Origin of the sequence: Natrialba taiwanensis DSM 12281, from assembly GCF_000337595.1 — an archaeon.
Classification (GTDB): domain Archaea; phylum Halobacteriota; class Halobacteria; order Halobacteriales; family Natrialbaceae; genus Natrialba; species Natrialba taiwanensis.
Genome location: NZ_AOIL01000069.1, coordinates 1 through 57,138, shown reverse-complemented (window position 1 = coordinate 57,138; position 57,138 = coordinate 1). Strand labels below are relative to the sequence as shown.

Here is a 57,138-nt window from a genome sequence, read left to right as displayed (position 1 = left end):
GGCGATCGTCGTCTCGATCGGGTCCGGAGCAGCGCACTCGCGCTCGGGTGCGGACGGTTTGCGGGCGGCCGCGAGCAACCGGTCGGTCTCCAGGGTCTCGGCGGCCTCCCGGAGCGCCGCGCGCGGGAGCGCCGACTCCGATCCCATCTCGAGCCCGAGGTGGCGGTCGGGAATTTCGAGGGCCTCGTTCGGCGGAATCCGCCCGAAGAACTCGAGGTCATCCGGCAGCGCCTCCCGAATCCCTCGTTCGTGACGGCCGCCGTGGGCGCGCTGGGCGATGATCCCCGCCACGTCGATGTCGCGGCCGATTTCCGCGGCATACTCGCGAAAGCCGAGCGCGGTCGCCGCGACGCTCTCCATGCCCGCTTTAGCGTCGACGACGAGAACGACCGGCAGGTCGAGTTCAGCGGCGACCATGGCTGAACTCGAGGCGTCGCCGTCGTACAGCCCCATTACGCCCTCGACGACGCAGATGTCCGGGGCTGGTGTCGAGGTGGAGACGGCTGCGGTGCCAGCGCGTGCGCCGTCGCCGGTCCCAGCGCGAGCGTAGTTCCGTTTGAGTCCATCGGCCCCGCAGAGCCACAGATCGAGCGTTCGCGACGGGCGACCTGCGATCGCCTCGTGGTGGCTCGGGTCGATGAAGTCCGGCCCCGCCTTCGCCGGCTGCACCTCGCGGCCCGCATCCGACAGCGCCTGTATCGTCGCCAGCGCCGCGACCGTCTTGCCGACGCCGGAGCTGACGCCGCCGAGCACGATTCCCTTCATCGAACTTGTCTCCGGCCACGGACCCGGCTCCGTCCTCGGTTCCGTCTTGCACGGGTGTTGCTGTACGCCACGTTTCCGCTCGGTCGCAAACGACGGTTTACCATTGTGGTTGTCTTCGCGCAACTTCACTTGAACTCGTCGGTGAGGGAGATTCGACGGCGACCGTCTCGCTCGAGTGACGCGGCACGCCGGTACCGGCGACGAACTTAACGGCCTGAATCGGCTATACCGTGTTCCGGGTGCGACTATGACAGACGAACACAACAGCGAGACCGCAACCGAGACCGAGATCGGCGATCACCTTCGCGAGGCGCTTCGCCACCTCGATGCGGCCCAGGAGGGCGACCTTCGGAAGACGAACGCCGTCGCGCTCGAAGAAGTCTCGCAGACGATCACGTCGGTGTTGCGAGAGTACGAACAGGACGGCCACCCCGGCCGTTCCGACGACGGCGGCGAGTAGCTGCATCCGTCCGGGTAGTGACAGGAATCGGTACGGCGGGGCGAACATCAACACGTCTTTGAGCGCGCTCGCGCGTTATCCGGTGAGTTCACGATGACGGGGGAAGACACAGCAGGGGGGAACGCAGGCGCGGACGACATCGAGTACGGTATCGACGACCGGCCGCCGCTGGGCGAGTCGACCGTGCTCGGCGTCCAGCACTACCTGACGATGGTCGGCGCGAACATCGCCGTGCCGCTGATTCTGGCGAGCGCAATGGGAATGCCGGACGAGCTATTGCCGCAGTTCATCGGGACCTTCTTCGTCGTCTCGGGAATCGCAACGCTCGCCCAGACGACGTTCGGCAACCGGTACCCGATCGTCCAGGGCGCGCCGTTCTCGATGCTCGCACCCGCGCTCGCCATTATCGGCGTCGTCACCGCCGGCGGCGCGGGTGGGGACTGGCAGGCCGCACTGGTACAGTTACAGGGTGCGATCATCCTCGCCGCGGTCGTCCAGGTCGCGATGGGGTACTTCGGTCTGGTCGGGAAACTCCAGCGGTACCTCTCGCCGGTCGCCATCGCACCCACCATCGCCCTGATCGGGCTGGCGCTGTTCGATGCCGACCAGATCACGTCGCCGGAGCAGAGTTGGTGGCTCCTCGGGCTCACGCTCGGACTCATCCTGCTGTTCTCGCAGTACCTCGATCTCAAACACCGGGCGTTCAGACTGTATCCGGTCATCCTGGCAATCGGCATCTCCTGGATCGTCGCCGCGGTGCTGTCGGCGACAGGCGTCCTCGGCAGCGGCCACCCCGGCTTCGTTCCGCTTGGCGACGTTACTAACACGTCGCTCGTCCTGCCGATCCGGCCGTTCCAGTGGGGCTCCCCGGAGGTCACGACCGCGTTCGTCGTCGGCATGTTCGCCGGCGTGCTCGCCTCGATCGTCGAGAGCATCGGCGACTACTATGCCGTCGCGAACCTGACCGGTGCCGCCGCCCCCAGCGAGAAGCGGATCAACCACGGTATCGGCATGGAGGGTCTGATGAACGTCTTCTCGGGCATCATGGGCACCGGCGGCTCGACCTCCTACTCCGAGAACATCGGCGCGATCGGACTCACCGGCGTCGCCTCGCGCTACGTCGTCCAGCTCGGGGCGGTCATCATGCTCGTCGTCGGCTTTATCGGCTACTTCGGCCAGCTCATCGCGACCATTCCCGACCCCATCATCGGCGGCCTCTTCATCGCCATGTTCGCCCAGATCGTCGCCGTCGGCATCGGGAACCTCAAACACGTCGACCTCGACTCCTCGCGCAACGTCTTCGTCGTCGGCTTCGCCCTCTTCGTCGGCCTCGCAATTCCGTCGTACATGGGCAACTTCGAGAGCACGATCACCTTCCGCGAGGCCGTCGGCCTCGCCGGCGCGATCGACCCGCTACTCAGCGCTGACGTCATCGCCGGCACCGTCCTCGTACCCGTTATCGAGAGCGCTGCCATCGCCGTGGTCGACACGATCTACATTATCGGCTCGACTGGCATGGCCATCGGCGGCCTCGCCGCGCTCGTCCTCGACAACACGATTCCGGGGACCCGTACCGAGCGCGGCCTCGCTGAACTCGATCGGCTGACCGAGGACGAAACCGAGTTCAACACGTTCTGGGATCGCTGGATCGGGGGCTCCGAGTCGCAGGCCGAGGGCTGACGCTGTTCTCGCGTCGCGGTGGCTTCTCCTCGTCTCCGTGTCGAACTGTGCGTTCGGTCCGGTCCCGTACCGTCGTTTCGACGGGCGGGAAATGATGGTGGTGGCGAGACTGGTATTGACGAGGCCGGTATTGGTACGGATGCCACGGCCGGTCGTGATCATCGCCGTCCCGGGCGGAGACTGTCTCTCGGCACGGACTCGGCTCGCGCCGAGCGCTGTGCAGTGATCGCCACATAGTATTAACCATTCCACATTTTCTCGGTTCGTGAGAGAACTTCTAATCTATATATACTGTATCGTGGTCGAGAGTATCATAATGGATGACATATTGGGGGCGAATGAGGATGATCGTGACCGTGGTATCGCGCTCTTGAATCGACGGACGGCCGTACTCGGTGCTGCGGGGGTCGCAAGCGGCGGGTTGTTCGGCTACCGAACGTTCTTCGCCACGGACGAGCCAGCGTTCGCGTTCAGTGACCTGCAACTCACCGGTGAGGGGATCACGATTGCCACCGTCGACGGCAACGTTGCGTCCGTGGCTATCGACGGCAGCCAGACCGAAATCGCGTTCGAATACATCAATTTCCAGGAGAGCCAGGTCGGGGACGGCGTCGATGAATTCGGCATCGACCTCGGACTCGCCTCCACAGACCTCGGCGCAAGTGAAGAGACGATTTTCGAAACCACGATCGATGCTGGTGCCCTCCCGAGCGACGAGATCGTCTCCTCGTTGGACGGCGATTTGGGCGTCTCCAGCGTTCCGATCGACGACCACAGCCAGATCGAACTCGGGGACTTCGAGCCCGCCGACGGCGTCGGCGAGTCGGCGACGACGACGTTGGAGTTCACGTTAGCGGTCACCGCGACCAGCTATGACACCGTTTCCAGCGAGGCAACCGTGCAACTCGATGTCACGGTGACGACCATCGACGAGGACGACATCGAAATCGCGGTTGGAGGACACATCGTCCTCGGCGGTGAAGCCGAGAACGCCCCGCAGACGACCGACTGAGCCGCCATCACAGGATAGCGAACCAGTGTTCGAAATAGAATGACCGATAACACGCCGCTGACGGAGTACGACATCTCCCGCAGAGCGGCGCTTCTCGGACTGCTGGGGATCGGCGCGACCGGGAGCGTTGGACTCGGGTACGTGCTCCATAGCCCCGGGAGCGAGGACGATCCCGCTGTGACCGTCGACGCGACCGTCTCTCCTGCCGACATCGTCGCCACCACGCACGGAGGCGACAGTGAGCCAATACGCATTCCCGGTGATACGATCGAGCTGCAGATCGCCTACGAGCGGTTCAATCGCGTCAGACGAAACGAAAGCGAGTTCGACGTTACGATCGGCGTGAGACCATCGTTCGCGGACGAGCGCGAGCCGCTGGCGTCTGGCACGCTCGACATCGGTGAGACGCCCAGCGACGTCATCTCCCGAACGCTTCATTCGGACGGGTTCGACCGGAGCGGGATCGATCTCGCCGACCATTCGGCGGTTTCCGCGGACTACGCGGAGTTCGCGCTGACCGAGCGGTACGAGCGAGCAGAAACGAGCGTCGAAATCGCGGTGACGGTCGAATCGAAGACGTACGGAACGGTTGCCTCGACGACCGACACGATCACCGTGATCGTCTCGCGGGACGCCGGCCTTACCGTCGCCGCCGAGACGCTTTCCGAGCAGTTGGTCGTCGACGGTGACGCTGGCGGGATCGACGCGATGTACTTCGCGGGCGGCGAGTTGCCGATCACGATCACGTACGACGACGGTGCTGACATCGAGACCGGCACGGAAATCTCCGTCTCGCTCCTCGTCCGACCCGAGTTCGCTGCCGACTTCGAACCGATCGCCGCGGGAACGATCGCCGTCGAACCGACGCCGTCCAGATCCGCGACGGGGTACATTCGCGACGGACCGATGGCACTCGCTGAACACGCTGCGGTCTCCTCGTCGTATGCGGCGTTTGAACCGACCGGGAACGCCCAGGCGGTCACCACCCTCGATGCGATCGTTCGCGCTGAACTCGACGACCGGAGAGCCGAGACGACACAGCACTTCGTCGTCGTTGTGACGCCGACGCGAAAGATCGTGCAAACACCCGACAAGCCGTCGGCTCCGTCGGACCCGTCAGACCCGGACTCCCCGTCAAAACCGCCCGCCACCCGCGGCGTGTCCGCCGGTGGAACGATCGCACTCGATGGGGCAGCAACGACCGAACCGGAGTAACGCGACATGAACTCGACCGACCGACAACCGACCGTGACCGAATCGCTCTCGCGCCGAACGGCGATGGCCGGATTCCTGGGGACGGCCCTCGGATCCGCGTTCGGATACGATCAGTTTCTCCGCGTCGAGGAACCGACGTTCGCCGCTTCGCTCGAGTTCAACGCTGCGGACGTGACGATCCAGACCAACTGCGGCATCGTCACCGAGGCCGTCGTCGCCGAGGAATCGACGATCGCCATCGACTACGCCAACGTTCCCGATAGCGTCCTCACCGACGGCTACCGGTTTCAGTTCACGCTCGAGGCCAATCCACACGTCGATGGCCGGGCCGATCGTGCGTTCGCCGGCTGGAGCGAGCCAAACGACCACGCGCCGACCGATCTCGGAGCCGTCCTCGACGGAATGGACGGAGCCGGATCCGCGAGCGATCCGTACGTCATCACGACCGATCATGAACTCCAGGCGATCGCTGCAGCCCTTGACGCGCATTACGAACTCGGCAACAACATCGATGCAACACAGACGGGAGCCTGGAACAACGGAAGCGGATTCGATCCGCTCACCGATACCGACGCGGACGAGGCGTTCGAGGGGACGCTTACGGGCAACGGCCACCGAATCTGCGGGCTCACGATCGACGGGGACGACGACGGCGTCGGCTTGATCGGCGTCAACGCGGGCACCGTCGACCACGTCGGCCTCATACACAGCGACGTACAGGGTCCCAACGCTGTCGGCACTATCGCCGGGCTGAACATCGGGACGATCGACCGCTCGTACGCGCTCGATTGTACCGTCCAGGGCGCTGAACTCGTCGGCGGACTCGTCGGGGCGAACGTGCGGGAAGAAGGCGAAACCGAACAGGGCCACATCGATCGCTCGTACGCGGAATGTTCCGTCACCGGCGACCGATTCACCGGCGGGTTCGTCGGCCTGAACGTCGCCGACACCCGCGATGCCTACGCACGGGGCACCATCGATGGCGACGCCGTCATCGGCGGGTTCGCGGGAGCGAACGCACTCGGCGAAGGCGAAGATGCGGGGCTGATCGGCTCGCTGCTCGAACTCGTTATCGGCGTCCTCGACGGATTATTGTCGCTCGTCGGTCTCGGCGGAGACGACATCGAGGAGACCGGTGTCATCAGCGATGCCTACGCCACCGTCGCCGTCCCGGACCACGACAACGCAGCCGGCTTCGTCGCCGTCAACGAGACCGACCGGACGTGTCTCCTGTTTCTGTGCATCGGCGGCGATCCCGGCGACCTCGACCGAACCTACTGGGACACGGACGCCTCCGGAACGGCCGTCGGTCTCATCGAAGCGAACGGCGACGAGGACCTCAATGGACTGTCGACGAGCGAACTGCAAGGCGCTGCGGCCAGCGCAAATACGGCCCTCGACTTCACGGACACCTGGACGACCGTCACGGACCCCGACGACTACCCGCACCTTCTCGATACCCCCGTCCCCCACGACGGCGGCACCACCCCCTCTGGCGGGAGCACGACATTCGAACCGCTTGTCGATGCCCACTCCGTTCCCGCGACCGATCTCCTAGACGCAACTGACCTCCCACACGGGACGCTCACGCCGTCGTTCACCGACCTGAACATCGACACCGTTTCGCTGTCCGCCCATTCGGCCATCGACCCCTATTTCACCCACCTGGAACCCACTGCCGACGCCGCACGGATCGACACCGCGATCGAGTTCACACTCACCGTCGAACTCGGCACTGCGACCGAGACGATAGCGACGGCGACCGCGGGACCGGCGACGGCCACGCTCACCGTCGACGTCGACTAACACACCAATGAAACGCGAACTGCTCATCGCTGGCGGCGGATTCGTGCTCATCTGCGGACTGCTGTACGGGCTCTCGCTGGTCGTTGCGATTCACCACGTCCCGACGGGCAGCATGGAGCCGACGATCGAGCGGGATTCCCGGATCGTGGTCTCCGAGTGGGGATCGCACGAGGACCTCGAGAGCGGCGAGATAATCGTCTTTCACGCGGACGGCAACGAATCGGACCGACTCGTGGTGCATCGGGCCGTGGCGTACGTTACGGAAGGAGACGATTGGGTCGCTGCGCTCGAGGGGAACACGACCGACTCGCTCACCTGTGCCGAAGCGGTCCACTGCCCCGCGCCGAACGAGGGCTACATCACGAAAGGCGATTCCAACCCGTCGTACGACCAAGAAACCGGCCTCTCGCGTCCGGTCGAGCCGCAGTGGATCACGGGCACGTACTGGCGGTAGGCGACCGCTTCTGATTGCAGCGCCGGGATTACAGTGCGTTCGAGCCGGTGTGTCGTCCGAACGCTCCTTTTTCGTTTGCTCCTTACCGCCGTGCACTGAAATCGATCTACGGAGTTCAGTGCAACGGTCGGGTTCGCGAGGTGTTCGAGAGCACCGTCTCGCGTTACAACAGCGTCGAGCCGCGAGTTCGGTTCGGATTCCGCGCCGCGGTTTCGAATGGTGGTGGTGCGGTGGTTGTGATGGCTGTGGACAGCTTCCCATCACACGCTGCGTGGAATCCGATGTCCCGCCGCGACCCGCTCGCGTTCGGCAGACCCGTTGGATGGGTCTGTCCGCGAACGCTGTACGCGGCTGTTAGGACTCGTCGGCTCGGTCGGCTCGGTTGGAACGCTCGGGTCGCTCAGGACGCTCGGGACAATCAGCCCGATCCCCCTGCGCTACGCCGTCGGGAACCGGCGGCGCAACGCGACACCCACACGGCCCCGCAACCGCGTCCGTCGGCCCGATCACCGTCGTTCGGGTGATCGGCTCCCCGCATCGCGGGCACGTTCTGAACTCGTGGTCGGCCGCGCTATCGGGATTTTCGTGTGCGTCACCGGGGTGTTCGTGCGTCTCACCCGGATTCTTGTGCGCGTCGTCGTTTTCGTTCGGTTCGGTATCCGACTCATTGTCGTCACGCAGCCCCATTGTCACACCCCGAAATTCCGGAGAATTCGACGGATAGCGACGATCCTACGCGGACGGTTCGACTCATCAATCGTGCGGGATGTTTATATCCCGTGAGAATGTACGCAAACATGGCTTGTGAACCCCGGGAGGGTTTGGAAGCCACGTCTCGGGTGTATCAGCACCCGGGGCACTTTCGTACCCGGCGTCGTGGCTTCCGTTCTAATTGTTAACTGGTGGTGACTTATATCTACCGTTGGCTGTCGGGAAGGAGTACTGAGACCACTCTCCATCCACGAAATAGAACGCAACAACTCTGTGAAATCCTGAGAGAGTTTCAGATTCAACAAGTAGGGTGACTGAATATAGCCTCTTTCAAAGTCTCGGATACTGCGATTCGACGGGGAGACATTTCACTTGGCTCAGCGAGCTATCTCACGCTTCTCAACAAATTCATCGAGATGCCCCGCATTCGGGATTCTATCGGTCTCACCGAGCCAGAAAACACGACACACAAATTGCTTCCTCGCTTATCAGCGGGATGCTGACAATATTGCGGTTCTTCTCGGCTCGTCTTTGGTTGTCTCACCCACAATTTTGACCAGACATTCTGAGCGTTAAATACACATTGGTAGTATTGAGATCTAGATGTTCAGAGTATCGAACGCTTGCGTTGGTGGTGATGAACTCGCATTTATCTCCCACTCGAACCCTTGGTTGTCCTCGAACGTTCGATGATGAGGAGCATTTCGCTCAACGGGACATCCAAGCTTCTCCGCTCGGTTTGTCACCGATTCAAAAGTTACTTCATCCACCGCTAACGCTATATGGTCTACTCTGCGGTCTGTAACCTCGGATTCAACCCCTGCGACCGCGAGAAAGAACTCGTCCCGGCCTAGAAAGGACATTGTTGGCGTGACACCCTTCAAGAGAGCATCTTCCCAGTCGATGTGCTCCGGGACGGTTCCAACTTCACCATCCAGTATCCCTTCCCGGAACAGTACCTCCATATCAAACAACTCCTCGTAGAACGCCTCACCATGGGGAATATCAGAAACGAGAAGCACTACGTGGTGAACGCCATTGATTGGCATACACACATTCTCCCCTGAAAGCTGAAAAATCTGCTCTATTGAATAGGGGTACGGTGTCGGGGTGGGTGTGTTATGGCCACGAATCAGCGGTTGAAGAGTAAAATTTCAGAAACCAATCTTCATTCTTGCTACCAGGTCAGAAAAGTACGCTACCGATGACCACTAAACGAATCGTCTCTGCCGTAGTTTTCTCTCCCTCTCGGGGTTCAGAAAAGATATTCAACAGGGCAGAATAAACAGTCAGGACGCGACGACGATGAGCCCTCGAAGTCAGGCGGTTAGATTACCCACCCGGTCAAGAGGTTGTACAGCTGCGAGAGAACCAACAGCCCGACGGGAATCCAGACCGCGATTGCGGCCCCACGGGACGACAGGTTACGTGCGTGTTTCGTGGCATGCATCCAGATGATACCCTGCCAAATCAGGAGTACGATGGCGATCAGTGCGGCGATCCGAACAGCCGCCTGACTTTGGATCGCCGTCTGAAAGCTTACCAGTGCTTCGGTGAACTCGGCAGCGTTCTCTGAATTGAGGTTTTGCGGGAGGTCGGGGACACTGACGTTTTGAAGCGCAATGAACTGGGCGATAGCGGAGATAATTCCTGCGAAGATCGCGGGGGCGAACCCCCATCCGTTCAGCTTGAACGTATCGCCGAGTGAGCCCTCCCCGCCGACCGCGATTGAGAGGAGGTAGAATACGAGCGCAAAGATGATCCATGCGACGAACTGTCCGAAGAATCCGAAAACCACACTTCCTGCGAGGCTGAGGGAGGCAAGCGGGGGTGCGCCCGCGGCCACGAACTCCCGATAGGTGAGAAGTGGGGCGAGAACGCTGGCGATGGCGGCGAGGAAGACGATACCGAGTGGTCGAAGGAGACCGGGGTTTTCGGCTCGTTTGCGGAACGATTCGTCCGGATCGGTAATGACGTTGGTGAGTGACATTGTGTTATCGTTGGATGGTCTGTCGTTCATACGATGGCGTTTCGATCTTCGACGTGATACTGATTGTTAGAGGGCGGTTGAGTTGAACCGGTAGTATCCAAGCATGAGTGGGACAACGATCCACGCAGCAAGGACCACGAACCCGAACGAGGGGGCGAGATAGAACGGCACGTCGCCCCCAGCACCGGCAAGTGGCCCGCTCGTGAGATCGGGGATCAATACGTGGAGCACGTTCGAGTACGCGGCTGTCGGATCGAGCTGGACGAAAAACTGTGCCCACTCGGGTTGAGTCGCCATATCCAGCGTCAGAGGCGTGTACTCGTTGAGGATAAACCGAACGAGTGTCGGGATGAGGCTCCAGATCACCGGGAAGATGAACAGGCTGGTGAGCGTGCCCGCGCCGACGAGCGAAAGGGTCGAGGAACGCGTCGCCGCCGAGAAGCTGACCGCGAGGGAAACGAACGTTAACGCGAGCGCGAGCGACGCCAGCACGAACAGGACATAGTTGCCGAGCGAGAGGGACCCGGCCAGCACCACGACGACGCCAGCGGCGATTAGAAACCCGACGATGGCGGAGGTGAAGACAACTCCCGTCCGCCCGAGCACTTTCCCGAGAACGACGTCGCGGCGGGTATGTGGCAGCGAGAGCAGTAGCGCGATACTGCCACTCTCGCGCTCGGAAACGATTGACTTGTAGCCGACGATCAACCCGATTAATGGGATGAAAAACACAGTCAACCCGGAGAGGAAGTTGATGAGCGCAAGCGAAGAGACCTCTCCTCCGCCACCGATCGCGCCGAGCGCGATGTAGACGTAGGCTGCACCGGCTGTAAAGACGACGAACACCGCGGTCAACCCGAGCAGCATCCACGACTGGATCGCGTCTTGGAAATCCTTCTGCGCGATTGTGATCGCACTCATGGACGGCCCGCCGTGTCCTCATCAGTTGATCCATCGGCCCCGGTAGCCGACTGGATGGTCGCACCGTCGGATTGACTATTTCCGTCTCTCAACTGGTCGGCTTCATCCGCTGGTCGATGGTGCTCATCGGTGGTGTACGACGCGAACAGGTCTTCGAGTGAGGCGCTCTCCGTCGTGAAGTTCTCAACTGATACCCCAGCATCCTCGATGGTGTCCAACACTACCGTCTTCGAGGAATCCTCGCACGACACCGTGATCGTGGTGCCCTCGGCGCTCGCCTCCGAAACCTCCGCGAGCGTGCGTACCTCGTCGAGAACTCCATCAGCCACTCGATCAACCTCAACCACCAAGGTCGCCTCGGTGCTCGTCGTATCGCGGAGCCCCTCAATGGTGTCTTGAGCGACGAGTTCACCCTCAAGCAATATGCCTACCCGGTCACAGACCGCCTCAACCTGACTGAGGATATGCGAGGAGAAAAACACCGTCGCGCCGCGATCGCGCTCTGCACGGATGATTTCGCGCATCTCGCGCGCGCCGTTAGGATCGAGTCCCGTTGAGGGCTCGTCGAGGATCAGCAAGTCTGGTTTGCCAACCAGCGCCATCCCGAGGACAAGCCGCTGAGTCATTCCCTTCGAGTAACCGCCAGCCTTTCGGTCTATCGCGTCGGCTATTCCGACTCGTTCAGCGAGCGCGTCGGGATCATCATCGCTTTTCTTCGACTTGATGGCGAAGTTGAGGTGCTTGCGGCCGGTTAGCCGATCGTAGATGTCGAATCCCTCGGGGAGCACGCCCGCGCGCTCTCGAATGCGTTTGCTTTCCGCCTGTGCGTCGTGGCCGAGCACTTCAGTGTCTCCGGACGTTGGTCTGGCAAAATCAAGTAAGATATTGATTGTTGTTGACTTTCCGGCCCCGTTTGGTCCCAGAAAGCCGTAGATCTCGCCTTCTTCGACCGTAAGGTCGAATCCCTGAAGCGCGGTTACATCTCCATACTGCTTCGTCAGGTTCGTGAGTTCGATGGCGGACATGGCTACGCATCCACCACCGAATTCTGAAAGCAGCAGCCTCGCATTAGTGCCCGTTGCAGCGGCTGATTTACGTGTTCAGTGTTCGGCTGCCGTAGACGGGGGGAAGTGCGGAACGTTCGTACTGCACTACAACAGCCCACATATGTATAGAGGGCTGGTGGTATCGTGTGCCTATTCAGTTTCATACACTCAACCGGACAAACCCGGGGACATTAAACGGATGATCCGATTTTCTGGCTCAGAAAATCGGCGTGTACCGATACGGCGAGCCAAAGCATCGAGCCCATTGCCGCTCAGCAATCCTACTGTCACGCCCCTCCAATCCTTCGAACAGCCATCGGTGCAGAGTATGGATAGTCGGTGTTTCCCATCGATATCATGGCGATTAAGACAGCCCCTACCGTGACTACCACTATGACCATCCGCGTCCGTACCGCACTCAAGAACGGCCTCCTCCGGGCGTTTACCCGAAACGGTCTCCTTCTGGTGGGTGTCTACCTCGTCGTCAGTTTGCTTCAGGGCGGACTCGTCTGCCCTGTTGGATTGCTTTTCTGAACTCCGAGAGGAAGAGAAAACTACGGCAGAGACGATTCGTTTAGTGGTCACCGGTAGCGTACTTTTCTGACTTGGTAGCAAGAATGAAGATTGGTTTCTAAGATTTTACTTTTCAACCGCTGATTCGCGGCCATAACACACCCACCCCGACGCCGTACCCCTGTTCAACAGAGCAGAAAAATCTACTCTCGATAAATACGCGTGCTATACTAACGGACAGTTTCCAATCCTATTAGCGGCTAGGGATTTCAATAGAGGCCGACAACATCCAGTAGGCCAAGTATACTCACGCTTCTATGTTTGTAAACTACACACTCACAGAGAACTAGTTCGCAGTCGATAGGTGAAATAGTGTGATGATCATAGCATTTAGCAGCAAACCAGACGTGTGCGACCCCTGATACCACCCCTCAATACCGCTTATTGTTCAACCTTCGAAACCTCGGGCCTATGACACCGGCAATTCCCCAACTGACCGCGTTTCTCGACCGCGCCGGCACCGACGGCTACCTGCTCGACGCCGACGGGAACGACAGCCACCAGTACTACCTCTCCGGCTACCACATGCTCGACGAGTTCGTCACGCTCTACGCCGACGAGCGCGTCACCCTCCTCCTTCCAGGTCCCGAATGTAGCCAGGCCGAACGCGACAGCAACGGCGACGAAATCCGCTCCCGCGCCGAGTTCAGAAACGCGGCTGAACTCGAAGACATGGACCCGCGAAAAGCCAGGAAACGCGTAACCGTGGACTTCCTCGACGCCGCCGGTATTGACTCGGTGTCGGTTCCCGTCTCGTTCCCGGTCGGCACCGCCGATCTGCTGCGCGAGCACGGCATCGAAGTCGTGCCGGAGTACGAGTACGTCCTCGACGAGATCCGCGCCGTCAAGCACGACCGCGAGATTGACCACATCAGGGAGACACAGCGAGCGGCCGAAGACGGGATGGCCGCCGCCGAAGACCTGCTCGAACGCGCGACCGTCGCGGACGGCGTGTTACACCTCGACGGCGATGTCCTCACGAGCGAGCGGGTGCGCGAGCGCATCGAACGCGCGGTCCTGGACCGAGGCTGCGGACTCGATCAGTGCATTGTCGCGTCCGGACCCGCGGGGGCCCGCGCCCACGATCCCGGCACCGGACCGCTGCGAGCGAACGTCCCGATCATCATCGATATCTTCCCCCGACACAAGCGGACGCGGTACTTCGGGGACATGACTCGCACCGTCGTGAAGGGCACCCCCAGCGATCGCACCCGAGAGTGGTACGCCCTCGTTTCCGAGGCCTCCGAGGCAGCCCTGGACACCATCCGGGCGGGCGTCACCGGCGAAACCGTCCATGCCGCCGTCTGCGACGTGTTCGAGTCGGCGGGCTACCCCACGGGCCGCACGGCGGACGACCCCGACAGCGGCTTCCCCCACGCGACCGGCCACGGCGTCGGCCTTGACGTTCACGAAGCGCCGTACCTCGCACAGCAAGCCGGCGAACTCGAGGCCGGGCACGTCGTCACGGTCGAACCCGGACTGTACGAACAGGGAACCGGCGGGGTCCGCCTCGAAGACCTCGTCGTCGTCACCGACGATGGATACGAGACCATGAACGACTATCCGAGGGACCTTCGCGTCGTCTAACATGTACCCTGACGCTATTTTCTACGCGGCGTTCGATAGTGTCCAGAAGAAACCAGGCTTCTCAATTATACATGGTCAATTGCTCCTCGCGAGTTCTTCTCTGGGGGTTAGCTCCCAGTATACTGGATGAGATAGTACATCGCAACCCCGAAAACAAGACCGCCGACGATCCCCTGGCTAATTGCGTTCGTCCAGTTACCATCAGCGAATACCGTTTCAAAGACACCTGCTACGACTATCCAGGTGATGATCATGGTGAGGATATACAGTAGCGGGTTGTCCAGGTCGATACTGCGTATGTTGTTCATGCCTCACGCTCCATACTCGACAGTAAATGTTTTTCCGACCCTCATCAAAAAAGTCACACATATTTTTGAATAACACCTGAATTTGTGTGCGCTATTACTCAGTGTCGACACTGAACGTCCCATATACCCAACAATAATCGAACTGTCCACCGGAAAGCCGTGACCGATCACGAACGGCCGCCAAAGAACTCCTCGAGAGAGGACGGCTGTTTCGATAAAAGTGATCGGTCCTGTCGGTAGTCGCTCAGGCCCGCGTACCGACCATCTCCGTGGTGGTCCGGCGACTCTTGGCCCACGAGCCGATCGCGCCACCCAGCACACCGGGGATGGCGTAGAACGCGAGCATGAGCAAGCCCAGGACGACCATGCTGAACATCGGGACGACGCCCGCAAACAGGAGCGTCGTAAACGCTGCGATGACTAACAGGATGAGCGATCCGAAGACGGTCGCGATACCGCCGTGGAGCGCACCGGTGCCTATCCTTCCACCGACGAGGTAGCCGGCGGTGAGGCCGCCGAGGATGCCGATGGTTCCCCAGTGTAAGACCGCGACCGAGGCGTCAGATCCCGCGTAGATCATCCCGCTGATGAACCCGAGCACGAGGGTCACGACGAATCCAGTTATGACTGCTGACCAATTAATTCTCATAGTCAATTATTAGTATGCTGTCACGGGATATAAGCTCCACTTCACGAGAAATGGAGAGTACTGCTGCCGTGAGTAGACAGGTAATTGCGACGCGAAGCGAGCGAACGAAGTCTCTCTAAAAACTGAGACGGACTCTTTACATAATCCCGACAATACTAATTGCCGTTGGCGGCCTACTACGCTTCGGGAGAGAATCACGGTAATGGTATCCAGTAAATACGCCTCCAAAAATGGAGGGGCCGGCCGGCAGAACAAATCGAATCACGGCGGGTACGAGCCATGAGTTTCCTGGAAGTCATCCCGTTAGCCATCGTGATGATCGCGGGCCCGCAGATACTCTCTCCGATCTTCCTCGCCACGAGCGACCAGTGGCGGGCGAACTCTACGGCCTACGTTCTCGGCGCGTCCCTCTCTATCAGTCTCGTCGTCGGTATCGCGTACCTCTTCGGGAACAGTTTCGGTGCTAGCGGCGGTCTGTTAGGGGCGAGCGCAAAACAACTGCTCTATGTTCTCGTCCTCGTTTTTCTTCTGTACGCGGCCATGGATACCTATCGGAAACGGAACGTGTCGAAGCCGCCGGCGTGGATGGGAAAACTGACCAACGCGACACCCCCGCTCTCGTTGAAACTGGGTTTTCTCCTCCTCGGCGTCTTTCCAACCGATATCGTCACCTCGGTTAGCGTCGGAACCTACCTCGCGGCAAACGGCGATCCGGTCACGGATGCGGCCGGGTTCGTCCTGCTCACGCTGTTTCTCTTGGCGGTTCCATCGCTCAGCGTGTTCCTTCTCGAAGAGCGAGCAGAAGCTGCGCTCCCGCAGGTCCGCAACTGGATGAACGAGAACTCGTGGGTAATCTCCGAAGCAGTGATTCTGCTCTTCGTCGTCCTGACGCTCCAGAACCTCTTCGGATAGGCCCCACAGTGGTCACAGGTCGAGTGATCGTCCGACGGACACGGCGCTATCGTCACACCGACCACCCCCGATTTGCGAAGAGAATCGCATGATATGACGGAGCCGCAACCCGTTTCCTGTTGGGATCATATTTCGATCACCCTTGACAGACCACCAATACCAGCGAAGATATCCCTACTGATACCTCTACAGTCGAATTAGTGTTAGTTGAGAATCGAGTCGTCTGCGAGTGGGCGCTACAGGATTTGAACCCGTGACAGCTTGGTCCGAAGCCAAGTACTCTGTCCAGACTGAGCTAAGCGCCCGCACCCCTTCGTATCCGGTGGTTCCGTATAAGTCACTCGATTTTCACCGGTTCCGACAGACCCCATCACACCCCGCCATTCCCACCCACTGAAAACCACCTCGCAGGTCTTGTCCCAATACTTCCAATCCCCGCTAATGACAGCCGAGTTCACCGCGGCCGACGATCACGGTCCGCCAAATCCCGACGAATCTGAACCTGAACTCGAGTTCAGAACGGACGAGACGGGGGCGGTGACGGTGGTGCCGGCGGACGCGACCGCGCTCGAGCGAGAGGAGGCGTGGCTGACGGTTTCATCTGACTTGTGTTGTGAGCTTGGGGCTTGGCGGTAGCGGGTCCGATATCGGTGTCGGTGTCGATATCGATACCGATACCGATACCGGTGCCGACACTGACGATGACGATACTAATTATGACAGGCGCGCACGGGAGACACACACCGGCTGCGCCAGCGGATCGTACCGTTTAACCGGTCGGCCTGAGCAGTATCGCCAATGACAGCGGGGGAGACGATCCGCGGGCTGGCCGAGTTGACGCGGCCGGTGAACGTGCTCGCCGCGAGCGTGTTGACCTTCATCGGCGCGTTCGTCGCCGGTGGTGTCACGACCGAGACCCCGGAGACAGTGACAGCGGTCGCAGCAACGGGACTTGCAGTCGGTGCGGGAAACGCGATCAACGACTACTTCGATCGAGAGATCGACCGGATCAACCAGCCCGAGCGGGCGATTCCGCGCGGTGCGGTGAGTCCGCGCGGCGCGCTCGCGTTCAGCCTCGTTCTCTTCGTCGCGGCCGTGGCGTTCGCCCTGACGCTCCCGCGATTTGCGATTGCCATCGCAGGAATCAACCTGGTGGCGCTGGTGGCCTACACTGAGTTCTTCAAGGGATTGCCCGGGCTGGGGAACGCCCTGGTGGCCTACCTCGTCGGGAGCACGTTTCTGTTCGGCGCGGCGGCGGTCGGCGAGATCGGGCCGGCGGTCGTCCTCTGTGCGCTGGCGGCCATCGCGACGCTCACCCGCGAGATCATCAAGGACGTCGAGGACGTGGAGGGCGACCGCGAGGAGGGGCTGAACACGCTGCCGATCGCGATCGGCGAGCGCCGCGCGCTCTACGTCGCCGCGGGGCTGCTCGCGATCGGCGTCCTCGCGAGTCCGCTGCCCTACGTCCTCGGGCACTTCGAACTCGCGTATCTGGTCGTCGTGATACCGGCCAACGCGATCATGATCGTCGCGGCCTACGAGAGCTTCGAGGATCCGACTACGGGACAGTCCCACCTCAAGTACGGCACGTTTCTCGCCGCACTCGCGTTCATCGTCGGCCGTGCGGCACTTGAACTCGAGTTCGGCTGGATCTGAGTCGAGCGAAACGGGAGGGATACAACTGTCCGGAGCCCGTAGGCCGGCATATGCCACTCGAATCGGACGCTGCGCTCCGGGAGATCCTCGGACTGGAGACGATTGCGGTGGTCGGCTGTTCGCGAACGCCGGGCAAGGCGGCCCACGACGTGCCGGCGTATCTCCGGGACCACGGCTACGACGTGATCCCGGTCAACCCCTTCGCGGACGAGATTTTCGGCAGAAATGCCCTCGATACGCTCGCGGACGTGGAAGACGAGATCGATATCGTTTGTGTGTTCCGGCCGAGCGAGGAAGTCGCCGGAGTCGTCGAGACGGCGCTCGAGCGCACGGACGCCGACGTGATCTGGACCCAGCAGGGCATTCGAGACGCCGAGGCGGCCGCCCGTGCCGAGGAGGCGGGCCGGCAGGTCGTGCAGGATCGCTGTATGAAAGTCGAACACCGGCGGCTACACGCCGAATCGTCGCGCGTTTGAACACTGGGGGGTACCACCGACAGAGACTTACATACCAGTAGACTACACAAGAGACGTACCTATGTGTGACCGGTCCGGGAACTGCTCGAACGACGGGGTCTGTCAGCTCGTCCTCCGAAACCGGACGACGGGCATGGATGTCGTCGAACACCACTGCAAGGCGCATCTCGTCCTTCGGGTGTGGGAGGTCGAACGCGACGACGAACTCGAGGTCGTCGACGCGACGACGCTCCAGCGGTCGTCCGCGGCGGATGAGCCCGTCGGTCAGGAACTCCACTCCTCGAACGAGCGGTAGATCCCCTTCGAGAGATAGCGTTCGCTCGAATCCGGAAACACAGTAACGACCGTGTCGTGCGTCGCGTCGAGTTCGCCGTCGGCAATCTCCCGGGCGACGTGTTTGGCGGCGACGCTTGCGGCCCCGGCGCTCGACCCGACCAAGTGTCCCTCCTCACGAGCGAGTCGCTCGAGTTCGTCGTGGGCGTCGCGGTCGGAGATCGGATAGACGGCGTCGACGAGTTCGGGATCGAACAGTTCGTTGGTTTCGACGTTGTGGGTGCCGATGCCTTCGATTTTGTACTCGCCTTCCTCGCGGTCGTCGCCGAGGAGTTCGCCGTAGACGGAGCCCTCGGGTTCGACGGCACCGACGACGGTGTCAGGGTCCTGTTCTAACGCGTAGCGGGCGATGCCCATGAGCGTGCCCGCGGTGCCACAGCCGGCGACGACGGCACCGACCTCGCCGTCGAGGGCGTCGTAGATTTCGGGGCCGGTGGTGGCGTAGTGGGCTTCGGTGTTGAGCGGGTTCGAGAACTGCTGGGGGACGACGGCGTCGTCTAATTCGTCGGCCAATTCGTGGGCGCGGGCGATCGCGCCGTCCATGCCGTCCTCGGTCGGGGTGTTGATGACTTCCGCGCCGAGGGCGGCCATGAGTTGCTGTTTTTCGACGCTGAAGCGTTCGGGGACGACGAAGATGGCGTTGAGGCCGAGTTGCTGGGCGGCGGTCGCAAAACCGATGCCCGTGTTCCCGGCGGTCGGTTCGATGATCGTGCCGCCTGCGGTGACGTCGCCGCGCTCGAGCATGCGTTCGAGCATGTAGCGGCCGATTCTGTCCTTGACGCTTGCACCCGGGTTGAACGACTCGAGTTTCGCGTAGATCCGGACGCCCTGCGGGCCGTCGCGGATGCGAACGAGCGGGGTTTGCCCGATCGTCTCGAGCACCGAGTCCAACGGTCGCTCGTGGGTCGTCATCGTTCTGGCAAATGTTGCCACTGTTGTTAGGTCTTCCCTTTGTGGTCGACCAGTCACACTGCTCCTCGGGTGCGGACTTCGCAAGCGGTGAGACGTGCAACGACGAGGACGGACGGGCGCTACTCGGCGGTCGTTTCGCTCGGCTCGGTATCAACGGTGTCCGTGGCCGTGTCGTCGGTCGCTGTGGACTCCTCGTCGTCGAGTTCAGCTTCGTCGATTGCGGCTTCGGCGAGGATTTGCTCGCCGTCGATGCCCTGTTCCTCGGCGAGGGCAAGCAGCAGTTGGCGTTGTTCGGAGAGTTGGTGGTCGATGCGCTCGACCGTATCGTGCGTGTCGTCGACCTCTCCTTCGAGGTTCTTGATACGCTGTTGCAGTTGCTGTACCTGCTTATACATTGCTTCGGCGCGGTCGGAGAGGCCCTGAATCTTCTTTGCGGTGCTGCCGAGTCCCATGACCATCCCTTAGAGGCCATCCTAGTTGGGCCTTTTCCTCTTGTCACTCTCTTTGTCCTCTCTGTCTCTCCCTCTTTCTCGATCCATTGGTGCCGCGCTGTGCTAATATGGTTAAAATTCATCATATCATCGGCGATCGGCGACGGATCGTTGTACGTCGGGAACCCGTTTCGATCGACTGCACTCAACACCACGACCGGCGAGTAGCGTTGGACGACCGAAACGGCCGGGAGCGATACGCTGGTCGTCGCCGACGGCGTCCTTTATCTGGGCGGACCAACTCTGATGGTGTCATACGACGGGGATGATGGCGACTGCCTGTGGCAGTTCCGACCCGACACGACCGGCAGCGGGAGCGACATCGCGCCCGTTGTCGGTGGGGCTGTTTTCTTCCCGTGCGGTGGACTCCACGCGCTCTGCGAGATACCCGGTTGATCACTGCGCCGGTATGCGGTTGCGGAGACGAAAGGTCCTTAAGTACCAGTCACATACAGACAAATGGATAGGTCGGGCAGTTAGGCCCTGCTCACTACCCGCAGTATGGCCTTTAGCGGGGACCAAACACCGCGGGCGTCCGGTCAGACCGGCCGGGGCCTCGGGAGCCAACGTGGAAGCCTCGTCCGTCGGGGACAGCGGTCTACGGTGGCCGTCCGCAGGGACGTCCCATCGTGGTTAGTCGGCGACAGCCCATCAGGCGCGGAAGCGAGCAGTGGACCGCCGGACACCTGTCGCTCGACGGGTCGCGGGGTGGAGGAGGCAACCGAGATTCCCCCGGCCGGAACGCCGGGCAATCGCGGCTTCCACATTCATACTTCATCTGCCGTCATATCCGATCCGGAGCGATGGCGCTGACGACTGCTGTGTCTTCGATTCGACCCACGCAGTTCTCCAGCCGTAGCATTCGCCGAGACCACAATACGATTAGTTCCTCGGGGCGTGGCGTCCGTATGATCAGTCTCGCGCTCTCGATTCGACAGGCCGATTGCCCGTTGAGCGCGGCGAGTTCAGCGGCCGAGGTCGCGTTCGTCACGCCACACTGGCACTACGATCACGACCGATCACAGCTCGAGTTGCGCATCCTCGCCGACGGGAGCGACCGCGCGGCCGTCGAACGCGGCTTAGACGTGATTCGGAGCCACGACGAAACCGACTCGTTCGAACTGCTGGCAAAGCGGGACGGCACCGCCCGCGTTCACCTGACGATGGGGACGACCGACACGATGGGGACGGTCGTCGCCAACGGCGGCTACCTCACCGCACCCTTCGAAAACGTCGACGGGAGCGAGCGATGGGAGATCGGCTTCGACGACGCCGCGGCCGCGGAGCGAACGCTCACCGTCCTGGCCGACCTCGACGACGAGTACGAGATCCGCAGTCGAGAGCGGGTCGATCCGACGACCGTCCTCGAAGACGTTCGCGCCGACACCATCGGCCGAACGGTCCTCGACGGTGCCCGGCGACTCACTCCGACCGAACGCGAAACCATCCACCGCGCCGTCACCGGCGGCTACTACGACGTCCCGCGCGAGGCCACGCTCGGCGACCTCGCAGCTGAACTCGGGGTCTCGGACGCCGCCGTTTCGAAGACGCTCCGACGAGCCGAACGGAAGCTCCTCGTTTCGGCCGTCTCGGCCATCGGACCGGTCGACCAGTCCGACCACGCCGAACCGGACGGCGGGCGCTGAGCCGGCCGGGGTTAACATCCTAACGAGAGCAGCCATTCTCGGGCAGTCCATACTCCTCTGCGTTCACACTGTGTACCGGAACTCCGTTTCGCTGCCGTCGATATCGACGTATCTGTTCGCACTGGCACCGCTTACCGCCGCAGCGCTCTGGGGCGGCCTCTACGGCGTGAGCAAGTGGGGCTTCGACGCCATCCCGCCGCTGACGCTCGCGTTCTTGCGCGTCCTGGTCGGTGCAGCCGCACTGTTGCCCATCGTCCGCCTTCGGTATCCCCGGCGCGAGTTCACTCGCCGCGACTGCCTTAGCTTTCTCACTCTCGGGGCTGTCGTCGCCGCCTCGCTCGCAACCCAGTTTCTCGGCACCGCCTTCACGACCGCGAGCCAGGGATCGCTCATCACCGTCCTGACGCCGATCTTTACCATCCTGCTCGGTGTCGCCCTCCTCGGCGAAGAGCTCTCGCCACGACTCGTCGCCGGTATTGTGACCGCGACCGCCGGAACCGTCATCGTCCTCTCCGGGCAGTACCACCTCACTGAACTCGCGGGGGTCGCGACGACGGGGATTCTCATGCTCTTGCTCGCGAGTGCGACCTGGGCGCTTTATACGGTGCTGGGAAAGCCGTTAATCGAACGCTATTCGGCGTTAGAAACGGCAACGTACTCCTGCACGGCTGCCGTGCCGATGCTCGCGGTTCTCGTCCCGGTCGAGTTCACCCGAACGGGGACCTCGCTTCGCGCGATCGAGTTCACGCCTCAGGTGATCCTCGCGGTGCTCTATCTCGGGGTTCTGGGGACGGCAGCAGCGTGGTATTGCTGGTACAAGGGGTTGGAGTTCGTCGACGCGAGCGTTATCTCGGCGTTCTTTTTCATCCAGCCGATCGTCGGCGCGGTCTTCGGAGCGACGTTGCTCGGCGAGTCGCTCGGCTCGCGGTTCGTCCTGGGCGGGGTCGTGATGGCTGTCGGCGTCTATTTCGTGTCGACGGAGTCGAATCCGTAATCGCCGGTCGTGTAGATTATGGCGACCATCGGCTGCCACCACCATCACTTTCGAGTAGTCCGAACACCTACCGGTGCATGACGGCCGTGTGCCCGCGCGTCTCGATCAGGTCAGCGCTGACGCGGTCTGCAAGCGTCCGTGCTTTCTCCTCGGTCGGGTTCCCGGCGCGGGCCGCGCGGAGGAACTTTACCTTCACGAGGTTGCGGTTCGAAAGCTGATTGTTGAGTTCGTCGACGACGGCATCAATGCCGCTTTTGCCGATCCAGACCGTGACATCGACATCGTGGGCCTGCTCTTTGAGTCGCTGGTTGTCCATACGCCACGTATCGTATCCAGGTGGTTAATCCTCTCGAAGGAGCGCCGCTCGAACGCCGCGAGTTCGGGAGTTCGCCAGTTCGCCAGTTCGTCACTCAGTACTCGCGTCGGCCGCCGACTCCGAATCGGCTGTCGCCGTCCCGGCTTGCCGATCGCCGTACGGATATCTGGCGTGTGCGCCGCACTCGCAGGTGATCACGACGTGGCCGTCCTGAAGCCGAATGCGGGCGTTCGCGCCCGGCCGAAGATACGCATCGCAGGCATCGCAGGTGAACCGCCGGAACTCGCGGGGCAGCGTCAGACGGTTTCGTTCTGCCACACGCCGAGCCAGGCGCACATAGTACCGCGCCCGGTCGTCCTCGCCATCGGCTGCTGCCGCTCGAGCGAGTTCGTGTAGCCGGTCGATCCGTTCTGCGGCGACGGTCATACTGCTGGTTGGACGCCACAACCTATTGATGTTGTGTTCTGCCACTAATCCGGGCTGTACTGAGGCTGATCCCAGGGAACAGCGCGATCACACACGTCTAGTTTCAACCAACGTTCAAGAGAACATGGTTTCGAAGCGTTTTATACTGGGGGTGTTGACCCTTTGAAGTGTACGACTGATCGAACCGTCCTACTATGGAACCGAACTCGTGGCACGAAGGTCCCCCACAGTTTAACGAGATGAACCGTGACCATTCCCCAATCCCTCCCTCCACGTTCGACGATTGGCTCTCCCGCGCTCGACTCGCCGGTCCGACTCTCCGGGCCCGGGCGCTCGATGAGACGTGACGCGCGAGCACACACAGTGTCCACAGATTCTTTACAATCGAAACCGATGTCTAACCGACTGTTAGCCGACAACCGACCGAGGTGCACCGAATCGATATGAACTCGCCACCAGATGAGTCCGACGAGTCTACCAAGGGGATTAGTCGACGGGCGATGCTGGCTGCCGGCGCGACTGGCCTCTCGATCGGAGCGAGCGGCTGTATCAACCGCGTTCAGAGCGTCGTCGACCCGAATAGTTCCACTGGGATGTCCGTCTCCATTCTCACACTGCCCGGTGCGGATGGGGACAGAGAAGGGGCCCAGATCGCACGCCATCTCGAGGAGAATCTTCGCTCCGTCGGCGTCAACGCAACGATCAACACACGATCGCGATCTGAACTCCTCGAGACGGTCCTGCTCGACCAGGACTTCGATATCTACGTCGGGCGTCACCCGGCCGACTTCAATCCCGACTTTTTCTACGAGGCGTTACACTCGACATACGCGTACGAAAGCGGCTGGCAGAATCCGTTTAAGTTTATGGACCCCTCCTTCGATAGCGAGGTTCGATTTACGGACCCCTCCTTCGATGGTGCCCTCGAGCGACAACGCACAGTCGAGGGAGCCGAGCGCGAGGACGCTATCGCCGAACTGCTCTGGCGGTTCGCCCTCGAACAACCGTTCATTCCGGTCTGTATCCCGAACGAGTATCGGCTCGTCCAAACGGATCGCTTTAGCGGATGGGAAGATGGGCATCTCGCAACCCGGCTCGGTTATCTCGGACTCGAACCGGCGGCGGATGTCGAGCAGCTACACGCGCTGATCACCGACGCTCGGCCGACGCGAAACCTCAATCCCCTCTCTGCGACGGCCCGAGAACGAGGGACCGTCACCGACTTGCTGTACGACTCGCTTGCGACCTACGAAGAGACGGACGACGACAGCGAGAGCAACCTGAGACCGTGGCTCGCAGCCGACTGGGAGTGGGACGGGTCGACCGCGACGATCGAGTTGCGCGAAGGCTGTACGTTCCACAACGGCGATCCGCTGACGGCCCAGGATGTCGAGTTCACCTATCAGTTCCTCGCGGACACGACGCTCGGTCGCGCGCCAGAGGCCTCGCCGGCACCGCGCTATCGCGGCCAGGTCGCGGCGGTCGACTCGATCGCCGTTGAGGACGACTACCACCTGACGATTTCGGCCTCGACCAGTCCCGAAGTTGGCGAGCGTGCGTTTACGGTGCCGATTCTGCCACGGCGCATCTGGTCGGAACGCGTCGATACGCGTGTGACCGGAAACGACGAGTTCTCACCGCCGCAAGGGACCTGGTCGCTCGTCACGGCCAATAATATTCCGCCGGTCGGAAGCGGCCCCTTCCAGTTCGCCGACCGAAGCCAGGGCGAGTTCTTGCTCCTCGAACGCTTCGAGGACCACTTTTCGGTGGGTACAGACGGCGTTCCGGAACCGACTGTCCCCGAACTCCGTCTCGAGGTCGATCCCGGGACGGCCTCCTCTATCGATCGGATCACAAGCGGCGGGGCGGACATGACGACGGCCCGCCTCGAGACCTACGCTCTCGGTGGAATTTCGGATGATGCCCCGGTTGAGCGGGTCGAGGATACGTCCTGGACGTTCTACCATATCGGCTTTAACACCCTCAAAGAGCCGTTTAGCAACCCACGCTTTCGCCGTGCCGTCGCCAGACTGGTCGACAAGGGGTGGATCACCGAAACGGTCTTCAACGGCCACGCCCGACCTGTCGCCGCGCCCGTCGCCGAGAAATGGACTCCCGACAGTGACTCCGAGGTTGACTCCCTCGTCTGGGAGGACAAAGACCCCGTCACCCCGTTCCTCGGAACCGACGGCGAACTCGATGTCAAGGCCGCCCGATCACTGTTTGCCGAAGATTACGAGTACGACGACAACGGAAACCTGCTGAGGTAACACAATGCTTACGCAGCTTCTGTTGCAGGTTGCCGTCGCTGTTTCGATCCTCCTTTCAGTCGCACTCGCGGGCGTCGTTGGCCGGGATCGCCTCTCACTGCTCCGCGAGGAGTGGAAGTCTCGCCTTCGTACCAGCGCACCTGCAATCGCCTTGCTCCTTGCAATCTTGTTGCTCAATCGAATCATGCGACAGCAGGGACGCAGTCTCTCTCAGGAATACGGCGTCCACATGACCGAGGTGTTTTACACCATCGAGGGCGAGTTCGTCTTGCTCTTTCAGGCGATCGCCTCGCCCGAAGCGAACGCATACTTCTCGATCAGCTACGTCTACGGCTATGTCTTTTTGCTCATCTTTCCCGTCGTTGCGTACGCGGCACTGCCGAAGACGATCGACTTTCGGCGGCTCCTGATCGCCTACTCGCTCAACTATGCGATCGGTCTCGTCTTCTACATCCTGTTTATCGCCTACGGCCCGCGAAACGTGTTTGTCGAAGAGCTCACCCAGACAATGCTGTACGACAACAACCCTCAAGTCCAGTATCTCACCACCGAAGTCAACCGAAATACGAACGTCTTTCCCTCGCTTCACACGTCCCTTTCAGCAACCGTCGCCACGTTCGCCTACCAAACCCGCTCGACGTATCCTCGATGGTTCCCCATCGCTGTCTGTCTCAGTATCAGCATCATGGTCTCGACGATGTATCTGGGCATTCACTGGGGCATCGACGTGCTCGCCGGACTCGCGCTCGCCGGGTTCTGTGTTTCCCTCTCGACCTATCTCGTCGATCGGTGGTCGCTCACAGCGATCCTCAAACAGGTCCGCGAGCGAGTTCACGAGTACCGTGATACCGTGACGACGCCATCGCAGAAGAACTCGTGAGACAGCGATCGGATACCGTTTCGTCCGTCGGCCGTTCTGAACCGCCACGGATTCCGACAGTGGAACAGCGGACAGCGCAATACTGTTATATCGTCCCCGGCGAACTGTGGCAACGGACGATATGAGTGATTCTCCACCGTCCTCCAGTCCGGACCGCCGTCGTACCCCGTCCGCAGGTCGCGATAGCGGCGGTCTCAGCCGTCGAGCAATGCTCGCCGCGTCGGTCGGTCTTTCCGTATCGACCAGTGGCTGTCTCCAACATGTCCGCAGTATCGTCAATCGAAACGAGGTCGAACAGCTCTCGCTGACGATCACGACGCTTTCCGCCGACGGGGACAGAGAGAGTATCCAGCTCGCACAAGATATCAGCGCGACGCTGGAAACTGCCGGAATCGACATCGAGATCGATATGCAGTCACGGGAGGCGTTTCGCCGCAGTGTCTTGATTAACCACGACTTCGATATCTACGTCGGTCGCCACCCCGGCGATATCCGCCCGGACTTTCTCTACGAAACCCTCCACTCGAAATTCGCCGACGAATCGGGCTGGCAGAATCCATTTGGCTTTACGAATCTCACGTTCGATACGTATCTCGATCGCCAACAGCGCGCCGGCGGTGAGGAGCGCGAACAGGCTGTCAGCCAGACCCTCGAAGCACTCGCGCTTGAACAACCGTTCGTCCCCATTTGCGTTCCACACGAGTTCAGACTCGCTCGAACCGATCGGTTCGACGGCTGGGAGCAAGGCCATCTCGCAACCCGCATGGGGTATCTCGGACTCGATCCGCCGACGACGGAGGAGGCCGTGCTTCGGGCGGTCCATACGGATTCCCGGCCGTCGCAGAATCTCAACCCGCTCGCAGTTGAGTTTCGAAATCGAGGACTGATCACGGGATTGCTGTACGATTCGCTTGCGGTACCGAGATGGAGCGAGGGTGGGGCGGATGCTGGAGGAAGCGACGAGGAGACGGACGGTATCGAGGAAGACGACGATCGGACGTACACCTCGTGGCTCGGGACCGATTGGACGTGGAACGGGAACGGGAACGAGAACGAGAACGAAAACGAAACGGGGGACGAACGTACCGAGAACGGTAGCAGCACCGATACCGATACTGATCCCGATATCGAACTCAATCCCGATGCTGATCTCGAGCCCACTGGCACACTGACCGTCACGCTCCGAGAGGACTGTCAGTTCCACGACGGCCACGAACTCACTGCCGACGATGTTGCCTTTACTATCGACTTTCTGTCCGATACGACACGGGACGACAGCGAGTTCCCCGCGCCGTCGCCACGCTATCGCGGTCACGTCGATCCGATCGCGGACGTGGTCAAGCAGGGCACATACGAACTCGAGTTCACCTGTACGGCGAGCGAACCGGTCGCCAAACGCATCCTCGAGATCCCGATTTTGCCCGCGCACATCTGGGACGAGCGGACCGAGACGGCGAGTATCCCCGCTATCACCGTCGCAGACGGAACGACGGAAGCCCTCATCACCGATAATCTGCCGCCGATCGGAAGCGGTCCCTTCCAGTTCGAAAACCGGACCGAACGCGAGTTCGTCACGCTAGAGCGCTTCGACGAGCACTTTACGCGACGCGAGTCAGTCGCACTTCCCGAGCCCAGCGCCGAGACGCTCCGGATACGGATCGATCCGCGGAGTACGTCCGCGATCGAACTCGTCGAGACCGACGATGCGGACGTGACGAGTCTCGCCCTCGAATCCTACGTCGTCGACGACGTGCTCGCGGCCGAAAGTGAACGCGAGCAAACCAGCGACGCGGATCCGCTCGAAGTGATCGAGTCGTCCACGGGATCGTTCTACCACCTCGGTTTCAACGCGCGGACAGCACCGTTTTCCAATCCGCGGTTCAGACGGGTGATTGCCCGGTTGATCGACAAAGAACAGTTAGTCTCGGACGTCTTCTACGGTCACGCACGGCCGATCGCGGCACCCGTCACCCGGGAGTGGACACCCGACTCGTTGGCGTGGACGGGAACCGATCCCGAGACGCCGTTCCTCGGGACCGACGGTGAACTCGATGTCGAGGCAGCACGAGCGGCGTTCGAGGAGGCCGGATTTCGGTACGACGACGAGGGGCGGCTTCGGGTGAGATACTGATGCTCACACAGGTTCTCGTCCAGTTGGTCGTCGTCGTCACGCTCATGATCGCCGTCTCCGTGGCACTCTTCGTCGGCCGCCGCCGACTGCAAGTGACGTGCACGGAGTGGCGAACCCGGCTTCGCGCTACGGCACCCGTGCTGGCCGTCCTCACCGTCGTCTTGCTGTTCAACAGTATCGCCAGACAGATCGTTCCCGACCTCTCGTGGATGATCGGCTGGAACCTCACCTGGGCCATCTATGACATCGAGGGCCAGTTCATCCTCTGGCTACAGTCCTTCGAGACGCCGGCCGTGACGGCCTACTTCTCCTTTATCTACATCTACGGCTACGTCTTCGCGCTCACCTTTCCGGTCGTCGCCTACTTCGCCCTCGCTGATACGCGCCCGCTTCGCGAACTGTTGGCCGCCTACACGCTCAATTACACCCTCGGACTCGTCCTCTACGTCTTCGTCATCGCCTTCGGACCGCGGAACATGATGCCTGAACTCGTCGAGGCACTGCTGTACGATACGTATCCCCAGTATCAACACCTCACGCGACAGGTCAACCGAAACACGAACGTCTTCCCCTCGTTGCACGCCTCCCTCGCGACGACCGTCACGCTCCTCGCCTACCGAACTCGAGACCGGTATCCGACGTGGTTTTACGTCACTCTCGGATTGGGAACTTCGATAGCGCTCTCGACAATGTATCTGGGCATCCACTGGGCGATCGACGTGCTCGCGGGCCTCGGACTCGCCTACATCAGCGTCAGTCTCGCCCGCGTACTCGTCGACCGCTGGTCCGTCTCCGCCTGGATCGCCTCGATTCGGGGTCGGGACGCGGACGACGATCGCGAGATGGATTCGAGTTCAGATCACACCTGATCGGTGTCGTCGCTGACGGTCGAGGGTATGCCGATGTCGGGTTAGCATTCGAGACCTATGCGACGAGCGAGGAGACGCGTAGAAACAGTACACACTGGCTGTGAAAACTGAACTCTGAACTCGAGTATAGCGTCTCGAGGGATGTCGCGTACCGAACCGTATTCCGGAAACCGCGAGCGATCAGTTGTCTTCGAGCGCGTCCGCGATCCGCTTGAGCGCGCGCGTCTGGTCGCGCATTTCGTCGCGGAGTTGGCGAACCTCGCGGACAAGTTCTTCGTTGCCGACTTCGTCGCTGCCGCCGGGACCGCCGGGTCCGCCGCCCATGCCGCCGGGACCGCCGGGGCCGCCGCCCATCATGCCGCCCATCATCTGTGCGAACGGGTTCCCGCCGCCGCCCATGCCGCCGGGTCCGCCGCCGCCACCGCCGAACGGGCTCTCCGGGGGCTCGCCCTCGCCTTCACCCTCTTCGGCGCGCTTTTCGCGGATTTCCTCGACTCGTTCGCGGAAGGACTTTTCTTCGCCGTCGTTTGCGTCGGCGTCACCGTTGTCGTCGACAGCGGTATCGGGTTCGTTTTCGTCCGTCATACCCTCGGATTCTGGACCGCCGGGGAAAAGGATTGTCATGTTTTCGGGGCTGCTGACGTGTTTCGGGGCTGCGAGGGCGAGAGTGAGAGTGGGAGTGGGAGCGGGAACCCAGACTGCACGCCGGAACCGAACACAGCCGTCGCGAGGAATCTGAACCACCTATCTCGGTGCCGCCTCAGACGTACCGTATGGCTGGGCGCATCCACGCGATTCATATCGCGCCCGAACGGGGCGCGCCGATGGAGCGAGTCGACCGCAGTATGGCCGTCGCCGGCCGCGGACTCGAGGGCGACCGTTACTACCGCGCCGAGGGGACCTTCGACGCCCGCGAGGGCAGCGACCTCACGCTCATCGAACGCGAAACGCTCGCAGCCGTCGAACGCAAGTACGACATCGAACTCGAACCCGGCGTTCACCGGCGGAACGTGACGACGACAGGAGTGCCGTTAAATCACCTGGTCGGCAGCCGATTCCGTGTCGGCGATGCCATCTGTGAAGGGACTGAACTCTGCGAGCCGTGTTCGTACCTCAAGTGCCACATCGACGAAGCGGGAATCCGCGAGGCGTTGGTCCACCATGGCGGCCTTCGAGCGCGGATTCTGGAGGGCGCACCGATCACCGAAAACGATCGGATCGAGCATTCGACTCGCAAACCTCAGGATGACTGTGACAAATAACCACGTTTCGAATAGGTAGGCGAACATAGTCGGACTAGCTCGGCACATCTTCCGGAACCAGTACAGTTTTCGCGGATCACTACCGAACATCCGACACACCCACCGAGTGGATCGACTCGTGAACGAGCCAGGAATACAATCGCTGCTAGATCAGGACACACTCGACCGGCGAGTGCGGGCCGGAAAGACGCCACAATGGGTCGCCGATCACTGGGAGACGTTCCAGTCCGGGCTGCTCGGCGAGCGAAACGATTCACCGTTCCCCTGTTTCTTCGGTGCCGAATCCGTCGGCAACGGGGAACCGCTGTACACGACGGTACCGTCGATGAGCGACGCCGACGCGCTGTTGACGCTTCGCGATCGCATCCTCGAATACCTCGACGTGTATCGGGATCATGCCGACCGCGCCTCGCTCGTCACCTTCTTCAAACCGCCCGCGGACCCGCTCTCAGAGCAAGCATACCACGACGCACTCTGGCATATCCTCCAGACGCTTCACCTCCACGATCCCCACCCCTGGCCCGAAGACATCCCCACTGACACCGATGACCAATACTGGGAGTTCTGTCTCGGCGGCGAACCGATGTTTCCGACCTGCCGCGCCCCGTTCTACGACACGCGCAAGAGCCGCTACTGTCCGGTCGGGCTCGAGATCACGTTCCAGCCGCGCGCACTCTTTGAGGGGTTGAACGTGACTGCCGACGACGAAGCCGGACAGCGTGCGCGCGACATCATCCAGAATCGGCTCGAAGACTACGACGGCGTCTGCCCGCACGCCGATCTCGGCGACTGGGGCGTCGACGGCGACCGGGAGTGGCCCCAGTACATGCTCTCCGCCGACGACGACCAGGCACCCTCGGAGTGTCCGATGACGGTGACCCGAGACCATCCCAAGCCGGCCGCGAGATTACCATGACAGAGGATCCTGATCCCGCCATCCCCGACGACGCCGCGTTGCTCCTGATCGACTTCCAACGGGGGTTCGACGACCCGTCGTGGGGCTCGCGGAACAATCCCGACGCCGAGGACCGCGCCGCCGACCTGCTCGCACACTGGCGCGAGACCGACCGGCCCGTCGTCCACGTCCGCCACGACTCGACCGAAGCGGCGTCACCGCTTCGCAGCGACCAGCCAGGGTTCGCGTTCAAACCCGAGACGGAACCGCGCGCGGACGAGCAGACGTTCGTCAAATCGGTCAACGGCGCGTTCGTCGACACCGAACTCGAAGCGTGGTTACGCGACCGTGAACTCGAGACGCTCGTTGTCGCCGGCCTGACCACGGACCATTGCGTCTCGACGACGACGCGGATGGCCGAGAACCGCGGGTTCGACGTGCGTCTCGTTGCCGATGCGACCGCCACCTTCGAGCGGACGTTCGACAGCGACACGTTCGACGCGGAGACGATTCACCGAACTGCCCTGGCACAGCTCAAAGACGAGTTCGCAACAGTCGTCCGGACGGCGTCGATCGTGTCCGAGTGAGTCGGTGAGCCGGCGTTTCGGGATCGATACCGTTTCGCGTTGCGGGCCAGTTCTCCATGGATCGGCTATCGTCGGCCGCCGTCTTACCCGAAGGAGCCGAGCGACGACTGCAGATTTCGCTCCGACTTGCCCTCGGTGAACTCGTAGCCGACGAGATCCCGCATATCCACGGCGTAGCTCGTCCCGCCGTTGTCGAGAACGAGCAGTCGCCCCTTCACGCCGACGACCGTTCCCCTCGCCATCGTCTCCTGAACCGGGCGAGCGTCGAGTTCACCGTCGGCTGCCAGTCCGTAGTCGAACGCGAACCGATCGATGACGTCGAACGGCTCGAGAACGGCCTCCCAGGCGTTCGCGTCAACCTCGGCTGCGAGTGCGTCGACCTTCGGGCCGGTTCGCACGCGGTCGACGAGTCGAGTCGCGATCTTCGCCTCGATCTCGCGGGCGATCTTTCCGTTGGGGACGGTGTGGACGTGGGCCGCGCGGTCGGCCCCCTGCTCGCGGAGACGGGTCTCGAGTCGCCAGTGGCGGGTGACCCCGACCTTGAACGTGTCGGGGGCGAACGCGGCGATGTAGACGGCGTGGGACTCGTAACAGTCCATTTCGTCCTTCAGACAGGTGCCCGTACAGCGGGCACAGACCCAGGTGCTCGTGTGGAACTCGCAGTAGGGTGCTGACGGGCGGTCGCAGGCGATGTGCTGGCCGTCGTCGATGGTGCCGGCGCAGTGGCGCTTGCCGAGCGCGTAGGCGAGTTCGTCCCCGGGCTCGAGTTCGCGGCGCTCGACCGCGTCGCCATCGGCGAGCAGGAGCGCGGAACCCCGGCCGCTGGGTTCGTAGCCGACCAGTTGCACGCGTGCGCGTTCGCAGCGCGAACGGATAGGCATAGCGTTCCGGACGAATCAGTCGTCGAGTTGTTGTTTCGAGTCGAGCCAGTTGCGGCGGTTTGGGAGCGTACCGGCAGAAGTATAATGATTTTGCCAGAGGGAAGGATTCAGCGAATTGAAATCTGTTTAAGCTCCCTCCCCTTCATCATCGTCTCCGCTGACATCAGTACTCGAGCGGTTCTCTCGGGAACACTACCGAGCACTTCGGTCGGCTTCTCGGCGGAGTGAATGTCCCAATACACCTCATATCGAACATGTTTATATTTATATAAAATATATAAGTTATTGAGCGAGTTCGGTGCCGGATTTACTGCGACATGAGAGACACGCACGCAGCCACGGAGGACGCGGCGGCAGATGACCGACGGACGTTTCTGCGGGCGATCGGCGCGGCCGCGACGGTTCCCGCCCTCGTGGGGACCGCGGTCGGAGACGCGAGTTCGGAATCTGACGCGCCGGAGCCGATTCGCTCCAGCGATGAAATCGTGCCGATCACGCACGGGGTCGCCGTCGGTGACGTGACGGCGACGACGGCGGTCGTCTGGGCGCGCGCCGAGCGCGAGGCGACGATCCACGTCGCGTACGCGCCGATCGAATCGGCCGACAACGCCGGCTACGAGCGAGTCGGCGTCGACGGGGAGACCGACTACACCGGTCGCGTCCGCCTGACCGAACTCGCGTCCGGGACGGAGTACCGGTACTTCGTCTGGGCGATGCCCGCCGCGGCCGGGCCGATGTCGAAACGGCCGCTCGACATCGACGAACTGACGGCCGACGCGATGCCCGACGCGATCGAACACGGAACGTTCCTCACGGCACCGTCGGCGACCGAGGAACGATCCGTCACCTTCGCCTGGAGCGGCGACACGTGGGGCTACGGCGACGACCCGATCGACCCGCCGTTCCCCGGCCTGCGATCCATCGCGGAACGCGAGCCGGACTTCTTCCTCTATCACGGGGACACCATCTACGCCGACGCGCAGACGCCGGCCGGGAAGATTACGGAGAACACGCCGCTCGACGAGGCGCTCGAAATCTATCGGGACAAGTACAAGGAGATGCGAGACCCACCGGCGAGCGTCGCCGAGCGGACGAACCTCCGCGAACTCTTGGAGTCCACGTCGGTCTACACCGTCTGGGACGACCACGAGGTCATCAACAACTTCGCCGGGCCGATCGAACCGCTGATGCCCGAGGGGCGGCGCGCGTTCCGCGAATACTGGCCGCTCGATCGTGACGAGGACGCCGCACCCGGCGACTCTAACCGGTTCTACGACTCGTTCCGCTGGGGGAAACACGTCGAACTGTTCCTCATCGACACCCGCCAGTACCGCGATCCGAACGTCGAATTCGACTCGAAGACGCTGCTCGGGCGCGAGCAACGCGAGTGGCTGAAGGACGCGCTCACCGACTCCGATGCGACCTGGAAGGTACTCGCTTCGCCGGCCCCGCTCGGGTACCCGTCGGACTCGTGGGCCACGCCGGCGGATCGAACCGGCTACGAGACGGAGCTCCTCGATCTCGTCGAACACGTCCAGACGGAGGAGATCGCGAACTTGGTCGTCGTCGCCGGCGACGTTCACAAGTCCGTCGTCGGCGCGTTCGACCCGGACGACGACGGCGAGTTCGAGTTCGTCGAGGCGGTCGCCGGGCCGCTGGGCGCGCCAAGCGGTCCTGCGGACGAACAGTACGCGCCGTTGAACCCGACGACGTTCTTCGCCAAGGGCGAGTACGCGAATTTCGGGACCGTCGAAGTGGCCGAATCCGGAGAGGCGATCACGATCGGCATCTACGACGAGTTCGGCGACGAGCAGTTCACGAAGGAGGTGCAGGCGACCGATATCGATCCCGGGCCGACGCCGACCGACAGTATCGAGAGTTCGTTCGACGACGGGACCGACGGCTGGCTCGTCTCGCAGAACGGCGGCAGCGACCAGCCGGCGTACTACGAAACGGGCGGCAATCCGGGCGGCCACATCGGCGACGAGGAGAACCAGGGCGGTATCGCCTGGTACTACCAGGCGCCGTTCTCGTACCTCGGCGACCGCGAGTCGTTCTACGGCGGGACGCTCTCGTTCGACCTGCGACAGGAACAGCCCGATCAGCAGTTCGACGCCGAACCGATCGAGGGCGGGGACGTGTTGCTCGCCGGCGACGGCACGCAACTCGTCTACGAGTTCCGCGATCCTGAGCGGGTGCCGGGCGAAGAGTGGACCTCATTCGAGGTCCCAATGACGGCATCCGTGCCCTGGATCGACCTGACGAGTCAGGAGCCCCTGGCGACCGAAGAGCGGTTCCGCGACGTGCTCGCCGATCTGACCGTGCTCCGCATCCGCGGGGAGTATCGCTCGGGAGACGACGCGAGCTACCTGGATAACGTGGTCCTCTCGAAGTGACGCCGCACTAAGCGGCGGTCCCGTCCGCCCGTCGAGTACCGATGCCAGACGGACAACACCTATCACCAATGGTGACCAAGTGGGCCCAATGACACCATCGCTCACCGGGTCGCTCGAGGCGGCGACTCCCGACGCGGACGCCGGCGTCGAACTCACGTTTACCGTCCGAAACGAGGGCACCGACACGGTCACGCTCCAGTTCACCGACGCCTGCAAGGCGGATTTCGCCGTCGTAGACGAGGAGACGGGCTGGGAGGTCTGGCGCTTTACCGACGGGCGCATGTTCGCCCAGCTGCTCAGCGCAGATGAACTCGAGCCGGGCGAGGCGACGACCTACGAGGCCGAATGGGAGACTCCGAAGTCGGGCGAGTTCACCGTGGTCGCCGAATTGCGAGCGCGGGAGACGACGTGCGAGGCGCGGACGGCGCTGAGCGTGTGACGCCGTCGCGCCGCGCTGCCAGTCGGCTGTGGCGACATACTGACGAACTCGCAGCCGACGCAACGTTCGAGTACGCCGTCGCGCCGCGTTCCGGCCGGCTGTGGCGACGGCTGTCGCGAACAGCGAAGTCGATAAACCGTCCCTCTCCTAAGGGTTCGATATGCAAGCGCTGGTCATCGCGGCGCACGGATCGCACCTGAATCCGGATGCCTCGAACCCGACGTACGCCCACGCGGATACCGTCCGCGAAACGGGCGCGTTCGATGAGGTCCGCGAGGCGTTCTGGAAGGAGGAACCGCACTTTCGCGAGGTGATCCGCACGCTCGAGTCCGAGGAGGTGTTCGTCGTCCCGCTGTTCATCAGCGAGGGGTACTTCACCGAGCGGATCATCCCCCGCGAACTCCGCCTCGACGAGTTCGAGCCCGAGCAGTGGGAGTCCGACGGGACGAGCGCCTCGCAGGTGACGCTCGAAGCCGAGGACGTCGGGAAGACCGTCCACTACTGCGGGCCGGTCGGTACCCACGATGCGATGACGGACGTGATCGTCCAGCGCGCCGAGAGCGTCACCGGCGACCCATCGGTGGGCGAGGGAGTCGGCCTCGCGGTCGTCGGCCACGGCACCGAGCGCAACGAGAACTCGGCCAAGGCCGTCGAGTACCACGCCGACCGCATCCGCGAGCGCGGGCGCTTCGACGAGGTCGAGGCGCTGTTCATGGACGAGGAGCCGGAAGTCGACGACGTAACCGACTTCTTCGAGACCGAGGATATCGTCGTCGTCCCGCTGTTCGTCGCCGACGGCTACCACACTCAGGAGGACATCCCCGAGGACATGGGACTCACCGAGGATTACCGCCTCGGCTGGACCGTCCCCGCCGAGGTCGACGGCCACCGCATCTGGTACGCCGGTGCCGTCGGCACCGAGGGACTGATGGCGGACGTGATCCTCGAGCGCGCGGCCGACGCCGGTGCCGAACTCGGCGACGCGATCGAGCGCGTTCGACAGATCACGAGTTCGGCGACCGAATCGGAATCGAACTCCGAACGGACCTCGCAGGCGGGTGACTGACGATGGTCGCGCCGAGACACGTCGAAGAGTTGGTACAGCGCGTCACCGATGGTGGAGACGACAACGACATCGCGTTCGATGGACTCCGGATTACGTGCGACGAGTCGGCCGATGACGAGTTCACGTTCACCCTCGCGATCGACGGGGAGCGCGTCGGCCGAGCTGGGCTGGACGCGGACGGCCTTCGGGAGATCCTCGCCGGCGAGGCGGGCGAGGGAGACGAGACCGTCGACGCGTACGTCACGAACTGGCACTACTGGCAGGAACGAGTCGGCGGCGAGGGAACGGCCCGGCGGGCGTTCCTGCGGTGGTGTGAGGACGCGCCGCCGGACGACGACGAGACGGCCGATGGCGACCGGTCCGTTCCGGCTCGCTACGCCGCCTTACGCGACGGTATCGACCGTGAATGGGGGCAACTCTGTATCACTGCCCGATTCGTCGATGGCGACGAACCCGATGGCGAGCGCGCCTACGACCTCTGGCACGTCGACGACGCCGACGCAGACCTAGATGACCTCGAAATCTACGACGAACCGCGTGCAGCCCGCGAAATCGCGACCGACGACGAGGACGGTCGCTACCGGCCGCTCAAGACCGCGCCGACGCTCGAAACCGGCTGGGCGTTCACCGGCCTCTCCGGAACTGAACTCGTCGACGCCGTCGGCTTCTTCTACCCGGCGACGATCGCCAACTGGCACCGCGAGCAGGAGGGCACCCTCGATGTCGATCACTGGAGCGAGACCGCGTCCCGCCAGAGCGGCATCTACGAGGTCGTCTCCGAACTCCCGCGCGAGGCCGTCGACTGGATGGCCGAAGCCTGTTGCGTCGACTCCCAGTGTCTGCGCCGGCGCGAGTGGGAGTACGAAGAGGGCGACGACCTCGACCCCGACGGCGGCGACGGCCCCTTCCCGTGCCGGGAACCCTGTTCGCTCGTCATCGCCGCCGCGCGCAAGTGGGCGATCGCGGAGTCCGAAACGGAGCGCACGTACGAACTCGAGTTAACCCCGAGCGAGCGCAACCAGCTCGAAGAACTGATCGACGCGGTCGCAGACGATCGAACGGACGAGATCCGCGAAGCCGACGTCAACGACGGCGCGAATCGCTACCGTGCCCGGTATCTTCGAGCGAAGCGATTCGCCGACGGTGAACTCGAGATGCGAGAACAGTAGACCGATCGCGTAATCAGCGGACTACGTCACGAGCAAGAACAGCGCGACGATAACGCCGACGACAACGACGCCGACGCCGAACGTCGCCACCGGACCGCCGATACTCGCCGCCGTCGTCATGGCGAGAATCAGCGCGAGCGCACCGAGTGCGAGCACGGCGAACGTGGCCGGTTCGAGCCCGAGTTCAGCTCGGAGACGCGCAATCGATGAGCGGTCCGCGGTCGTGCTTGCGTTTGCGTCACCGGTGTCGGCTCGCGGTGAACTCGAAAGCGACTCGTCAATGTCGACATCCGGCGGAGTCGGTGAAATCGTAACGGTGATCGAGACTGATTCGGACCCGTAGCCGGTCAGGATCTCCAGGTTACCGCGGATCGGCTCCTGAAGCGAGTCGGCGCTAACGCTGATGGGGATAGGGGTTACGCTGTCCGCCTCGATGTAGTAGTTCGGGCTATCGAGCGTAGCGACGCGGGCGAGTGTGTCATCGAGTCGGCAGTGGACGTGTGCCGGTGCCGCGTGGCCGTGCAGTTCGAGGACGAACGAGTCGTTCGTCTCCAGAGCCGTCGTTTCGGCGGTGAGCGTCTCGGGTTGGTTGCGGTTGACGTGAACGTGGACGGGCGTCGGTACGGAACTCGACGGGGATGAGGGAGATGATTGTGGACGCGAGGAGTCGGCGGGCTGTGTCCGATCGGTATCACTACGGGTTGACGATGCAGCTGTCGGCGACTCGGACTCGCGGGCGGAAGTGGGGTCGGACTCAGTCACGAGACGATACAGGTAGTGGTATCGGGCCAGTTACAAGTAGTTACTGTCGATCGACTCGATTGTCTCAGGCCGGGGATTCCTCGCGCATGTCCGGCGGGAGCAGGTTCGGAATCCCGTCGTCGATGGGATAGCGCTCGCCGCAATCGGTACAGACGAGTTCACCGGAAACGACTTCGGCAGCGTCAGTATTGCCGTCAGTGTCCGCGTACGCCGTGTTTTCGAGCTCCAGTTCGTGCTTGTCGAGCGGACAGCGGAGGATATCAAGCAACGACTCTTTCATACTTCGTAGGCGTATCGCATACAGCAAAAGGCTTCGGGAACGGATGCACCGAAATGGGCAACCAGTGAACATATATACGACACTGTGTATCTCATTCCCAATGAGACAACGAGTTGCACAGCGCCGAACACTATCTAGCGGGGTGATCGTGGTCGATGGGGTCCGCTCATCTCGGTGATAGCGTTGCCCAGCTGGGCCGCCTCGCGACCGATCTCGAGGCCTGTGAGTCGGTCGCGGAAGTCTATACGCGCGCCGTCAGCGGCGTCGATCGCATTATCGAATTCGATGCTGCAAGTATCTGTACCGTCGAGGACGGCACGTTCGAACCGCAGGCGGCAAACACCACGGGATTGATCCCGGCCGAACCGCTCGCGGCCGACGCGGGTATCGCGGGGAAGACATACCGCACGGACAGGACGTACGTCGTCGACGATCTGACGACGGCTCCGGACGCCGCACCCACGAGCGACGCGTTTCGATCGGTGCTGTCGATTCCGCTCGAGTTCGGCGGCGTCGTCCAGTTTCACGCGACGGAGCCGGCCGCGTTCTCGGAGGCCGATCGCCACCTCGGCGAACTCTTCGTCGCGACGGTCACGAACGCCCGCAACCGGGTCACCTACCAGAGCGCGCTCGAGACCGAACGGGATCAGTTCGCGGCGCTGTTCGAGAACGTTCCCGACGCCGCCTTGCAGTATCGAATCGAAGACGGCACACAGCTGGTCGATGCTATCAACTCCGCGTTCATCCGCGTCTTCGGGTACGACGCCGCAGACGCTGTCGGCGAACCGCTTGCGGAACTCCTTCTCCCGGCGCGGATGACGGCGACTGAGGGGGCTGACACAATGGAAGGGACAGGGCCGGGAACAGGAACGGAACCGGAACCGGAACCGGAACCGGAACCGGAACCGAAACCGAAACCGGAATCGGCCGATACCGCTGGTGTGCCTGGGCAGGAACGGACACAGTCACGGGCACGGGCACAGACACAGATACAAACGCAAACACAGTCACACCCGACACACCTCGTCGAAACCGAACTCACCGAACGCGCCGACGTCGAGGTCGTCCGCGAAACCGCCGACGGGCCACGACCGTTCTTGCTTCGAAACATCCCCGTCGCAACCACCGACGGCACGACCCGCGGCTATCTGATCTACACCGACCTCACCGAACTCAAACTGCGCGAGCGCGAACTCCAGCGCAAGAACGAACGCCTCGACCAGTTCGCGAGTATCGTCAGCCACGACCTCCGAAACCCACTCGGCGTCGCCGACGGCTATCTCGAACTCGCACTCCAGAAGGCCCGGGAGAGCCAAACGGACGAGGCCGCTCCAACGGCTGAACTCGAGGAAATCCAGCGTGCACACGACCGCATGAAGCGGCTGATCGAGGACGTGCTGACGATGGCCCGCGGCAAGCGCGTTGAGGACCCACCGCCAGTCGATATCGACACGATCGCCACGACTGCCTGGAACAACGTCGACACCGACACGGCCTCGCTCGAGGCCACGAGCGACACCCAACTCGCAGCCGACCGCGGCCGCCTCCTCCAACTATTCGAGAATCTCTTTCGGAACGCAATCGAACACGCCGGCCCAACGGTCAGCGTGTGCATCGATTCCCTCCCGAACGGCTTCGTCGTCGAGGACGACGGCCCCGGCATTCCGCCTGGCGAACGCGAGTCGGTCCTCGAACCCGGCCAGTCCAGTACGGCCGACAACACCGGCCTCGGCCTCGCAATCGTCGCCCAGATCGCCGCGGAACACGGCTGGACTCTTGAGCTATCGTCGGCGGCGGATACCGCCGATACCGCGACTCCCGGCGCACGATTCGAGTTCAGCGAAGCGTCCAGTCCGCTCGAACGGCCGAGCGAACTCGACCGCGAACGCGGTTCCGGAGTGGCGTTTGGAAGCGAGTCGACTGCCGGTTTGGTCGATGGATTGGAAACGCGCTCTCGATTTGAACTCGAATCCGAACCCAACTCCGGGTCCGAGTCCGATCCTGAACCCAGGTCTGAACTCGAACCCGAATCTGACTCTGACTCTGAGTCTGATTCTGATCCTGAGGCGGACCCTGCACCCGACTCCACGACCGAGCCGGAGCTGGACAGCGGTACTCCTGCCCACCAATTGGAACCGACCGGCGAGGCCAGTGACGGGGACGGTAAGGGGGACAACGGCGGAGGCGGAGACGGAGACGAAACCGAGGACGAGCACACGAACGCGGCTGATGAGGACACACGATGAGCCGCTCCACAGGTACCGATCCCGTGACCGTTTCGATACGCGGGACAACGCTTCGAGCCAGTGATATCGCGGGAAACACCGTTTCGTTCGGTCTCGTCGGCTGGGATCGACTGGACGATCCCCACTCGTTCGACGAACCGATCGACGCCACGGCTGTCGGTCGCGTCTCCGAACTCCGATACGACCTGTTGAATATGGTCGATATCACGCGCCTGGACGAGGCCGGCGACCGACACGGCACCACCGGCGGTGACGGCAACGGCGACGCAGCCGCCGATCACAGCCCCGACTCGGCGTTCGAATCGGTTACGAAGCGGGACGATTCGTCGTTTCAGAACTCGCGGCTCTCCGTCGAGGCCGGAGACGAGGAGCTGACGCTCTCGGACGGCTCCTACGTCTGCCGGTTCGAATCGAATATCTTCGTCCGGCTCCGGTTCGATGGCCCGGCGACGCTTCGAAACCGCTCGCGCGGCCCGCTGACGATTTCGTTTCCCCACCCGACGCGCGTGACCGTGGGATTCAAGTCACCCGTCGATTACCCGCGCGACGAGCTGACGGTCGCTCCGACGCCCGACGGCGTCGCCACCGCACTCTCGCACCTCTCCGCCTCGATCGAGACGACGACCGTCGACCGCGTCCACCGCAACTATCGGGGCTACCCGCCGCTGCTCTCGGTTGACGCCGATGCTGACGAAACCCGCGTTCCCGACGCGGTTCGCGACGCGACGCCCAAGACCGATCTCGAACTCGTCGTGCCAAACGAGCTAGCGGCACTCTTTACGGTGGCACCGCTTGCGTACTATCTCAGTGCGCGCGTCCGAACGCCGGCCTGTACCGACCGAACCGCGACAGACGCACCTGTTCTTCGTTCTCCACAACACGGACTGCTCCACGAGTTCAGTGCCGGTCCCGCGTTCCCAACGGACGTTCGAGCGCTCCTGCGGCGGACGTTTTTCCTCGACCTGCTGGCGTCGTGGGTCGAGCCAACTGAACTGACGGTGGTCGAATCCGAGCAGCTTCGAAGCGCCGGGATCGAACTGACGGACTGTCCGGGGAAGCCGATCGCCGAGCGCGTCCGGACGTATCTGTCCTTTTCCGACGAGACGATCGAGGAGATTCTACCGCGATGGCCTTATCGGATGACCGTCGACCCGACGTTCGAGCACGTCAACGCGCTCCCGCATCTGCTCTATGACCTCGCTGCGATCGAGCCGCCATCGACACGGGAACGGGAACAGGATCGGTGTCGGGATCGGGATCGGAATCAGGTTCGGACTGACGAGACGGCAACCAGTGCGGACGAACTGGCTGTGCGGCGACGAATACACGGCGTGCTTGGATCGCGTTCGGTTGTGAAGACGAAGACGGGCAGTGAGACGGCGGAAACGGACGCGGCCAGAGCGGCGGCGACGGAGACGAACGTGCAGCCGAACGCGGACGCCACCGAGGCCCACCAACAGACCCGTTCCACGCCCGTCGCTGCCGCCCAGCGGACGACCTTTACAGCCACCCTCACAGCCTACGAAAACCGGCTCTCCGATCTCGAACACCAATCGGACGACCGCACCGTCGTCATCGTTTTCGCAACCGACCGCGTTCCAGAATCGGCACGAACCGCCGTCGTCGACACCTACACCCGCCGATCGGACGCCGTCTCGCCCCGCGTCGAACGCGTCGACGAACCGACGCGCGCTGAACTCGATGCCGTGTTCGAGACCGGAGCCGATTTCCTGCACTACATCGGCGAGTGCGACGAAACGGGGCGCGGACTGGCGTGTACCGACGGCGCGCTGCAGCCGGCCGATCTCTCCGGAAACGAGGTCGGGCTGTTCCAACTCGATGCGACGAACGCCACGACGGTCGCGACTGAACTCGTCGAGACGGGAAGCATCGCCGGTGTGGCGGGCTACAGCACGCCGGAAGCGCCGACCGAGGACAGCGGTGACGAGGAGGCTGCAATCTCGACGACGATCGGCGAACTGCTCCTGTACGGCCAGAGCCTCGCGACGGCACACACCTGTGCGACCGTCAGTTCCGGTGATGACGGTGATGGCGGCGGTAACGGCGGGATCGTCGTCGGAGATGGAACGCACCGATTCGTCGCGAAGTGGCGTCCCTCGGAAATTCAATCCCTGCACACGTCTGATGACGGCACTATTAAAGGAGTCTCCGTCCCGTTCCCGGTTGATCCGGTCGGCGCCCACTGGCGAGGAAACCGGCCGGAACGAAAGCGCTTGATTCCGGCGACGATCACACACGAAATCGAACCGGACGGTCTCAACGAGTACATCTCGAACACGATCCGTCCGATATACTACGACGGACAGTTCTACTGGCCGGAAGAGCAAAAGCAGTTGCTGTACCCGATCTCGTAGCCGTCGCTGTCACGGGAGCGGCGGTGACCGGAGGCAGATCGGAGACTGATTGAAGACCGTCGAGTCGCTACTCGTCGGGCGTCTCGACGATGACGGTTTCCTCCCGGCCCGGCCCGACGCCGACCGCGTAGATCGGCGTCTCGAGTTCATCGCTGACGTACTCGAGGTAGGTGCGGGCGTTCTCCGGAATCGCGTCGTAGCCCTCCTCGGCCACGGCAGCCCAGTCGACGTCTTCCCAGCCGTCGAACGTCTTGAACGTCGCCTCACAGCGGCCCCACTGTTCGGTGGTTGGGGGCATCGTCAGGAGTTCGTCGTCGTCATCAGAACGCGATGCGTTCTGATTGCTCGCCGAGGATTGCTCGGCGGTGTCGAACTCGTAGCTGTGGCCGACTTTCACTTCATCCAGGCCGGCGAGGACGTCGATGTGGTTGATCGCGAGGCCGGTAAAGCCGTTCGCGCGCGCGGCGTGGCGCAACATCGGCATGTCGAGCCAGCCGACGCGGCGGGGGCGGCCGGTGACGGTGCCGTACTCGCCGCCCTCGTCGCGGATGTAGGTCGCGAGTTCTTCCTCGTCCGCACTGGCCTCAGCGGAATCGTAGTCGGGGGTCTGGCCCTCGACGCCGCCCAGTTCGGTCGGGAGCGGGCCGGTGCCGACCCGCGAGAGGTAGGCCTTGATGATGCCGATGACCTCGCCCTGACCGACGACCGTCGGCCCGAGGCCGGTGCCGACCGTCGCCCCGCCCGCGGTCGGGTTCGAGGAGGTGACGTAGGGATAGATGCCGTGGTCGATGTCGATCGAGGTTCCCTGTGCGCCCTCGAGCATGACGCTCTCGTCAGCGTCGATGCGCTCTTGGAGGAAGGAGCCGCAGTCGACGATCATTCCCTCCTCGGCGAGGCGCTCGCCGAACTCGCGGTAGGTGTCGTAGAGATGGTCGATATCGAACGCCTCGCCGGTTTCCTTCTCGAAGACCTTCTCGGCGAGGGCCTTCTTCTGGGGGACGACGTATTCGAGCCGGTCGCGGAGGGCGTCGGGATCGAGCAGGTCGCCGATGCGGACGCCGCGTCGGCCGGCCTTGTCCTCGTAGGTGGGACCGATGCCGCGCCCGGTCGTGCCGGCGGCGAGGTCGTCCTTTTCTTCCTCTTCGATCCCGTCGAGTGCGCGGTGGTACGGGAGGATCACGTGGGCGCGCTCTGCGACGCGAACGTCCGGGTCCAACCCGCGCTCGCGAAGCGCATCGATCTCCTCGAACAGCGTCTCGGGGTTGACGACACAGCCGTTTCCGAGGACGCCGACCTTGCCCCGGACGGCTCCCGACGGAACGAGCGATAGCTTGTACTCTTCACCGTCGTGGACGACGGTATGTCCAGCGTTGTCGCCGCCCTGATAGCGGGCGACGACATCGGCGGTGTCGCCGTAGAGGTCGACGACGCCGCCCTTGCCTTCGTCGCCGAGTTGAGCCCCGACGATTGTGACGGTCATAACAGCGGCGGATTCTTGCCGATCCGATAAACAGATTACGGTATTACCGGGGCGTCACCCGGAACGAGACTGCCAACATATACACAGTTATGGGTATATTTCCGCTACCCGAGCGCGAGAATACACGCATCCATCCACGTTTGCAGCGGCCGACAGAGGGGTGAGCTGATAGCTGCCCCTGATTCGTCCGCACGCACTCGCTACCCGGCAAAATAGATCATCATCATTCATGTGTATGCCTCGCAAGCGGAAGCGTTAACTACTCTCAAAAACGACCACCGAGTTGAGAGTGGATGGCTCTCTCCTAGAGAGTAAATTTTAAAAGCCACAAAGACAAGTTAACAAATGCCATGATAGACCGACTTGAGAAGGAAGTCGATATGCTCGAACGCCATCTGCAGGTCCTGAAGATGGTCATCGAAAACGAACCCATCGGTATCGTGAAGATGTCCAACGAAACCGGCTACCCCCACCACAAGGTTCGCTACTCCCTCCGCGTTCTCGAGGAAGAAAACCTCATCGAGCCCTCCAGCCAGGGTGCCATCAAAACCGAGCGTACCGTCGAGTTCGTCGATGAACTCGACGGCAAAATCGACGACATCGTCGACAAGCTCGAGGGCATGAAGATCGAAGACGTCGCAGAGGCCGACAGCTAACGCCTGGAAACTGATCAGTCAACAGCGCTAGCTTGCCTCGAACAGATTGATCTCAATTCTTCACCGCCCCGAACGACTATTTCCGGCCGGTGAAGTATCTCCTGATCCGTACTGTTCTCGGCAGTGAGAACTCGCCCGCTTTCACTTGGCGGTAGCAGTGGACGCTACTGGTTCGTTTCGGAGAAAGCAAACGCCGTCGACTAGAGTTCTGGAACGTTCATGTGGAACCCCTCACTGCGCGATTCGACCAGACAGAGGTGGTAGCCGCTCTTTCGCGAGAGATTGACGTAACTCAACTTCGAGCCGCGGCTGAGAAAACCGCTGCTCGTTGCCTGTTCTGCAACCTCGAGTGCGCCGGGCTCGAAGTAACTCGATGTTACGGCGACGGCAGCCGCGAGATCCGGATAATTCGCCTTCACTGCCGAAGCCGCCTCCTCGAGTTCTTCGAGCAGTTCCTGGCTGGCGGGTTCGCGGGAGTCGTTGAACGTCGCGAGGACGAGCGGGTTCCCCATCTTGTCGAAGGCGACGACATCGAACGTCACCTGGTCGGGGACGTCGTCGGTATCGTCGTCCGCGAGCGAGATCGTCGCCCCGAGTTCAGCGCGGTCGATGCGCGGGATCGCATCGTAGAGGTCGGCCAGGCCGTCGGCGTGGCCGGTATCGCGGATCTCGTAGAGAACTCGTTCGGTGAGCCAATCGATGAAGCGGTGCTCGATCGTCTCGGTGAGAAACGCCTCGTAGGGTTGGTCCTCGACGGCGACGCTCGCGGCGTCGAACTCGGTGTGGTGTTCGAGGCGCAGATTCGTCGCGACCTCACTCCGGTCGGCACCGCCGTCGTGTGCGGTTTCGAGGGTCGGTTGGCTCTTGGAGGCGTAGCGCACGAAGAGGTTCGTCCCCGAGAGCGCCTGTGCAGGAGAGAGGTGGGTTTCGGCGTCGACTGGTCGGGAGCCGGAGCCGGTACCCGATCCCGCCCGAGCCTGCTCGAGTTCAGTCTCGAGTTCCGAAACGCGCCCGCGAAGCTGTTCGATCGTCGCCGCGAGTTCCTGGTTCTCGGCCCGTAACTCGTCGCGTTCAGATTTGAGTTCCCGCGCTTTGTTCGCGAGCGCGTCGTGTTTCGATTCGAGTTCTTCGATGCGGCGCGTATACTGGGTGAGCTGGCGTTTGTGTCGGTCGTCGTCAGGGGTGGGTTCGGCCGCTGTCGTGTCCGAACTGTTCGATCGTCGCGTTTCCTCAGTCGAGTGCGATCCCTGAGCGGACACTGAACTCGATTGGGTTTCGGTGTCCGTCTCGGGGGTCTTTCGATCGCCGTCTGAAGGGGCTTGCTGGGCGTTGGTGGCTCGGGATGGGGCTGTTACAGCGGATGCGGACCGAGAACTGGCAGTGGAATCTGCGTCTGCATCCGCGTCCGCGGTCGCCGAGTTGTCGGGATCGAGCGAGGGGATCGACCGGGTTTCGCGCCACTGCTCTTCGGCTTCGAACTGCTGATCGAGTTCTGCTGCGTCGGGATCGTCTGCATCAGGATCGACTGGGCCGGCAGGGTCGGCGGAGGCGGCGGGGTCGGCGGACCGGTGTGGAGTCTGGGGTGGGTCCTGTGATCGAGACGAGGGGGAGTTCTGCTCTCGATCCGGATTCCGTTCCTGGGGTTGGGGCTGGTCTCGGTGCTGCCGGCGGTCGTTCAGCTGTTCCTGCGTTTGCTCCTGGGATTGGGATTGGGACTGGGATTGGGTTTGGGTTTGGGTTTGAGCCGAATCCGCTGTCTCCGTGTCGGGACCGGCGGATGGCGCTGCTGTCTCCGAGTCGTCAGCATCGTCCCCCTCGTCTCCATCGTCTTCGAGCCAGGAAATATCGTTCTGGTCCAGTTCCTCCGCTGCTGCTTCGACCGTCTCTGGGTCCGGATTGGCTGTCATCCCGCCCTGGGCCGTGGACTCGTCCGGAGCGCCTGACTGTGCTTGTGCGGGGTCGGTTGGTGAGTCGGCGTCCGGTGCAGTGGCACCATCTACTGGTGCCGTAATTCCGTCCGACTCGCCGGAACCAGGCGCTGTAAGTGTCGAATCTCCGCTCTCGGTGATACCGTTTCCCGAGACGGCCGGCTCGGTGCCGGAGACGTCGATCGGATCGATCGCTGACTCGGTCGGGTCGGCGGTCGGCTCCGCCGTGCTCGTGTCGTCGACGGGTCCGTAGTCGTCCGCCGCTGGGTCGGACACATCGGCGTATTGGCTCGTCGCCGCCCTGCCTTCGGTAGTTTCGCTGTCGTCCGTGGCCGTCTCCGTTCCGGTCTCAACCGCTGGTGCTTCGGTTCCCGGCACGTCAGTGACCTCGATGTCGACATCGATGACCTCGTAGATGCCGACCTCATCGTCGGCTCGCTCGAACGCCTCGTCGCCGGTAATCAGCCGTTCTGCGTTCCCGATGTAGGCGGCTGCCATCCGACGACCACCGTAGTAAACCGCGTAGTAATCGCCGCTGAGAACGTTTTCGCTCAGTTCGATATAGCCGGTAAACGATCCGTTCTGGAGCGTCTCGTCGACCTCCCGGAGCGGCGTCTCGTTCGTGTAGTACTTCGCCTGAACGTCGCCCCCGTGTGCTTCCATCGTACAGAGCAACGGTAACGACGGGTGCGGTGCCTGGTAAACGGTTCCCGTAACATCCTCGAAGTCCGTGATTTCACCGCCGAGAACGCCGACGATGCGGCCGTTAAGCATACACAGCCACGAACCACCCGCAGCGACGGCTCCCGAAAAGCCACCGTCAGCGAGATCAGAGAGGCCGTCGAAACCACCACTGAACGAGCGAGAATCCCACTCCTCAACGCGCTCCTGCGTGCGCGAGTCCATAGTTCAACAAGCGGGAAGTGCAACAAATACGTTTCGCCTATATTTTCGACTCGGCATCCTCGGCAAGTTCCTTCATTCGCTTGCCAATTCGGCCCGCGCTCGAGAACTCGTCTTCGCTCATTGCCCCCGCCAGTGCGTTTCCGAGGACGAAGACGGCGTGTTTGTGTTCACTCTTTGATTTATGGACATGCGAGGGATCGACATCGAGCTGGTGGTACGCTTCGAACAGGCTCTCGTCGACCTCCTCGCGCTCTTCGAAGTACTCCATAATGACGACGAGTTCTTCGTGTAGCTCGAGGAGTTCGTCCTTATGCATACCCACAGGTACGAACGGTTTCGGCTTAAGGATTGTGTGGCGATCGGTCGCAAAACTGTCGGCGGCAGGCACGCGTTCGGATGCAATACAAGCACCGTCAGTGTGTCCCGTTACTGGCGCGACTGACCGCGGAACCGGCTTCAAACGTGGCGGCTCAGTCCGATTTGGATGAGGAGCATCTAGCGCGTTCGATCTAGAGTTCGACGCCGCTCGGGATCAGGCTGTGCTGTCGGAGGAGACTGCCTTCGTCGTCGTAGACGAGGAACGTTCGTTTGTCGTAGGTGACAAAGGAGTCGCCATCGAGCGTGATCTCGACCTCGTACCGGCCCTCGTCGTCGGCCGCACCCTCGCCGTACCCACGGGCCGCACGAATGAACTGAAGGACGTCGGCCGCGTCCTCGTTGAGTTCGAGAATGAAGTCGCCCGTGATGCGGTTCGTGACGCTGACGACGCCGGTGGTGTCGTTTCCGAGCGGTTCCTGGAGCCGCAAGGCGACGTCGGTTTCACCCGCGTCGAGGATTTCGTCGTCGGGGCCAGTAAGGCGCTCGCGGAGTGTCGCTGCTGGGCCGGTAAAGTCGATCGATACCGATGGTTTGCTCGGGTTCTCGCCAGTTTCGACCCAGTCAATATTGCTGACGTGTAACGTGAAATGCTCGCGCCTCATTCCGTACTCACGGTTAGCGCTCCCATCGTATGAACGTAACGCACAGCTAATCACGTCGGTTGACAGACACGATCTGCAGATACTCTCTTCGGCGGAACAATCTGTCCTACTGGTGCGAACGGTCGAACGCAACGCTTTTTGCACACCCGGGGCCGACACCCGATAATGGAGGAGGACGACAGAGCGACCCTCAGCACAGTCCGTGACACCTACGATCACATCGCGAGTCACTTCGCAACGACCCGCGAATACGCTTGGCCCGAAGTCGAGTCGTTCATCGAAACGACCGAGCCACTCGCCGAGCGGACTGCACCAGCCAATTCGGCGACCCGGCCGCTCGTCGGTCTCGACCTCGGCTGTGGCAACTGTCGCCACGCCGAACTGCTCGCCGCGACCGACGCCGTCGACCGCGTTCTCGGTCTCGACATCAGCCGCAACCTCCTCGAAACCGGTCGGGAACGCGCCCGCACGAACGAGTTCAGCGTCGCTCTCTGTCAGGGCGACGCTGCCACGCTCCCGCTTGCGACGGATGCTATCACTGTCGGCATCTACGTGGCAACGCTCCATCACCTGCCAACACAGGAGCTGCGACGGCGGAGCCTCGACGAACTCGGGCGCGTCCTCCGACCCGACGGCCGAGCGCTGGTCAGCGTCTGGTCGACCGCTCACGACCGCTTCGACAGTGACGCCGTCGCCGAGACGGGATTCGATACGACGGTCGAGTGGACTCTCCCCGGCGGCGAGATCGTCGACCGCTTCTATCACATCTACTCGCCGCCCGAGTTCGAACGCGACCTCGAACGGAGCGCACTCGATCTCTGCGAGTGGGAACTCTCGAGCGGAAACTGCTATGCGGTCGTCGCCGGAACTCAGGAGTGAACTCGTGGGTGTGACCCCGCTCCGGGCGGGCGATCAGATCGAAAAGGAAGAGCCTTAAACGTGGAGCCAAAACCGGGGAGTGCGCGCGGATGGTCTAGTGGTAGGACCTGAGCCTTCCAAGCTCATGGCCCGGGTTCAAATCCCGGTCCGCGCATTTTTTTGACGAACGGATGTTCACATTGCTGCTGCGAACAAATTCGCGAGCAGCAGCAATCCCGATCTGAGCAATCCCGGTCGACACTGTTCTGGTGGGTCCCACCGTACGCCGCCGTCTCCGACTACCCTTCGAGTGGCGTCCCGGGCGAGCGCGAGCGAAGGTCGGTAACGAGCGCGAAGACGAGACCGAGAACGGACCCGAAGATGACGTGCCCGAGCATACTCTCGATCGCAGTGGTCGGAAACTCGGTCGCGGTACCGGTGCCGATCGCTTCGATCCAGACAGGGAGGACGAGCAACGGCAGGATCGCCCAGATAGCTAATCCGAAGACGAACCCAGCCCCGATGAGGCGAAGTGTGAGGCCGGTTCGCGAGAGTGCTCCCGTTTCGGGACTCGTCATGATCACTCCGAGGAACACGTTGCGAGTAACGAGCAGTCCGAAGAGGAGCCCCAGCAGAATTCCGTGAACGATGTGGATGCCCCAACCGACGACACCTACTGGATCGAGCCCGTATATGCCGGGGATCGCAGCGGACACGGTATCCGGGTCGTAGACCCACATGAGGAGCCCGAACGCGAGCGCACCGATTGCGCCACCGAGCGCGCTCCCGATCGGCCAGCCACTCAAGTTCTCGATGCCGACCGCAGACTGGGTGTCGGATTCAGCACTCATACTGGTTCTGGGTGTCGTACCACAACCGGCGCTATAATGGTTTGTCCAACTGGAATATCTACTGGTAATTTCCCGAGAACGCATCACTCCGGTGTCTATTAGTGGCTCTCGTCCCAACGACCGTTCGATCCCACCGTGGACTACGAACTGCTCGCGTGGCCGCCGAACGGACCGAAACTGCGCCTCGATCACACGCGGTTCAGCTACGCCGGCAAGTTCGTCATGACGAATACGGGGAAGGCTGTCGCCCGCGAGGACGACACCACCGTCGGAGCTATCGCGTTCAACGAGGACCGAACCGACGAAAACACGCTCTGGTTGCGATACGTTACGATCGCTCGCGACCGCCGCGGTGAGGGGATCGGTCCCGAACTCGTCGCCCTCGTCCGCGACCGCGCGAGAGAGCGCGGCTACGACCGCCTCCGCATCGCCGTCAACAACCCCTTCGCATACGAAGCGCTCTATCGCGCCGGCTTCGGCTACACCGGCGAGACGACCGGCATCGCTGAACTCGTGCTCGAGTATCCGCCGACGGCGACGATCGAGAGCGAGCCTGCGATCCCCTCCGACACTTCGGCCGACGAACCCGCTGCTTCGGAAGACGCTGACCGAACTCGAGACGCGTATCAGGCCGGTCTCGACGAGTTCCGCAGCCGCGACCTCTCCGACGCCGAACACTCGTTTCTCGACTCCCGGTGCGGAAGCGAGCCACCACCGGAAGCGACGGGGAGAGACTGACGCGGAATCGCCGCGCTATAGTAACAACTGAAACGGTTTACACACTTATCGTACAGCTGTCGCACGATCAGGTGTGCACTGACTTTCAGTGGCTACTATAGCCGTCGGCCGACCAGCAAATGTACGCCGCTGCAACGACGATTGCATGGAGTGTCCCGCCGACGGCGACGCTCGTGAACGTTCCGAGTGCGACGCCGATCCGCGGGGACGGTCCGCCGTGAAAGACGCCGGTCAGGACGGTGCCGAGATAGCCGGTAGTGAGGAGTAACACAACAACCGAGAGCGGGCGTCTCACGGCGTATACGGCGCTCTCAATCACAGCCTCGACCGGGCGTTTGCCGCCGATCACGATCGCTGCGGGCGTTAGAAAGAGTCCGCTCGCGATGGGGACGACGACGAACAGCCATCCGAAAAGCAGACCGAGTCCAGTCGATCCGGGTCCGGGTCCGATTCCGAACGCTCCAACCACGAAGAGACCAGCGAGCAGCACGACCTGGACGCCGAGCACGTACGCGAAGAGCCAGCCGAGTCGGACGAGTGACGGGACGATACCCGGGAGTCCCCTGCTCTCGTCAGATCCGACTTCGGATATCGCCGATGGCGATGAGATCGCGTCCGTTTTCGAAATTGAACGAGCCGCCAGCCGAACGACCCCCGCAAACGCCACCGTCACCGCGAGCGCGAGTCCGACCTGCCAGCCGATAAGTACGGCCAGGAACACCGGTTTCAGCCCGAGAACGAGACCCGAATTCACCTCGGCCATCGGCTCCAGTGTCGGCACCAGTGCGACCGAAAGGTGGACGACGCCGTTGGCGGGAAACGCCACCATATCGACCGGATACGGCGATTCGATCCTGGCGACTGCACTCGTCGCTCCGACCGCACCGGCGAGCGCGAAGGGGACGAGTAACGCCGGTCGAGCGCGGAGCAGCATGATGGTGATTCGGATGAGGCCGATCAATCCGACGGAAGCATCGTCCGCCGGCTGCTGTGACGGTTCGGTGCCAGTCGGCGTCCCGTCGTTCGAATCGTTCGGTGTCGACATACTATTCGAGTCCGTAGAGCGCGAGCGTCGTTCCGATCACGATGCGGTCGTCGGTGACGACGGCCGGCGTCATCCCGCTGCGTTCGACCGACCCACCACCGCTGGTCGGGACCATCTCTGTGAACGTCCACAGGGTCTCGCCAGTTCCCCGATCGAGTGCGTGAAGTCCCCGCTTGCCGGGAACGAGCAGGTGCTCGTCGGCAACCGTCGGCGGTGCCCCGTACGGAAGTCGGGGAACCAACGGCGCATCGTCGATCGTCACAGCCCACCGTCGTGAGCCACTGTCGCGGTCGAGTGCGACGATGCGGAACGTCTCGGGCATCTCCTCGCGGTCGATCAATCCGACGTGATAGAGCCGCGCCTCGTCGACGGCGACACCGATGTGTTCGCTTCGGTCGAGCGATTTCGTCCAGCCGAGTTCACCGGTCGCAGCGTCGAGTTCACAGAGACGAAGCGCTCGGGTCGATGTGTTCCAGTCGATCGTGTAGACAGTGCCGTCGCGCGTTGTGAGACTGTCCGCGGGTTCGACGCCCGGTTTCGTGTCGCCGGATGAGACTTCGTCCGTGGTCGTTCGCCATTCGAGCGACCCGTTCTCGCTGGAGATTCCGACGAGCAGCGGGACGACGACGGCAGCCTCCTCCCGCCGCGTTCGGAGTTTGACAACGGCGGTACCGGTTGTCGTATCGACGACGTGGCCGACCGGGGAGGCGACGTATCCGTCGGCGGCGACCGTCTCGAGGTCGAATCGCCAGCGGTTGCTTCCGTCATCGCTATCGCTCGCCGAAAGTGCCGCCGACCGTGGATGCAGCGAGACAAGCGTCCCGTCGACGACGAGCGGCGAGCCGAGCCACTCGCCGGCGGAAGCTCTGGGGGGCAGTCGAGACGCACTCGTCGAGTCGCCGTCGAGCCACCAGCGAGCGCGTTCCTGGCCGATCCCCGAAACCGAGTCGGGCCAGCCGCCGCGGTCGGCAGCGTAGCCGCCGATGACGGTGCCGTACGGAACGACCAACACGCCGTCCCGGTAGAGTTCAGTCGAGGCGAACGCCATCGGCAAGATATCACGGCCGAACGGCCCGTAGGTGCTCGCACGCGTCCCCTCGCCCGTCGCGGCGTCGAGGACGAAGAGTCCGTTGCTGTACTGGCAGTAGACGGTTTCGTTCGCGACGACCGGCGGGTACCAGCCGGAGGCGCTGACCGAGCGTTCCCAGGCGATATCGACGCCGTCGCGCGGGAGGGACGCGTTCGGGACGAACCGCGTCCGACCCGGGTCGCGGCCGTACATTCGCCAGTCGGTATCACTGGTCCCGGGCGTCCGCTCAGCGCCGAGGCAGCCCGCGCCGAGTAGCGATCCCGCACCGGCGAGAACTGCCCGTCGACTGACATTCTCGACGGAGTTCTTCACAGTACGTATCACAACAGTAAAATTAGAAAATAAAAGTGTTTCCGTTCGTGGAGAACGTCCGACGGCGAGTGAACTCGCGACGGAAGCCAACGATTCAAAACCCGTTCGCCCGAATAGAGAGGCAATGGGAAACGCTGCTTTGCGCGACATCGCCGTCATCGAGGAGGTTCCGTTCGCGGACATCGAGGGCGTCGTCGCCGTCGACGCGCACAACTGGCTCTACCGCTATCTGACGACGACGGTCAAGTGGACCAACAGCGCGAAATACACGACCGCGGACGGGACCGAGGTTGCCAATCTGGTCGGCATCGTTCAGGGACTGCCCAAGTTCTTCGAAAACGACGTGACGCCGGTGATGGTCTTCGACGGCGGCCCCTCCGAGCTCAAGGAAGACGAGATCGAATCCCGGCGGGACCAGCGCCGAACCTACGAGGAGCAACTCGAGACCGCCCGCGAGGAGGGCGACGAGGTCGCCATCGCCCAACTCGAGTCCCGAACCCAGCGGCTCACCCCGACGATCCAGGAGACCAGTCGCGAACTTCTCCAACTGCTCGACGTGCCGATCGTCGAAGCTCCCGCCGAGGGCGAGGCTCAGGCCGCGCACATGGCTCGGCGCGGCGACGCCGACTACGTCGGCTCGGAGGACTACGACGCCCTCCTCTTCGGCGCGCCGCTCACACTTCGCCAACTGACGAGCAAGGGTGATCCCGAACGCATGGATCTCCAGGCGACGCTCGATCACCACGACCTGACCCTCGAACAGCTCATCGACGCCGCCATCCTCATCGGCACCGACTTCAACGAGGGCGTCTCCGGTATCGGCCCGAAAACGGCCATCGCGGAGATCACCGAGCACGGGGACCTCTGGAGCGTGCTCGAGGCCCGCGGCGACTCGATCCGGTACGGCGACCGCGTCCGTGAACTCTTCCGCGAGCCGAACGTGACCTGTCTCTTATACACANAGCGTACGTCACCGCCGAGTGGGGGGTCGATCCGGCGGAGGTCGAACGAGGCTTCGAGCGTCTCGAGGAGAGTGTCACGCAGACGGGGCTCGATCGCTGGACGTAAAACATGATGTGAGTACCAGGTGACTATCGCAGAGCCAGCAAAACGGTCGGTAAGCGGAGCACCGAAGTTCGGCCGTCCCGTCCATCCGGCTATGTACGCCTACGAGGTGCAAGACGCGACGAGTGACTACGCGGGAATCGTCGAGACCGAGCGCGAGCGGCCGGAGCCGGACGCCGACGAGGCGCTCGTTCGAGTTCACGCCGCCTCGCTCAACTACCGGGATCTGGCGATTGCCAACGACGAACTCGCCTACCCCGGCGTGGAATTGCCGGTCGTTCCGCTCTCCGACGGTGCCGGGGAGGTCGTCGCGGTCGGCGACGAGGTCGACCGACTCTCGGACGGCCAGCGGGTCGCGACGCCGTTCGCACCAGACTGGATCGACGGTCCCGGAACGCAAGAGAAGATCGCCCGGACGACGGGCGGCAACGTCGACGGTGCGCTGGCCGAGTACGTCACGTTCCCCGCTGCCAGCCTCACGACACTACCCGATCACCTCTCCTACGAACAGGGGGCGACGCTCTCGTGTGCCGGGCTGACCGCCTGGCGCGCGCTCGTCGAAGACGGCGGGCTCGGCGCGGGCGAGCGCGTCCTCGCGCTCGGAACCGGCGGCGTCTCGACGTTCGCCCTCCAGTTCGCAGCACTCCACGGAGCCGACGTCTTCGCGACCTCCTCGAGCGACGACAAACTCGAGCGCGCCCGCGACCTGGGCGCGACGTGGACGTGCAACTACGAGGAAACGCCCGACTGGGGTGAACTCGTCCGGGAGCGAACCGGCGGTGGCGTCGACCACGTCGTCGAGGTCGGCGGCCCGGGAACGCTTGAACAGTCACTCGCGGCGGCCGCTCCGGGCGGGCACGTCCACCTCATTGGCGTCCTCGCCGGGCAGGAGGGACAGGTTCATCCGGGCCCGATCCTCCACAAGGCGCTCACCGTCGAGGGCGTGATGGGCGTCGGCAGCCGCGCGATGTTCGACCGGATGACTCAGGCGATGGCCGCCTCGGAAATGGAGCCGGTGATCGACCGCACCTTCGACGCCGCCGATGTCCGCGAGGCGTACCGATACGTCGAGGCCGGCGAACATCAGGGGAAAGTCGTCATCAGCCTCGAGTAATCTCCCGTTGACAGTGGACCGTTTCGTCTGTCAAACAGTGCAATTTCGATTCGACCGCTGGGAGGGGATCCCAGTGCGGGGAAACCGGTAGACCCGTTCTCAACCGTCCGTCCGTGTTATTCGGGCTATAATAATCCGTTCCTCACGGATACAGGAGACCGGGGTGATTGCCCATGTCACAGCACACCGAACGCAACCGATCCGAGTCGGCGGCTACCGAAACCGAAACCACCAGCGAGCGGTCGCCGGCAGATCGACGGCGCGGTCC

At 62.6% G+C, this 57,138-nt stretch carries 55 protein-coding genes, 2 tRNA genes, 1 other RNA gene and 1 pseudogene (1 of these 59 only partly in view); 35 read left to right on the top strand and 24 right to left on the bottom strand.

The annotated features are described in order from the left end of the window. Positions 1-765 carry the 5' portion of a cobyrinic acid a,c-diamide synthase gene (locus C484_RS20580; RefSeq protein ID WP_006827798.1) on the bottom strand. It extends 636 nt beyond the left edge of the window, so the window shows 765 of its 1,401 coding nt (coding positions 1-765); the start codon lies at positions 763-765; the stop codon falls past the left edge of the window. Between the two features lie 247 nt (positions 766-1,012). Between C484_RS20580 and C484_RS20575 the strand changes: the two genes are divergently transcribed. The 6 genes from C484_RS20575 to C484_RS20550 all read left to right on the top strand — a co-directional run bounded on the left by C484_RS20575 (position 1,013) and on the right by C484_RS20550 (position 7,392). After that, positions 1,013-1,225, top strand: coding sequence for a hypothetical protein (locus C484_RS20575; protein WP_049915835.1), 213 nt, complete (start codon positions 1,013-1,015; stop codon positions 1,223-1,225). A gap of 93 nt (positions 1,226-1,318) precedes the next feature. Beyond that, positions 1,319-2,905: a uracil-xanthine permease family protein gene (locus C484_RS20570; RefSeq protein WP_006827796.1), complete on the top strand. Its 1,587-nt coding sequence runs from the start codon at positions 1,319-1,321 to the stop codon at positions 2,903-2,905. Positions 2,906-3,221: 316 nt separating this feature from the next. Beyond that, entirely contained in the window at positions 3,222-3,917 is a 696-nt protein-coding gene (locus tag C484_RS20565; protein ID WP_006827795.1) for a hypothetical protein, read from the top strand. A gap of 39 nt (positions 3,918-3,956) precedes the next feature. Continuing rightward, the gene (locus C484_RS20560; RefSeq protein ID WP_006827794.1) at positions 3,957-5,132 is read left to right on the top strand and encodes a hypothetical protein; all 1,176 of its coding nucleotides are present in this window, start codon (positions 3,957-3,959) and stop codon (positions 5,130-5,132) included. Positions 5,133-5,138: 6 nt separating this feature from the next. After that, complete coding sequence (locus C484_RS20555) at positions 5,139-6,938, top strand: hypothetical protein (RefSeq protein WP_006827793.1); 1,800 nt, start codon at positions 5,139-5,141, stop codon at positions 6,936-6,938. Positions 6,939-6,945: 7 nt separating this feature from the next. Next, positions 6,946-7,392 carry a S26 family signal peptidase gene (locus tag C484_RS20550; RefSeq protein WP_006827792.1) on the top strand — a complete coding sequence of 149 codons (447 nt, stop codon included), beginning with the start codon at positions 6,946-6,948 and terminating at the stop codon, positions 7,390-7,392. 354 nt (positions 7,393-7,746) lie between these two features. Here the strand turns inward: C484_RS20550 and C484_RS20545 are convergent, their stop codons facing one another. From C484_RS20545 to C484_RS20525, 5 genes are all read right to left on the bottom strand, one after another. After that, on the bottom strand, positions 7,747-8,079 hold the full coding sequence (locus C484_RS20545; RefSeq protein ID WP_006827791.1) for a hypothetical protein: 333 nt from the start codon (positions 8,077-8,079) through the stop codon (positions 7,747-7,749). 623 nt (positions 8,080-8,702) lie between these two features. Next, positions 8,703-9,152, bottom strand: a complete 450-nt coding sequence (locus tag C484_RS20540) for a VOC family protein (RefSeq protein WP_049915814.1) — start codon at positions 9,150-9,152, stop codon at positions 8,703-8,705. 278 nt (positions 9,153-9,430) lie between these two features. Beyond that, on the bottom strand, positions 9,431-10,093 hold the full coding sequence (locus C484_RS20535) for a Yip1 family protein (RefSeq protein ID WP_006827789.1): 663 nt from the start codon (positions 10,091-10,093) through the stop codon (positions 9,431-9,433). A gap of 66 nt (positions 10,094-10,159) precedes the next feature. After that, complete coding sequence (locus tag C484_RS20530) at positions 10,160-11,014, bottom strand: ABC transporter permease subunit (RefSeq protein ID WP_006827788.1); 855 nt, start codon at positions 11,012-11,014, stop codon at positions 10,160-10,162. After that, the gene (locus tag C484_RS20525) at positions 11,011-12,039 is read right to left on the bottom strand and encodes an ABC transporter ATP-binding protein (protein WP_006827787.1); all 1,029 of its coding nucleotides are present in this window, start codon (positions 12,037-12,039) and stop codon (positions 11,011-11,013) included. Before C484_RS20525 ends, C484_RS20530 begins: the two co-directional genes overlap by 4 nt. A 414-nt stretch (positions 12,040-12,453) precedes the next feature. Between C484_RS20525 and C484_RS23505 the strand changes: the two genes are divergently transcribed. Further along, on the top strand, positions 12,454-12,594 hold the full coding sequence (locus tag C484_RS23505) for a hypothetical protein (RefSeq protein WP_160164259.1): 141 nt from the start codon (positions 12,454-12,456) through the stop codon (positions 12,592-12,594). Positions 12,595-13,044: 450 nt separating this feature from the next. Next, a complete protein-coding gene (locus C484_RS20520; protein WP_006827786.1) occupies positions 13,045-14,220 on the top strand; it encodes a M24 family metallopeptidase in 1,176 nt (391 codons plus the stop codon). Positions 14,221-14,327: 107 nt separating this feature from the next. On the opposite strand, the gene C484_RS20515 is transcribed toward C484_RS20520, so the two are convergent. Then, on the bottom strand, positions 14,328-14,528 hold the full coding sequence (locus tag C484_RS20515) for a hypothetical protein (RefSeq protein WP_006827785.1): 201 nt from the start codon (positions 14,526-14,528) through the stop codon (positions 14,328-14,330). Between the two features lie 244 nt (positions 14,529-14,772). Next, positions 14,773-15,177 carry a DUF5518 domain-containing protein gene (locus C484_RS20510; RefSeq protein ID WP_049915811.1) on the bottom strand — a complete coding sequence of 135 codons (405 nt, stop codon included), beginning with the start codon at positions 15,175-15,177 and terminating at the stop codon, positions 14,773-14,775. 279 nt (positions 15,178-15,456) lie between these two features. Between C484_RS20510 and C484_RS20505 the strand changes: the two genes are divergently transcribed. Then, positions 15,457-16,089, top strand: coding sequence for a GAP family protein (locus C484_RS20505; protein WP_006827783.1), 633 nt, complete (start codon positions 15,457-15,459; stop codon positions 16,087-16,089). Positions 16,090-16,319: 230 nt separating this feature from the next. Here C484_RS20505 and C484_RS20500 read toward each other — a convergent pair. Beyond that, positions 16,320-16,394: transfer RNA gene (locus C484_RS20500), tRNA-Arg, on the bottom strand. Positions 16,395-16,530: 136 nt separating this feature from the next. On the opposite strand from C484_RS20500, the gene C484_RS20495 reads away from it, so the two are divergent. From C484_RS20495 to C484_RS20480, 4 genes are all read left to right on the top strand, one after another. Then, positions 16,531-16,725 carry a DUF7511 domain-containing protein gene (locus C484_RS20495; RefSeq protein ID WP_006827782.1) on the top strand — a complete coding sequence of 65 codons (195 nt, stop codon included), beginning with the start codon at positions 16,531-16,533 and terminating at the stop codon, positions 16,723-16,725. Between the two features lie 162 nt (positions 16,726-16,887). Next, positions 16,888-17,745: a geranylgeranylglycerol-phosphate geranylgeranyltransferase gene (locus tag C484_RS20490; protein WP_006827781.1), complete on the top strand. Its 858-nt coding sequence runs from the start codon at positions 16,888-16,890 to the stop codon at positions 17,743-17,745. A 50-nt stretch (positions 17,746-17,795) separates the two neighbouring features. Beyond that, a complete protein-coding gene (locus C484_RS20485) occupies positions 17,796-18,221 on the top strand; it encodes a CoA-binding protein (RefSeq protein WP_006827780.1) in 426 nt (141 codons plus the stop codon). A 61-nt stretch (positions 18,222-18,282) separates the two neighbouring features. Next, the gene (locus tag C484_RS20480; RefSeq protein WP_006827779.1) at positions 18,283-18,516 is read left to right on the top strand and encodes a hypothetical protein; all 234 of its coding nucleotides are present in this window, start codon (positions 18,283-18,285) and stop codon (positions 18,514-18,516) included. Here the strand turns inward: C484_RS20480 and C484_RS20475 are convergent. Further along, positions 18,486-19,466 (bottom strand): PLP-dependent cysteine synthase family protein, encoded by a 981-nt coding sequence (locus C484_RS20475; RefSeq protein ID WP_006827778.1) that lies wholly within the window; start codon positions 19,464-19,466, stop codon positions 18,486-18,488. The genes C484_RS20480 and C484_RS20475 overlap by 31 nt on opposite strands. 119 nt (positions 19,467-19,585) lie before the next feature. Beyond that, positions 19,586-19,918 (bottom strand): DUF5798 family protein, encoded by a 333-nt coding sequence (locus C484_RS20470; protein ID WP_049915834.1) that lies wholly within the window; start codon positions 19,916-19,918, stop codon positions 19,586-19,588. Between the two features lie 495 nt (positions 19,919-20,413). Here C484_RS20470 and ffs point away from each other — a divergent pair. The 3 genes from ffs (at position 20,414) to C484_RS20460 (ending at position 22,597) form a co-directional block, all read left to right on the top strand. Further along, positions 20,414-20,725: signal recognition particle sRNA (ffs, locus tag C484_RS22630), an RNA gene on the top strand. A 140-nt stretch (positions 20,726-20,865) separates the two neighbouring features. Next, complete coding sequence (locus tag C484_RS20465; protein WP_006827776.1) at positions 20,866-21,603, top strand: helix-turn-helix domain-containing protein; 738 nt, start codon at positions 20,866-20,868, stop codon at positions 21,601-21,603. Positions 21,604-21,673: 70 nt separating this feature from the next. Next, positions 21,674-22,597 carry a DMT family transporter gene (locus tag C484_RS20460; RefSeq protein ID WP_006827775.1) on the top strand — a complete coding sequence of 308 codons (924 nt, stop codon included), beginning with the start codon at positions 21,674-21,676 and terminating at the stop codon, positions 22,595-22,597. A gap of 67 nt (positions 22,598-22,664) precedes the next feature. Here the strand turns inward: C484_RS20460 and C484_RS20455 are convergent, their stop codons facing one another. Together C484_RS20455 and C484_RS20450 are read right to left on the bottom strand one after the other, a co-directional pair. After that, positions 22,665-22,913: a YhbY family RNA-binding protein gene (locus C484_RS20455; RefSeq protein WP_006827774.1), complete on the bottom strand. Its 249-nt coding sequence runs from the start codon at positions 22,911-22,913 to the stop codon at positions 22,665-22,667. A gap of 90 nt (positions 22,914-23,003) precedes the next feature. Continuing rightward, a complete protein-coding gene (locus C484_RS20450) occupies positions 23,004-23,339 on the bottom strand; it encodes a ribonuclease P protein component 4 (RefSeq protein ID WP_006827773.1) in 336 nt (111 codons plus the stop codon). Between the two features lie 443 nt (positions 23,340-23,782). Here C484_RS20450 and C484_RS20445 point away from each other — a divergent pair, with 443 nt between their 5' ends. The 4 genes from C484_RS20445 to C484_RS20430 all read left to right on the top strand — a co-directional run bounded on the left by C484_RS20445 (position 23,783) and on the right by C484_RS20430 (position 29,489). Further along, positions 23,783-25,609, top strand: a complete 1,827-nt coding sequence (locus tag C484_RS20445; protein WP_049915832.1) for an ABC transporter substrate-binding protein — start codon at positions 23,783-23,785, stop codon at positions 25,607-25,609. Positions 25,610-25,613: 4 nt separating this feature from the next. Next, positions 25,614-26,489, top strand: coding sequence for a phosphatase PAP2 family protein (locus C484_RS20440; RefSeq protein WP_006827771.1), 876 nt, complete (start codon positions 25,614-25,616; stop codon positions 26,487-26,489). Positions 26,490-26,610: 121 nt separating this feature from the next. Beyond that, entirely contained in the window at positions 26,611-28,620 is a 2,010-nt protein-coding gene (locus C484_RS20435) for an ABC transporter substrate-binding protein (RefSeq protein WP_049915830.1), read from the top strand. Next, positions 28,620-29,489, top strand: a complete 870-nt coding sequence (locus C484_RS20430) for a phosphatase PAP2 family protein (protein WP_006827769.1) — start codon at positions 28,620-28,622, stop codon at positions 29,487-29,489. The genes C484_RS20435 and C484_RS20430 overlap by 1 nt, the downstream gene beginning before the upstream one ends. Before the next feature lie 180 nt (positions 29,490-29,669). Here the strand turns inward: C484_RS20430 and C484_RS23810 are convergent, their stop codons facing one another. Then, positions 29,670-30,113, bottom strand: coding sequence for a hypothetical protein (locus C484_RS23810; RefSeq protein WP_006827768.1), 444 nt, complete (start codon positions 30,111-30,113; stop codon positions 29,670-29,672). Positions 30,114-30,262: 149 nt separating this feature from the next. Between C484_RS23810 and C484_RS20420 the strand changes: the two genes are divergently transcribed. The 3 genes from C484_RS20420 (at position 30,263) to C484_RS20410 (ending at position 32,233) form a co-directional block, all read left to right on the top strand. Further along, the gene (locus C484_RS20420; protein WP_006827767.1) at positions 30,263-30,751 is read left to right on the top strand and encodes an MOSC domain-containing protein; all 489 of its coding nucleotides are present in this window, start codon (positions 30,263-30,265) and stop codon (positions 30,749-30,751) included. A gap of 118 nt (positions 30,752-30,869) precedes the next feature. After that, positions 30,870-31,667, top strand: coding sequence for a YqcI/YcgG family protein (locus tag C484_RS20415; RefSeq protein WP_049915828.1), 798 nt, complete (start codon positions 30,870-30,872; stop codon positions 31,665-31,667). After that, the gene (locus tag C484_RS20410; RefSeq protein WP_006827764.1) at positions 31,664-32,233 is read left to right on the top strand and encodes a cysteine hydrolase family protein; all 570 of its coding nucleotides are present in this window, start codon (positions 31,664-31,666) and stop codon (positions 32,231-32,233) included. Before C484_RS20415 ends, C484_RS20410 begins: the two co-directional genes overlap by 4 nt. Positions 32,234-32,316: 83 nt before the next feature. Here C484_RS20410 and C484_RS20405 read toward each other — a convergent pair whose 3' ends face one another. After that, entirely contained in the window at positions 32,317-33,081 is a 765-nt protein-coding gene (locus tag C484_RS20405) for a DUF2797 domain-containing protein (protein ID WP_006827763.1), read from the bottom strand. Between the two features lie 350 nt (positions 33,082-33,431). Between C484_RS20405 and C484_RS20400 the strand changes: the two genes are divergently transcribed. From C484_RS20400 to C484_RS20385, 4 genes are all read left to right on the top strand, one after another. After that, a complete protein-coding gene (locus tag C484_RS20400; RefSeq protein ID WP_006827762.1) occupies positions 33,432-35,510 on the top strand; it encodes an alkaline phosphatase D family protein in 2,079 nt (692 codons plus the stop codon). 88 nt (positions 35,511-35,598) lie between these two features. Continuing rightward, a complete protein-coding gene (locus C484_RS20395; RefSeq protein ID WP_006827761.1) occupies positions 35,599-35,949 on the top strand; it encodes a BsuPI-related putative proteinase inhibitor in 351 nt (116 codons plus the stop codon). 160 nt (positions 35,950-36,109) lie between these two features. Beyond that, on the top strand, positions 36,110-37,015 hold the full coding sequence (locus C484_RS20390; RefSeq protein WP_006827760.1) for a CbiX/SirB N-terminal domain-containing protein: 906 nt from the start codon (positions 36,110-36,112) through the stop codon (positions 37,013-37,015). 2 nt (positions 37,016-37,017) lie between these two features. After that, a complete protein-coding gene (locus C484_RS20385) occupies positions 37,018-38,184 on the top strand; it encodes a DR2241 family protein (protein WP_006827759.1) in 1,167 nt (388 codons plus the stop codon). Positions 38,185-38,205: 21 nt separating this feature from the next. Here the strand turns inward: C484_RS20385 and C484_RS20380 are convergent, their stop codons facing one another. Further along, complete coding sequence (locus tag C484_RS20380) at positions 38,206-38,946, bottom strand: DUF7524 family protein (protein WP_006827758.1); 741 nt, start codon at positions 38,944-38,946, stop codon at positions 38,206-38,208. Positions 38,947-39,010: 64 nt separating this feature from the next. Further along, a complete protein-coding gene (locus C484_RS20375) occupies positions 39,011-39,226 on the bottom strand; it encodes a methytransferase partner Trm112 (RefSeq protein WP_006827757.1) in 216 nt (71 codons plus the stop codon). A 155-nt stretch (positions 39,227-39,381) separates the two neighbouring features. On the opposite strand from C484_RS20375, the gene C484_RS20370 reads away from it, so the two are divergent. Continuing rightward, positions 39,382-41,472, top strand: coding sequence for an ATP-binding protein (locus tag C484_RS20370; RefSeq protein ID WP_006827756.1), 2,091 nt, complete (start codon positions 39,382-39,384; stop codon positions 41,470-41,472). Then, complete coding sequence (locus tag C484_RS20365) at positions 41,469-43,847, top strand: hypothetical protein (protein WP_006827755.1); 2,379 nt, start codon at positions 41,469-41,471, stop codon at positions 43,845-43,847. The genes C484_RS20370 and C484_RS20365 overlap by 4 nt, the downstream gene beginning before the upstream one ends. Before the next feature lie 67 nt (positions 43,848-43,914). On the opposite strand, the gene C484_RS20360 is transcribed toward C484_RS20365, so the two are convergent. After that, complete coding sequence (locus C484_RS20360; protein WP_006827754.1) at positions 43,915-45,327, bottom strand: adenylosuccinate synthase; 1,413 nt, start codon at positions 45,325-45,327, stop codon at positions 43,915-43,917. A 350-nt stretch (positions 45,328-45,677) separates the two neighbouring features. Between C484_RS20360 and C484_RS20355 the strand changes: the two genes are divergently transcribed. Further along, positions 45,678-45,983, top strand: a complete 306-nt coding sequence (locus C484_RS20355) for a hypothetical protein (protein ID WP_006109505.1) — start codon at positions 45,678-45,680, stop codon at positions 45,981-45,983. A gap of 200 nt (positions 45,984-46,183) precedes the next feature. Here C484_RS20355 and C484_RS20350 read toward each other — a convergent pair whose 3' ends face one another. The 3 genes from C484_RS20350 to C484_RS20340 form a co-directional block, all read right to left on the bottom strand. After that, positions 46,184-48,817: a DUF7527 domain-containing protein gene (locus tag C484_RS20350; RefSeq protein ID WP_006827753.1), complete on the bottom strand. Its 2,634-nt coding sequence runs from the start codon at positions 48,815-48,817 to the stop codon at positions 46,184-46,186. A 37-nt stretch (positions 48,818-48,854) separates the two neighbouring features. Beyond that, positions 48,855-49,133: a UPF0058 family protein gene (locus C484_RS20345; protein WP_006109503.1), complete on the bottom strand. Its 279-nt coding sequence runs from the start codon at positions 49,131-49,133 to the stop codon at positions 48,855-48,857. 193 nt (positions 49,134-49,326) lie between these two features. Next, positions 49,327-49,797 carry a DUF5793 family protein gene (locus C484_RS20340; RefSeq protein WP_006664031.1) on the bottom strand — a complete coding sequence of 157 codons (471 nt, stop codon included), beginning with the start codon at positions 49,795-49,797 and terminating at the stop codon, positions 49,327-49,329. Between the two features lie 165 nt (positions 49,798-49,962). On the opposite strand from C484_RS20340, the gene C484_RS20335 reads away from it, so the two are divergent. Next, positions 49,963-50,676, top strand: coding sequence for a class I SAM-dependent methyltransferase (locus C484_RS20335; RefSeq protein ID WP_006827752.1), 714 nt, complete (start codon positions 49,963-49,965; stop codon positions 50,674-50,676). Between the two features lie 83 nt (positions 50,677-50,759). Further along, positions 50,760-50,830 (top strand) — tRNA-Gly (locus tag C484_RS20330). 124 nt (positions 50,831-50,954) lie between these two features. Here C484_RS20330 and C484_RS20325 read toward each other — a convergent pair. Next, a complete protein-coding gene (locus C484_RS20325; protein ID WP_006827751.1) occupies positions 50,955-51,506 on the bottom strand; it encodes a hypothetical protein in 552 nt (183 codons plus the stop codon). A 135-nt stretch (positions 51,507-51,641) separates the two neighbouring features. Here C484_RS20325 and C484_RS20320 point away from each other — a divergent pair, with 135 nt between their 5' ends. Further along, positions 51,642-52,244 (top strand): GNAT family N-acetyltransferase, encoded by a 603-nt coding sequence (locus C484_RS20320; RefSeq protein WP_006827750.1) that lies wholly within the window; start codon positions 51,642-51,644, stop codon positions 52,242-52,244. An 85-nt stretch (positions 52,245-52,329) separates the two neighbouring features. Here the strand turns inward: C484_RS20320 and C484_RS20315 are convergent, their stop codons facing one another. Together C484_RS20315 and C484_RS20310 are read right to left on the bottom strand one after the other, a co-directional pair. Next, complete coding sequence (locus C484_RS20315; protein ID WP_006827749.1) at positions 52,330-53,289, bottom strand: hypothetical protein; 960 nt, start codon at positions 53,287-53,289, stop codon at positions 52,330-52,332. Between the two features lies 1 nt (position 53,290). Beyond that, positions 53,291-54,691: an outer membrane protein assembly factor BamB family protein gene (locus C484_RS20310; protein ID WP_006827748.1), complete on the bottom strand. Its 1,401-nt coding sequence runs from the start codon at positions 54,689-54,691 to the stop codon at positions 53,291-53,293. Positions 54,692-54,815: 124 nt separating this feature from the next. Here C484_RS20310 and C484_RS20305 point away from each other — a divergent pair. Beyond that, a pseudogene (locus C484_RS20305) lies at positions 54,816-55,759 on the top strand (flap endonuclease-1). 91 nt (positions 55,760-55,850) lie between these two features. Next, positions 55,851-56,870 carry a zinc-dependent alcohol dehydrogenase family protein gene (locus C484_RS20300; RefSeq protein ID WP_006827746.1) on the top strand — a complete coding sequence of 340 codons (1,020 nt, stop codon included), beginning with the start codon at positions 55,851-55,853 and terminating at the stop codon, positions 56,868-56,870. Positions 56,871-57,138 lie beyond the last annotated feature (268 nt).

Excerpts from the sequence above, each read along its gene's own strand:
- C484_RS20575 (WP_049915835.1), top strand. The coding sequence starts at position 1,013 with ATGACAGACGAACACAACAGCGAGACCGCAACCGAGACCGAGATCGGC.
- C484_RS20570 (WP_006827796.1), top strand. The coding sequence starts at position 1,319 with ATGACGGGGGAAGACACAGCAGGGGGGAACGCAGGCGCGGACGACATC.
- C484_RS20565 (WP_006827795.1), top strand. The coding sequence starts at position 3,222 with ATGGATGACATATTGGGGGCGAATGAGGATGATCGTGACCGTGGTATC.
- C484_RS20560 (WP_006827794.1), top strand. The coding sequence starts at position 3,957 with ATGACCGATAACACGCCGCTGACGGAGTACGACATCTCCCGCAGAGCG.
- C484_RS20555 (WP_006827793.1), top strand. The coding sequence starts at position 5,139 with ATGAACTCGACCGACCGACAACCGACCGTGACCGAATCGCTCTCGCGC.
- C484_RS20550 (WP_006827792.1), top strand. The coding sequence starts at position 6,946 with ATGAAACGCGAACTGCTCATCGCTGGCGGCGGATTCGTGCTCATCTGC.
- C484_RS20545 (WP_006827791.1), bottom strand. The coding sequence starts at position 8,079 with ATGGGGCTGCGTGACGACAATGAGTCGGATACCGAACCGAACGAAAAC.
- C484_RS20540 (WP_049915814.1), bottom strand. The coding sequence starts at position 9,152 with ATGCCAATCAATGGCGTTCACCACGTAGTGCTTCTCGTTTCTGATATT.
- C484_RS20535 (WP_006827789.1), bottom strand. The coding sequence starts at position 10,093 with ATGTCACTCACCAACGTCATTACCGATCCGGACGAATCGTTCCGCAAA.
- C484_RS20530 (WP_006827788.1), bottom strand. The coding sequence starts at position 11,014 with ATGAGTGCGATCACAATCGCGCAGAAGGATTTCCAAGACGCGATCCAG.
- C484_RS20525 (WP_006827787.1), bottom strand. The coding sequence starts at position 12,039 with ATGTCCGCCATCGAACTCACGAACCTGACGAAGCAGTATGGAGATGTA.
- C484_RS23505 (WP_160164259.1), top strand. The coding sequence starts at position 12,454 with ATGACCATCCGCGTCCGTACCGCACTCAAGAACGGCCTCCTCCGGGCG.
- C484_RS20520 (WP_006827786.1), top strand. The coding sequence starts at position 13,045 with ATGACACCGGCAATTCCCCAACTGACCGCGTTTCTCGACCGCGCCGGC.
- C484_RS20515 (WP_006827785.1), bottom strand. The coding sequence starts at position 14,528 with ATGAACAACATACGCAGTATCGACCTGGACAACCCGCTACTGTATATC.
- C484_RS20510 (WP_049915811.1), bottom strand. The coding sequence starts at position 15,177 with ATGAGAATTAATTGGTCAGCAGTCATAACTGGATTCGTCGTGACCCTC.
- C484_RS20505 (WP_006827783.1), top strand. The coding sequence starts at position 15,457 with ATGAGTTTCCTGGAAGTCATCCCGTTAGCCATCGTGATGATCGCGGGC.
- C484_RS20495 (WP_006827782.1), top strand. The coding sequence starts at position 16,531 with ATGACAGCCGAGTTCACCGCGGCCGACGATCACGGTCCGCCAAATCCC.
- C484_RS20490 (WP_006827781.1), top strand. The coding sequence starts at position 16,888 with ATGACAGCGGGGGAGACGATCCGCGGGCTGGCCGAGTTGACGCGGCCG.
- C484_RS20485 (WP_006827780.1), top strand. The coding sequence starts at position 17,796 with ATGCCACTCGAATCGGACGCTGCGCTCCGGGAGATCCTCGGACTGGAG.
- C484_RS20480 (WP_006827779.1), top strand. The coding sequence starts at position 18,283 with ATGTGTGACCGGTCCGGGAACTGCTCGAACGACGGGGTCTGTCAGCTC.
- C484_RS20475 (WP_006827778.1), bottom strand. The coding sequence starts at position 19,466 with ATGACGACCCACGAGCGACCGTTGGACTCGGTGCTCGAGACGATCGGG.
- C484_RS20470 (WP_049915834.1), bottom strand. The coding sequence starts at position 19,918 with ATGGGACTCGGCAGCACCGCAAAGAAGATTCAGGGCCTCTCCGACCGC.
- C484_RS20465 (WP_006827776.1), top strand. The coding sequence starts at position 20,866 with ATGATCAGTCTCGCGCTCTCGATTCGACAGGCCGATTGCCCGTTGAGC.
- C484_RS20455 (WP_006827774.1), bottom strand. The coding sequence starts at position 22,913 with ATGGACAACCAGCGACTCAAAGAGCAGGCCCACGATGTCGATGTCACG.
- C484_RS20450 (WP_006827773.1), bottom strand. The coding sequence starts at position 23,339 with ATGACCGTCGCCGCAGAACGGATCGACCGGCTACACGAACTCGCTCGA.
- C484_RS20445 (WP_049915832.1), top strand. The coding sequence starts at position 23,783 with ATGAACTCGCCACCAGATGAGTCCGACGAGTCTACCAAGGGGATTAGT.
- C484_RS20440 (WP_006827771.1), top strand. The coding sequence starts at position 25,614 with ATGCTTACGCAGCTTCTGTTGCAGGTTGCCGTCGCTGTTTCGATCCTC.
- C484_RS20435 (WP_049915830.1), top strand. The coding sequence starts at position 26,611 with ATGAGTGATTCTCCACCGTCCTCCAGTCCGGACCGCCGTCGTACCCCG.
- C484_RS20430 (WP_006827769.1), top strand. The coding sequence starts at position 28,620 with ATGCTCACACAGGTTCTCGTCCAGTTGGTCGTCGTCGTCACGCTCATG.
- C484_RS23810 (WP_006827768.1), bottom strand. The coding sequence starts at position 30,113 with ATGACAATCCTTTTCCCCGGCGGTCCAGAATCCGAGGGTATGACGGAC.
- C484_RS20420 (WP_006827767.1), top strand. The coding sequence starts at position 30,263 with ATGGCTGGGCGCATCCACGCGATTCATATCGCGCCCGAACGGGGCGCG.
- C484_RS20410 (WP_006827764.1), top strand. The coding sequence starts at position 31,664 with ATGACAGAGGATCCTGATCCCGCCATCCCCGACGACGCCGCGTTGCTC.
- C484_RS20400 (WP_006827762.1), top strand. The coding sequence starts at position 33,432 with ATGAGAGACACGCACGCAGCCACGGAGGACGCGGCGGCAGATGACCGA.
- C484_RS20395 (WP_006827761.1), top strand. The coding sequence starts at position 35,599 with ATGACACCATCGCTCACCGGGTCGCTCGAGGCGGCGACTCCCGACGCG.
- C484_RS20390 (WP_006827760.1), top strand. The coding sequence starts at position 36,110 with ATGCAAGCGCTGGTCATCGCGGCGCACGGATCGCACCTGAATCCGGAT.
- C484_RS20385 (WP_006827759.1), top strand. The coding sequence starts at position 37,018 with ATGGTCGCGCCGAGACACGTCGAAGAGTTGGTACAGCGCGTCACCGAT.
- C484_RS20375 (WP_006827757.1), bottom strand. The coding sequence starts at position 39,226 with ATGAAAGAGTCGTTGCTTGATATCCTCCGCTGTCCGCTCGACAAGCAC.
- C484_RS20370 (WP_006827756.1), top strand. The coding sequence starts at position 39,382 with ATGGGGTCCGCTCATCTCGGTGATAGCGTTGCCCAGCTGGGCCGCCTC.
- C484_RS20365 (WP_006827755.1), top strand. The coding sequence starts at position 41,469 with ATGAGCCGCTCCACAGGTACCGATCCCGTGACCGTTTCGATACGCGGG.
- C484_RS20360 (WP_006827754.1), bottom strand. The coding sequence starts at position 45,327 with ATGACCGTCACAATCGTCGGGGCTCAACTCGGCGACGAAGGCAAGGGC.
- C484_RS20355 (WP_006109505.1), top strand. The coding sequence starts at position 45,678 with ATGATAGACCGACTTGAGAAGGAAGTCGATATGCTCGAACGCCATCTG.
- C484_RS20350 (WP_006827753.1), bottom strand. The coding sequence starts at position 48,817 with ATGGACTCGCGCACGCAGGAGCGCGTTGAGGAGTGGGATTCTCGCTCG.
- C484_RS20345 (WP_006109503.1), bottom strand. The coding sequence starts at position 49,133 with ATGCATAAGGACGAACTCCTCGAGCTACACGAAGAACTCGTCGTCATT.
- C484_RS20340 (WP_006664031.1), bottom strand. The coding sequence starts at position 49,797 with ATGAGGCGCGAGCATTTCACGTTACACGTCAGCAATATTGACTGGGTC.
- C484_RS20335 (WP_006827752.1), top strand. The coding sequence starts at position 49,963 with ATGGAGGAGGACGACAGAGCGACCCTCAGCACAGTCCGTGACACCTAC.
- C484_RS20325 (WP_006827751.1), bottom strand. The coding sequence starts at position 51,506 with ATGAGTGCTGAATCCGACACCCAGTCTGCGGTCGGCATCGAGAACTTG.
- C484_RS20315 (WP_006827749.1), bottom strand. The coding sequence starts at position 53,289 with ATGTCGACACCGAACGATTCGAACGACGGGACGCCGACTGGCACCGAA.
- C484_RS20300 (WP_006827746.1), top strand. The coding sequence starts at position 55,851 with ATGTACGCCTACGAGGTGCAAGACGCGACGAGTGACTACGCGGGAATC.